This window comes from Pseudoalteromonas sp. H71 (assembly GCF_001468485.1).
In the GTDB taxonomy this organism is placed as follows: Bacteria; Pseudomonadota; Gammaproteobacteria; order Enterobacterales; family Alteromonadaceae; genus Pseudoalteromonas.
In genome coordinates, this window is sequence record NZ_LODI01000019.1 from 3,329 (window position 1) to 56,615 (window position 53,287).

The following is a 53,287-nucleotide window of genomic DNA, read 5'->3' on the forward strand; positions in this document are numbered from 1 at the left end:
GGTCAGATTTGGCATATTAACTGCAAAGTAATCATTATAATAAAACTGCTTTTTTCTTACTTGCGCAATAACAATACGAAAAAGCAGACAATAAACCTTATTAAAAACAAGGTGTTAAAAAGTTAAGGGGGTCTGTGTGATTCAGTTTTTATTAAATGACACGCCAATAGAAGTACAAGAATGTTCGCCAAGTCTCACCATTTTGGACTGGCTACGCACCAAAAAAGGGAAAGTGGGCACCAAAGAAGGGTGTGCTACAGGCGATTGCGGCGCGTGCACAATTTTAGTCGGCGAAGAAAAAACAAACTCAAACGGTAACCCGGTTTGGCACTATCAAACTATGAACAGCTGCCTGCTTTTATTAGGCAATGCACACGCAAAACACATAGTAACCGTAGAGGCTGTAACAACGAGGCTTTACCCAACCCTTGATGACTTACACCCAGTACAACGCGCATTAGTAGAGTGCCATGGTTCGCAATGTGGTTTTTGTACCCCAGGTATAATAATGAGCATGTTGGCGCTTTATATTAATAACCCGAGTTACCCAGGTAAAAAGGCCGCTATTCATGCTTTAGGTGGCAACTTGTGCCGTTGCACTGGCTACAGTCCTATTTTACTAGCGGTAGAAAAAGCCTACAGCTACGAGCGCAAAAATGAGCCTTACTCAGCCATGGCAGCTCAGTTTAAAGCCTCACTTAATACGCAATATGATGACGATATTCCATTTTTAAAAAATGGCCCTCGCAAATTCTACTTGCCACAAAATGCTAAGCAGCTTGTTGAACTAAAAGCGCTTTACCCCCATGCACACTTGGTTGCTGGTGGCACCGATTTTGCCATTGAGCTTAGCCAAAATATGCTATTACCCGATGTAATAATATCCCTAAGCCAAGCTAATGAGCTGTGCACATTAAGCGATAACAACGGTGAGCTACATATTGGTGCAGCACTCCCTTACAGCCAGTTTGTAGACGCTTTTTACAGTTACTACCCTGAGTCCAAAGAGCTGTTTGAACGCCTTGGCTCTAACCAAGTACGTAACAGTGGCACCTTAGGTGGCAGCATAGGAAATGCCTCTCCTATTGGCGATCCAGCCCCATTATTAATTGCACTTAATGCCACTCTAGATTTATTAAGCGCAGCAGGCACACGCACTATTAAAGTGGCCGACTACTTTGTTGATTACAAAAAAACAGTCATTAAAAGCGATGAAGTCATTAGCAAAATTACAGTGCCAAAACGCCCAGACTCGTTAAAGCTTGCGTGCCATAAAATTTCAAAACGCTTTGAAGATGATATATCTACCGTGTGTTTAGTACTGGCTATTGAGCAAACACAAGGCGTAATTAGCAATGCCCGCTGTGCCATGGGCGGTATGGCTGCCATACCCAAACGCGCCGCGCATATAGAGCAAAAGCTTAATACTCAGCCATTAGAAGTAAGCACGTTTGTAGATGCCGCTAATGCTATAAATGATGACTTTTCACCCATGAGCGATGTACGCAGCAGCGCACATTACCGCACTACGGTAAGCAAAAACTTGCTGCAGCGTATTGGTATTGAGTTTTGCGGTGCGCAGCCAAGCAGCAATAAAAATAATAACAACATTGCCATTACGAGGATCTCACATGCGTCACTTTGAAATGGATAAACTAAAAGCCCAAGGCGGAAGTGTTGGCCAATCTAAGTATCACGAAAGCGCAATAAAACAAGTATGTGGTAATGCAAACTACGCAGACGATAACCCTGAGCCCCATGGCTGCTTACACGCCTACCCTGTACTGGCGCCTATTACCAGCGGCTTTATTACATCAATTGATACAAGCAAAGCGCTTGAAGTGGCAGGTGTTAAACGTATTTTATCGGCCGATGATGTACCCGGTAAGCTTGATATTGGCCCTATATTTCCAGGTGATGTACTGCTGACCAATCATGAAATTCAATACCACGGGCAACCGGTACTGGTAGTCGTTGCCGACAGCTACGCCATTGCTCGCCGCGCTGCTCGCTTAGTGGTTATAGAGTGCGAGCAAATCACCCCCATACTTGATATTAAAGAAGCCATAAAAAAAGAGCATTGGGTAAGGCCGCCCCATTCACTTAACCGTGGTAATAGCGAGCAAGCCATAAATAATGCAGCTCACCAGCTCAAAGGCGAAATACACATAGGCGGGCAAGAACACTTTTACCTTGAGGGACAAATAGCACTCGCTCAGCCCGATAACGATGGCGGCATTCATGTGCAATGTTCTACGCAGCACCCAACAGAGGTTCAGCACTTAGTTGCTAAAATTTTAAAAAAGCCATTTAGCTTTGTAAACGTAGAAACTCGCCGTATGGGCGGTGCCTTTGGCGGTAAAGAAACCCAAGGTGCACCGTGGGCTTGCCTTGCAGCGCTTGCAGTTTACTACCTTGGCTGTGCAGTAAAAATGCGCCTTGCCCGCAGCGACGACTTTAAACTTACCGGTAAACGTCACCCATTTTATAACCAATACCATGTAGGGTTTGATGAAAATGGCCTAATTGAAGGCGCTGATGTAACCGTAAATGGTTTTTGTGGTTATTCGCCGGATTTATCTGATGCCATTGTAGACCGTGCAATGTTTCATGCCGATAACGCGTATTACTACCCAACCGCCACCGTTAAAGGTAATCGCTGTAAAGTTAATACCGTAAGCAACACTGCCTTTAGAGGATTTGGTGGCCCGCAAGGCATGATCATGGGCGAGCTAATAATGGACGACATAGCCGCTAAATTAGGTAAAGATCCGCTTGAGATCCGAAAACTTAATTTATACAAAAAAGGCCGCGACACCACGCCATATCATCAAACCGTTGAGCAGCATATTTTAAAAGATATGATAACCCAGCTTGAAGAGTCGGGTGATTACTGGGCGCGAAAAGACGCTATTAAAGCCTTTAACGCATCATCCCCTATTATAAAAAAGGGCCTTGCGATGACGCCGGTTAAATACGGTATATCGTTTACCGTACAGCACCTAAACCAGGCAGGTGCGTTAGTGCATGTATATAGTGATGGATCAATTCATTTAAACCATGGCGGCACCGAAATGGGCCAAGGGTTAAATACTAAAATAGCGCAAATTGTAGCCCATGGGTTTGGTGTTGATTTTGACGCAGTAAGCATAAGCGCAACCCGTACCGATAAAGTACCCAACACCTCGCCAACCGCCGCCTCAAGCGGGACTGACCTAAACGGCATGGCAGCGCTAAACGCCGTAAACACCATAAAAGAACGCTTAATAGGCTTTATAAGCGAGCACTTTGAAGTAGACAGCCAAAGTATTGTATTTAAAGATAACCTAATTACCTTTAGTAAAGGCGAAATTAGCTTTAGCGAACTTGCAAACCTTGCTTATATGAATCGTATATCGCTTTCATCAACGGGTTATTACGCCACGCCTAAAATTCATTACGATAGAGCCAAAGGCGAAGGCCGACCGTTTTTTTACTACGCGCACGGCGTAGCACTCAGTGAAGTAGAAATCGATACGCTAACAGGCGAAAACACCGTAACCCGCGTTGATATACTGCACGATGTGGGCAGCTCAATTAACCCAGCACTTGATATAGGCCAAATTGAAGGTGCCTTTGTACAAGGTATGGGCTGGCTTACCACCGAAGACTTACAATGGAATGATAAAGGCCAGCTTGCAAGCTTTGGCCCTGCTAACTATAAAATTCCGGCTATTGGCGATACCCCTGCCGAATTTAACGTCAATTTATATAACTCTGCCAACCCAGAAACCACCGTATTTAGATCAAAAGCAGTTGGCGAGCCGCCGTTTATGTTGGCCTTTAGTGTGTGGAGTGCGATTCGTAATGCCATAAGCAGTGTGGCCGATTACAAATTTACTGCCCCACTCGATACGCCTGCAACACCTGAGCGTGTATTAAATGCAATTGAGCAAACCGCTAGCTGGTTTAAGGAACGTCAACATGGCTAATTTAAATGAGTCGTTTCAGGGTTTTCATACTCAAAACTGGGCGCAAGCTATAAACGAGCACGAACAAAGCGGCACTAATTATGTTATTGCCACTGTGCTTGGCACCAATGGCTCCACCCCACGTGGCACAGGCTCTAAAATGGTAATAAGCGGCGAGCATATTTACGACACCCTTGGCGGTGGTCACCTTGAGTACGTAGTAATAGAAAAAGCCCGCGAGCTACTTGCCAAAGGCGAGGCCACCCAAGTGATAGAGCAATTTAACCTAGGCGCAAATTTAGGCCAGTGCTGCGGCGGGGCTGCCACTGTGATGCTTGAGTGCATGCAATGCGAGCGCTTTACCCTCGACATATACGGCGCAGGCCATGTAGCACAGGCGCTTATTAGTATATTGGCACAATTACCTATGCGTATACGTTGGATAGATAGCCGCGCCGATGTATTCCCACCGGTTATTCCAAATAACGTAGTAAAAGTGGTTGATGAAGAGCCAACAGAGCAAGTAAAACGCGCGCCTAAAGCTAACAATTACTTAATATTAACCCATAACCACCAGCTCGATTTTGCACTCACACAAACCATTATTAAACGCGCCGATGCCAATTGGCTGGGCGTTATTGGCTCTGATACCAAAGCAAAACGCTTTAAGCAGCGCTTAGCCCATCGCGATTTTACCACCGAGCAAATAAAGCAAATGGTCTGCCCTGTTGGGCTTGAAAATGTAACGGGCAAACTCCCTATGGAAGTGGCTATTTCAATTAGTGGGCAGTTAATTGGCCTTTATCAGGCTATGCAAACCCATGCGCCTAAACGCCAAGGTGTGCAATGGCGTGCACTTAAAAATGCCCTAATTAGCACCACACAAGAGGAAGTAGATGCATGAGTAGCTTAAAAATTAATAACCTAAATGAAGCGCAAGCGCACCAAGCCCTAGAGCACTGCTGCACAGCCCCTAACTGGGTAAGCGGTATGCTAAATACCATGCCATTTGAAAATAAAGAGCACCTATTTAAGAGCGCTCAAAGCGTGTGGGATAGCCTAGGTGAGAGCGATTATTTAGCCGCTTTTGAAGGCCACCCGCAAATTGGCGATTTATCAACATTAAGTAAAAAGTACGCCGCTACAGCGCAAAAAGCGGGGCACGAACAATCAGGAATGAGCAAAGCAAACGAGCAAACCCTTAAAAAAATGATTGCGCTAAATAAAGAATACCTCAGTAAATTTGGCTTTATATTTATTGTGTGTGCCAGCGGCAAAAGTGCTGAGCAAATGCGTGAACTAATAGAGCAGCGCATACACAACACCCGCAGCACAGAGCTCACTATAGCCGCAGGCGAACAAGCCAAAATAACAAAAATAAGATTGGAATCCCTGATATGAATAAAAGTATGAACAAAAGCCCTATTACTACCCATATACTCGATACCAGCACAGGCAAACCTGCAGCCAATGTAGCTGTACAATTGTTTGTATACACTAATAACAAGTGGGAATTAATTGCCCAAGGTAAAACAAATAGCGACGGGCGTATTACCGACTGGCTAAATACAGACGTAGAATTTGCAACCTTTAAGTTGGTATTTGATTTAGATAGCTATTACAAAAATCAGCCTACTCCAGCGTTTTACCCAGAAGCGCAAATAACCTTTAGATTACAAGATCAAAAACATCATCATATTCCGTTATTACTTAGCCCATTTGGCTACTCAACGTACAGAGGTAGCTAACAATGAGCACGCAAAACAATAATAAAATAACCGTAATTTGTGCCAACATACTCGACTTTGTTGACGACCCAGCCATAGCGGGCGACACCGCCCATCGCTATTTTGAAAAAGGCGCGTTAGTTATTCAAAATGGCAAAGTGGTTAACCTTGGTTACGAGCAAGACATACTGCCAAGCTTAGATAAATCAGCCACTCTTATTCGCCACGATGGCAAATTGGTAATGCCCGGCATGATAGACACGCACATACATTTGCCGCAAACCGAAATGGTCGGCGCGTATGGCGAGCAGCTTTTAAGTTGGCTTACCGAGTACGCCTTCCCAACCGAAAAAAAGTTTGCCAGTGAAGTGTACTCAAGTGAGGTTTCAAACCGCTTTTTAGATGAGTTATTACGTAACGGCACCACCACCGCATTGGTATTTGGCACGGTGCACCCGCAATCGGTTGATGCCTTTTTTAACGAATCACAAAAACGTAATTTACGCATGATTGCCGGTAAGGTGATGATGGACAGAAACTGCCCTGACGATTTATCTGATTGCGCGCAAACCAGTTACGATCAATCAAAAGCACTCATAGAAAAATGGCACAATGTTGATAGGTTAAGCTATGCGGTAACACCACGTTTTGCGCCTACATCAACCCCTGAGCAACTACAAAAATGCACTCAACTATTAGAAGAATACCCCGACACTTACCTACATACGCACTTATCTGAAAACAAAGACGAGTGCGAATGGGTAAAAGGGTTATTCCCCGACGCTGATGATTACTTGAGTGTTTACGAGCAAGCTAAAATGGTACGTAAACGCTCGATATTTGCTCATAGTATTCATTTATCTGAGCGCGAGCTTTGCTGCCTTGCAGATAACAACGCGGCTATTTCGCACTGCCCTACTTCTAACTTATTTTTAGGCTCTGGCTTATTAAATTTAAAAGCCTGTGAAGAGCACGGAATAAACGTAGGTATGGGCACCGATGTTGGCGCAGGCACAAGTTTTTCTATGCTACAAACAGGTAATGAAGCGTACAAAATTCAACAGCTTCAAGGTCAAAAGTTCTCGGCTTTTAAAGGCCTATATTTAGCGACGCTTGGCGGCGCACGGGCGCTGGATTTAGAAGGCACCATAGGAAATTTTGCAATCGGTTGTGAAGCCGACTTTATAGTCATGGATTACGCGGCTACTTCATTTTTAAAATTTAGAATTGGCCATGCTAAAACACTACACGAGCAACTTTTTGCCATGATGATGCTAGGCGATGATCGCTGTATTGAACAAACCTACATTATGGGTAAAAGCGTTTATAAACGCGATGATAAAAAACAGTTTACAGCCACCCACACACCGCAGTTAGAAGAGGCTTAACCTAATGGAAAACTATTTATTTGAGCTTGTTCATTTAGTGCTTCGTTTTTTTCATGTAATTGCTGGCATTGCGTGGATTGGCGCGTCGTTTTATTTTGCGTGGCTTGATAATAACTTACAAACCCCGCCACAATGGAAACAAGACAAAGGCATAAAAGGCGATTTATGGGCCGTGCACGGCGGTGGCTTTTACGAAGTGGCTAAGTATCAAAATGGCCCTGAAGAAATGCCCCACACTCTGCATTGGTTTAAATGGGAAGCCTACACAACGTGGATCACCGGTATTTTATTATTTAGTCTACTTTTTTATGTTGGCGCCGATGTTTACCTAATCGATAACAGCAAAAGTGAGCTAAGTAAATTTGCAGCTATTAGTGCATCGCTTGGCTTTATTGGCTTAGGTTATGGTGTTTATCGATTATTATGTAAAACCCCGCTGGTTGAAAACGGCAACGCGTTTATTGCTGTGGTTATTGGCCTATTGGCCCTTTGGACTTACGGGGTTGACCAGCTATTTAGTGACCGCGCTGTGTATATTCACGTAGGTGCCCTTATTGGCACGTGTATGGTTGGCAATGTGTACCACATTATTATGCCAGGGCAGCGCTACATGGTAAGCGAAGTAGAAGCTGGCCGTATTCCTGATTCAGCACCGGGTTTAAAAGCAAAGCTGTGCTCTATTCATAATAACTACGCCACGTTACCTGTGGTATTTATTATGCTAAGCAACCACTTTCCATATACCTACAGCCACAGCGTTGGCTGGCTTATATTAATTGCGCTATTTGGTATTGGCATGTGGATACGCCATTACTTTAACTTAAAGCACCAAGGTATTAATAAACCTTCGGTACTTATAAGTGGTATTGCCGCTTTTTTTGCCCTCATGCTGGCTATAGCTCCATGGCCTAGCAGCCCAACAAATACAAGCGAAAGCGCGCCTTTACAAGCCAGCATTACCGACACTCAAGCGTGGGATATAATCAGCAAGCACTGCACACAGTGCCACAGTGAAACACCTACATCAAAGCTTTTTCAAACAGCGCCGCTTGGCTTTAAGCTCGACTCTATTAATGATGTAAAAAAAGCCAGCACGCTTATTCATACCCGCGCGGTTATAACCAAAGACATGCCATTGGCAAATATGACCAAAATGACTGATGCAGAGCGAGAAACACTAGGCTCTTGGCTCACAGCAATTAAAAAGGAGCAATAACATGAGCGAGCAATTTAAACACTACCCGCGCGATTTAGTTGGTTATGGCTCACAGGTGCCCCATGCAAATTGGCCCAATAAAGCCCGCATTGCTCTGCAAGTGGTATTAAATTACGAAGAAGGCGGCGAAAACTGTGTACTCCATGGTGATGCAGCGGCCGAAACATTTTTATCCGAAATAGTCAGTGCCCCGCATGTAGAAGACCGCCATATAAGCATGGAGTCCATTTACGAATATGGCTCGCGAGCAGGTGTATGGCGTTTACTTAAACTCTTTAAAAAATACGATATACCTGTCACTATTTTTGCTGTGGCAATGGCCCTTGAGCGCCACCCCGATATAGCTAAAGCCTTTGTAGATGCAGGGCACGAAATAGCAAGCCACGGCCTGCGCTGGATTAATTATCAACATATAGATAAGCAAACCGAGCGCGAGCACATGCAAAAAGCCATTGAGATCATTCAAACACTCACAGGTAAAAAGCCAAAAGGCTGGTATACCGGGCGCACAAGCCCAAATACTGCAGCCCTTGTGGTAGAAAATGGCTCGTTTTTATATGACGCCGACGATTACAGCGACGATTTACCCTTTTACAGTATTAAAGAAGGTAAGCCACAGTTAATAGTGCCCTACACCCTTGATGTAAACGACATGCGCTTTGCTGCGGTGCAAGGCTTTAATGCCGGCGATCAATTTTATAATTATTTAAAAGATGCCTTTGATACGCTTTATGAAGAAGGCGACCCACAAGGTGAAAACGCCCCAAAAATGATGTCGATAGGGCTGCATTGTCGCTTAATTGGCCGCCCTGGGCGCATTAAAGCCCTCGCACGATTTTTAGAATATGCTAAATCGCATGAGCAAGTGTGGTTTGCCACGCGCGAACAAATCGCCGAGCACTGGCTTAAAACCCACCCGTATAAAAAAGCCTAGTTGTAGTCTATTTAAAATTACACTTTAATAACTTAAAACAAAAAAGCCCAGCATAGCTGGGCTTTGGTTACTCTAAGGGGGTGTTACTTAATTAAATGTTACTGTTACGATGTTAGAACATACGTTTTCAGAAACACACAATTGGTAATCGTAGCTTAATAGTGAAGCACCACGCTCATAATCACGGTATCGGCCGTTATCCGACGTAGTATCAATTAGTTCACCATTACGGTAAACGTTCATCGATTCAGCTCCCACTGTGTCCCAGCTAAGATCTACACGCATAGTACCCAAGCGTGATTTATTAGCGCGTTTTAATGTAAGCTCAATATCAACATCACTAACAACAACCGTTTGCATATACGTACTCGTATTACCTTCGCTGTCTGTTACGGTTAATTCAACGTTGTAGCTGCCAGAGCCAGCATATACATGAGTTGGGTTTTGATCAGACGATGTTGCACCATCACCAAAGTTCCAGCTCCACTGCGTAATATCGTTGTTGGCATCAGTACTTGCATCTGTAAACATGGCCGTTAAGCCCTCTATTTCAGCGTCAAAATTAGCTTGTGGTGGCTGAGGAGTAACCTCTCCAATCGCACTAAATGTAAGAGACCAGCCATTGATGTTACCAACATCAGCACCCGCTGTATCTACAACGTGTAACGTCCAATCGCCTGTTGCAACTTCGCCGTTAAATGCGCTTGATGTAAATGTTTTAACAATATCGTCGTCACTGCCACCTTGGTTACTTTGTAACGTAACTTCTGAACCTTGAGCCGATGTTAACGTTAATACCAAGTCACCAGACCAAGTGTGTGTAATATTTACATCGGCAGAAGTGCCAAAAATAGTTAAATCATCAGCAACAGTAATTACAGAGCTTGCACCTTGTGGATCGTTATCTGGAATAGATACGTTTTCATCACTGCTATATGTAAAATCGTTTAAGCCAGCAGGTTGCAGCATTAATGACACCGTTTGTGTTTTTAACTGCTGATCTGTACTTGCCTCAACTGTAAAATCATAATTACCCCAAGGCGTGTCATCAAACGTATTTACAGTTAACACAACCTCATCACCTGGGCGTGCCGTAGAAGCACTAAGTGAAGCCCCCTCCAAACTAGAACTAAGCGAAAGCGCTACATAGCCATCCCACTGCGCAATCGAACCAATCTCAAACGTGTAGGTAACTGTATCGCCTACGGTTGCTTGCTGAGTTGTAGGAGTAACCGATAATTTAAAGCCAGGTGTAGGATCAGCATCTAATAATGCCTGGTTTGCATTTAAACGCGTACCTGCAACTGTTTTACCTGTTAAAGCAGTATTAGCATCGCCGCTGCTCATTAGAAGCTCTTTTAACTCTACTGTTGTTAAATCTGGGTTTACTGAAAGAACAAGAGCAGCCACACCTGCAACATGTGGTGTTGCCATTGAAGTGCCAGAATAAGTAGCGTAACCGCCACCTGGAATAGTTGAAAGAATAGCGCTACCCGGCGCGCCCATATCAACACTTTCTAGGCCCCACTGCGAAAAACCAGACATATTATCACTGTTATCGGTACTTGCGATTGATAGCACGCTGTCGTTTTCGTAGTTAGATGGGTAGTGCGGGTTTACATCGTTATCTACTGCGTCATTCCCTGCTGCTGCTACGAATAAAATGTCTGCGTCTTCACTGGCCGTTATTGCATCGGCTAAAGCTTGGCTATAACCGCCTCCACCCCAACTATTATTTAGTACGCGAAGGTTAACACCTGAGTTTTTAAGACCAACCATGTAGTCAATACATTTAATGGCATCTGACGTTGAACCACTACCTGAAGCATCTAAAAATTTACAACCAGCGATAGATACATCATGGTTTACACCCACAATACCTTCGTTATTGTTGCCACTTGCACCAATGGTTCCTGAAACATGCGTACCATGCCCTTGATCGTCCATTGGGTTGCCTGAGTTAGTAATTGCATTGATGCCATGAACATCATCAACATAACCGTTACCGTCGTTATCAATTCCATCGCCAGCAATCTCACCCGGGTTTACCCAAGCATTAGCTAAAAGATCGGCATGATTATAGTCAACACCGGTATCGATCACACCAACAACCACATCTCTACTACCCGTAGAAATTGACCACGCTTCAGGTGCATCAATATCAGCGTCAGCTACACCACCGGTTTGACCTTCGTTATTTAAACCCCATAGGTCACCAAAACGCGGATCATTTGGCGTAGTGGCAATACTTACACGGTAGTCTGGTTCAACATATTCAATAGCCTGATGAGTTTTAAGGCGTTTTATTGCCTCTTTAGTACTCATACCCGTTACTTTAAATTTAGCTAAGCGGCCTGAAAGTAAAGACTTATAGTTATCATCAACCTCGTCGCTGTTCATGTCAGAGATTTTAGCTCTCACTAACGAACGAGCTTGCTTACGCATTTTAGCTGACACATTTTTTTTGTATTTAACAATAAGTGAATCACTGCTTGCAGTTACTGATTGTTTAATACTTGTTTCAGGTAGTTGCGCAGCAGCCAAACAAGGAACAAGCGCAAGTGTAATAATAGATAATTTTGTTTTCATTGTTCTATCCATAGTTGATTGAGCTTAAAAATTTTAAGCAAGTTTACCGACAACATTGAATAAGAAAGATCACATGGCATGTACCCAGCAAACTAACAAATCAAAAATTACTCAAGTATTTAAATTGGAAACAATAAAAAATCAACATTTTTGACCAGAGTCGTCATTAAAAAAACATTCAAGGCAGCCTTTTTTATGAACTTATTAATTACAAGCAGCCAGTCAAGTAGCTCAACAATTTTTACTGGTTTTTTAGCAAAATACTAAAAATAAAAATAAAAACAGCATAACTAATTGTATTTAAAGGATATAAAAATCGGTAAAAAAAGATGATTTAAGAATTTATAATTCAAGAATACAGTGAATGTGCACTTAGAAAACGCGACACAACATTGAATAACGTTTGATCACAACATTATACCGGCACGGCATGCTGGAACTACGAATACTCTATAAAAACAAAATAACGTAGAGCATTCAGAATTTTTATTTCAAGGAGAATAATAATGAAGTTAAACAAATCACTTATAAGCTGTGCAGTAGCAATTGCAATGGGCACAAGCTTTACTTCTTTTGCAGATACAGCAACTAAATCAGGGTCAGTATCTGATTTAAGTACAAAAGTATCTGTACAAAGCACGAGCAATTCAATGGTCCTTGCACAAACTCAAGTAGGTAATACAGCATTACTTTTACAAGATGGTGATGGTAATACAATGCAAGTTACCACTATTGGCAACGACAACACGACCGAGGTGTCGCAATTCCAAACAGGTAACGTTGTAGAAGTAACCACCGTGGGCGACAACAATGTGCAAACATACTCACAAGATGGTTTATACAATGGTGCGTTAACTACGGTCACCGGCAACAATAATCAGCTTTATGTTTCACAAGAAGGCGAAGGTTTATTTTTTAACAATGAAGCAATCAATTCTATTGTGGGTGATGACAACACTGTTGATATTGAACAAGGTACAGGTGGTCATTGGTTTTACAACATGGACATGCAAGGCAGTGGCAATGAGGTAAGTGCATTACAAACTGGTGAATGGCATGAAGCTGTAATTACAAGCGCTACAGGCGACGATAATGCATTAATGGTAGAGCAAAATGGCTTTTATAATACGTTCAGAGTGACCTCGCTACAAGGTAACGATAACGAGTTAGATATTGAACAAGACGGCGATCAAAATGCTGTAACACTTACAGAGCTTTACGGTGACAATAATGAGTTTGGTGTTGAGCAAGAAGGCGCTGACAACACTGTTAATTTCACTGCTATTGTTGGTAACGATAACGAAGTAGGTATAGACCAAGAAGGCTTAGCTAATAACGTTGATTCAGCTTTATTTGAAGGCGAAAACAACGAAGTAATGGCGATGCAAAATGGTGACTTTAATACAACAACTGCTGAGTTAATTGGTAATGATAACGAACTTACAGCCATTCAAAATGGTAGCGAGAATGAAGCATACATGGGCGTGTTAGGCTCAGATAATGAATTTACAATTAGTCAATTTGGCGATGTTAACTCAGCTCATTTAGTAAACTTTAATGGCTTGAATAATGATGTAAATCTTACCCAACTGGGTGAAGAAAACATCGCGGTTGTTGAATCGTCTTACCCTGACGTTTCGCTTACATCTAACGAAAACGACATCGAAATTACGCAAGACGGCCTGCAAAATGAAACCATGGTGACACTTGCGGGTATTCTTGATAGCAACTTCAACCAAATTGATATTGCGCAAAATGGCGACTTTAACCTTATCGACATGATGGTAGAAGGCAGTGGCCACAGCATAGATATTTCACAAGAAGGTGAAAATAACTGGGTTGTAGGTACTGAACAATCACCGTTTTTAGTAGGTGGTGAAAACGTCACATTCAATGTCACTCAGCTAGGCAATGACAATATTGTTGAAGGGGGTGTTATTGGTGTTAATAGTACCGTAACGGTTACTCAAATTGGTGACGGTAATACAGCCACAATTACACAAATGTAATTAATAACAATAAAGGGGAGCTTCAACTCCCCTATTTTAAACTATGAAAATAAATAAAAAAATCAATCTCCTGCTCTTACTCGCTTTGTATTTGGCCCCTCCAGGTGTTGCTGCAGATGAACTTGAAATTGACGGGTTATTACTTGATAGAAGCATTAGCCGATTTGGTCATCAATTTTACTATGAATTTTCAAATTACTGGCGAGACTTGCCTTCAACCGCTGGTTTTAACATTGAAATCAAAGAAACGGTAATACCCAAAGCTGGCACAAAGCTTACTCTTGTAATGAACAATCAAACTATATATGCAACCTATTTAGGACGCAGATTAGAGCCATTAGACGCACGCGTTGAACAAGCGGTCTATACGGTAATTGATGCAATGGCTCGCTCAAACATGGCTACATCTTCTAAGGATATGGCTTTAAATGGATGGTAAAATGAAAAAAATAATATTTACAATAATAACAACATTATCCTTTTGCGCATCAGCAACTGAAATGGTTTACACCCCTATAAACCCTAGCTTTGGTGGCAACCCACTCAATGCCAATATGTTATTGAGTAAAGCGCAAGCTCAAAATAAACACAAAGCGCCTTCAATCGAAAAAGGCTATGCTGAGCAATTTCAGGACTCGCTTGAGCGCACCTACCTAAACCGTATGGTACGTGAAATAACAGACATGGCCTTTGGAGAAGACATAGAAGATAGTATTTTTGACCAAGACTCAATTTTTATGAGCGGCGATTATCAAATTGAAGTCATCACCAGCACCGCTGATACCATTACAGTCAAAATAACGAATATCATTGATGACACCGTCGTGATTATTGAAGTACCGAGGTTTGGATAATGAAAAAAACAATAACAATAACAATAGCGATATTGATGCTACTAAGCGGGTGCTCAACATTAGGAAAATTAATTCCGCCTTCTCAACAAAGTGCCATGAGCCTTGAGCCGACAGAAATATTTAGCGACTTAAAAAACTTACCAAAACCAGCAGGCAGTATACCCGTATCAGTTTACTCATTTAGAGATCAAACAGGCCAATACAAACCACAAACAAATGTAAGCTCTTTTTCTACTGCCGTAACACAAGGGGCTAATTCTATTTTAGTGCAAGCGCTTCATGAGTCGGATTGGTTTACGCCGGTCGAACGTGAAGGTCTGCAAAATATATTAACGGAAAGAAAAATAATTAGAGCAGCCCAATCAGAAAATCCAAACAGTGTTGAACTCCCTCCATTAACCACCGCTAAAATAATTTTAGAAGGGGGTATTATAAGCTACGATACCAACGTAAAAACAGGTGGTTTAGGGATGGAATATTTTGGTATTGGTGCTTCTGAACTTTACAGAGAAGATGCTATATCAATATATTTACGTGCTGTAGACGTACGAACAGGGCAAATACTCTTGAGCGTTGCCACCAGCAAAAAGGTATTAAGCCAAGAAATGAGAGCAGGCTTTTTTAGATATGTAAGTTACAAGCGCCTAGCCGAAGCTGAAGGTGGCTTTAGCGACAACGAACCCATGAGTATATGCGTTACTCAAGCAATAGAAAAAGCACTAACCGACCTTGTTACAAAAGGAATCGATAAAGGGTTGTGGGCTCAAAAAGCAGCGTAATATTTAAATTTAAAATTATAAAGGCTACTTAATGTAGCCTTTATAATTTAATGGTTACTGAATTTTTGCCGCAACTAGCTACTTTGCCATTGGCAATAATACTGCCACATACCGCTGGGCCCAATTTGCAAGCTCTACCCTATTGCGTGAATTTGTTTTTTTAAAAGCACTGTATAAATGCGTTTTAACAGTGTGATCACTTATATTAAGTTTATCCGCAATTATATTATTACTAGCCCCTTGAGCTATTAAATGAATAACCGATTTTTCTCGCTTAGTTAAATGAGCGTAGTCATCCTGCTTTAAACTAATATCGTCTTGTAAAGAATTAAAAGATGAAGCAACTAATAAAATATCGCTAAACGCTTTAGAAATTACTTTTCGGGTAAACCACAATTCATCCGATGTGACCCTAACTAACCCTTTAAAAATAACTTCTGGGGCATCCGATTTATAAAAAACGCCATTTATATGGTTCATTAATAAATTTTTTTCGCAAACGGCTTCTTGCTCTACATTAAATAAAACAACCTTATGCTTTTTAGCCAAACAGAGTAAATCAGCAGGAAGTAAATCTAACCAATTATTTTTAGCACCATCAATTAAATATAAATCAAACTTGTCGCGTGCGTCTTGTTTAGGTAATGCATCATCCATTTTTATGTCACCAAAAATAGCCTGCATTGTTTTTAGTATAATGGTATAGCTTTCACAATGAAAAGAAGATTGAAAGGTTGTTTTTACAAATACGGTGTGAGGTTTGAGCATAAATTTCATCCTTGAAACATTTACACCACACTACCTAATTTAAAAACAACTTACAATGCGATTTTGGTATTAAATGAAAACGATAAAAATTTATAAGTAATATTAATTTATTAAAAATCAATTGATTAAATAAATTCATTTGAATTTTGTATAGTAAACAACTGCTCTGATCAGTCATCACAGAGCGTATAAAAGCGCGAAGTTACGCCATTTGTCCAACCAAAACCTTGCTGTACTGCATACTCACCGCCACCTGCTTTTAGCTGTGGCTCACACACATTATACTTTTCTAGTAAGCACTTATTTTGAGCAAAGTCTTGCTCGACCATAGTTAACCAATTTTGCATAATACGCTTACTAAGGCCGCTAAAGCCGTAGTTATTAAGCCCTTTTACGCTAAACCATTGAAGCGGAGCCCAACCATTTGGGCTATCCCATTGCTGTGGCGTATCTGTAATAGTGGTCACTACACCACCATCTTTTAAAAAGTCTTGCTCTATAAGTTTAGCAACCTGCTTAGCTTGTTCATCACAAGCCACATTTACAAACAGGGCTGTACTTGCTGCAGCGCTTAATACGTCAGACTGACTCGCTTTACTGTGATTGTAATCAACAAAAAAGTGATGCTCATCGCTCCATAAGTACGTATTTATAAGCTGTTTTCTATTAGCGGCATAGGTATTAAATACCTCGGCTTGCGTGTTATTACCTAATAAAGTGTAAAACTCACTAAGCTGATTTTCTAAGTTGTACATTAAGCAATTTAAGTCAATTGGCACTATATCTGTTGTTTGTATTGAACTTAGCGAAAGCGGCTCGGCTAACCAGCGAGAGCTAAAATCCCACCCCGATTCGCACGCGGCACGAATATTGCGATAAAAATCAGGCTTTTCATGATCTGCAAAATCATGGGCTAACTCTAAATCTTCCCTAAGCGACTCGGCCCTAGGAGCAGCCTCATCGTCCCAGTAACGATTTAAAACGCCACCACAATTGAGCTTTACTACACGCTTAACGGCTGTTTGGTCAGTATTTAAATTATCTGCACCTTGCATCCAAAACGCATACTCTTTTTCAAGCGCGGTAACACAACTTTTAAGCCAGGCTAAGTTATTCGATTTGCTGTGCACATGTTGCCATAATAATTGCACCATAAGCGCTAAAATTGGCGGCTGGGAGCGAGATAAATAGTAGCGACGGTTACCATTTGGAATGCACCCAAAATCGTTTATTAAATCAATAAAGTTTTGCAGCATATCTTCAACAATGTCGGCTTTATTAGCGTCAATTAAGCCAAGCGCTGTAAAGTAACTATCCCAATAGTATATTTCCTGAAAACGCCCACCCGGTACAATATAGCTGTGCTTAAGTGCTAATAATGAATCGGCTTTAGGCGTGTCTGCTTCGCGGCGTAAACCATCCCACAGCGAGTTGATGTAACTTTTTACACTTGAAGTATTTACCTCAGTACTCATTTTTAATAGCGAGGTTGTTAAAAAGTGAGCGTTTACAAACTCTTTAAGATCAATGTTGCTAAGTGGTGCTACTTGCTCGTAACTTTCACACGCACTTTGCCAATTGGTACGTGCGGTAGCATCTGCAAATGTTTTACAGTCACTAAAAATATGCTGTGTTTGTACATCTTTAAATAATTGGCTATCAAAAAAATTCATAACAATCCTAAAAATTTAAGCATTAGCTGTATGTTGAGAAATGGCATGGGTGCGTTTTTTAAAAATAATCACGCTAATAAAAATCAAACTAATGGGTATTAAAGAAAGGTAAAATGCATGTTGCCCGCTAAAGTGCTCAAACACATAGCCTGTGATCATTGAACCCGTTGTGCCACCCAATGCAGAAAATACAACGATTAAACCAGTCATGGCCGCATGCTGATATTTTGGTAGCGCATTTAACATCACAGAATTTAATACTGGGTAAATAGGTGCCATAAAAAAGCCAATAAGAGGCAAAATAAATGCCGCTAACGGAGCGTCAAATAAGCTTTTAACCGCAGCAGTTGGTAAGTTTTCAGTAAGCGGCAACGTAATAATAATAAGTGATGCCATCGCAACAAGGCAGCCACATAAAACAAAAAACCAATTAATGTGTTTAAGCACCTGCCCTGCAACTAATCGACCCAGCGCAAGAGCGGCGGCAAATATGCTAGCTAACTGAATGCTTATAGCTACAGGTAACTGTAATACTTGGTTATTAAAGGTTGGTAACCAAGTTCCAACTCCTTGCTCTATAAGTACATATAAAAAAGCACTTATAATAAAAATAACAACAAGTGGTTGGTAAGTTAGCTTTAACATGGCCACAAAGTCACTTAAGCTCGAACTACTCTTATCGCTTTGAAGCGCAGGCTTAATAGGTGCAGCTACAACGCTTACAATCACAACTAAAGTAAGTGCCGCCAGTGCATAATATACATTTAGCCATGCACTAGGCTCATTGGGATTTATAAATGCCGTAAAAATCCAGTAGCCGCTTAATACACCCACCATAAAAATACCTTCTATGGTGTTTAATAACGACGAATGGCTATTTGCATCGTCTGTTACTTGGCCAATAATTGAATAAACAGAGACTTTTACTACAGCAAAACCACAGCCAATAGCCGCAAATAGCACTTTAAACATATAAAAGTCGCTAATCATTGCGGTGCTTACACAGGCCGCTGCAACCACAGTTAATGCGCCAAGCATAGCGAGTTTATAACCCAGCCTAGGGATAAACGATGCAACAGCAAAAGACATTATCGCAATCGATAAATCTTTAAATCCTTCCAGTACCGATGCTTCTGTTTTACTAACGCCTAGCGTATTTATTGCCTGCAAAATAACGGTACCTACGCTATTTAATAATATTGCAAAAATAAAATAGCTTGCAGCAATTGCCAGTGTGATTTTTGTTTTACTCATAGCTTGCCCTACTTACAACGCAATGCATTGTAACTTTATAAGCTAATGACCTTAGGGTATTAGCGTGTGTGTGTCAGTGAAGCTTGAGTGTAGTGTAGAATAAAATTCATTGCAATCGTTTGCATTTCAACTTTAACAATTAATACACATAGCTATAAATTAGCGCTTGCTAGACTGGCGAGTTATTAATTCTATATCAATAACTTGAGACTCTACTTTTTCGCCTAAAAATTGTTGCATCAACTTTTTAACTATCAAAGAGGCAGCTAACTGGGTGTTTTGTTTAATTGTAGAAAGTGATGGGTGGCTTATATCTGCCATTGCAATATCGTCAAATCCAACAAGAGCAACATCGTTTGGAATACTCACATAACGCTCTTTTAAGGCTTTCATTGCCCCGAGTGCAACCATATCACTACAGGCAACAATAGCATCAAAATACAGGCCTTTTTCACGCAGTAAATGGTTTACTGCTTGATAAGCAGAACCACTTGTAATATCAATTGAAACAACGTGTTGCTCTAGTTTATGTGTTGAAAGCGCAGCAGCGTAGCCGCGGTGTCTTTCGCTAATTTCGCCGTGTTCTGGGTCACCTAAAAACACAATATTTTTAGCACCATGCTCTATTAAATGCGCCGTTGCTTGCATACCGCCCAGGTAATTATCACTGCCTACTATAGGGTAGCTGCTAGTTGTTTTAGGGTCTCCCCACACCACTAATGGAATACCAGCTTTAGCGGCAGCCTCTATATTGCGCTGGTCTTTACCTTGTCCAACAACAATGATTCCGTCGGCTCTGCGTCCGTTAATAAAATAATTGGCCCAATCGTGTTGCGCCATTATGGAATTAGATAATAAAAGCTCTAGCCCTTGTTGATTTAGTGCTAGGTTAATTTCGCTGACTACTTTTAATAAAAACGGATCACTAATTGACTGCTCTGTTTGCACATCAAGGTTAATAATAACAGCAACTACATTTGTTTTTTGGGTGCGCAAACGACTGGCTGCCGTGTTTAGGCTAAAATTATGCTTTTTTGCGAGCTGCTGAAGTTTGTCGCGTGTTTCTTGCTTTATCAATGGGTTGTCATTTAATGCGCGCGAAACGGTAGAGGTAGATACGCCTGCTAATTTCGCTAAATCAGCTAATTTAATTTTTTTATTGTTCATGAAAACCTTGAGCCGCTTTGAGTTCGCTAATATAAATTGTAACTAGCTGACAATATAGCATTATTAATTTTTACTGGCGCGTTCCAGCTACAAAAAATCAATTCATTTGGTATTACGCTTAATAATCCAACAAATTAAATTCATAAATAATTTACAAATAAGTATTGCAAACGTTTGCATTTATCTCTAAGGTTTCACCATATACAGCCTGTTTACATTAACTTTTACTAATGGCGCTGTAAAAACACACTGTTTAACACACTAAAAACGGGATCACACATGAAATTCAATAAAGCAAAAAGCACACTAGCGTGTGCCATAACTTTAGCCCTAAGCTCACACGCTGCGTTTGCCCAAGAGCAAGCACAAGAAACCAAGGTTGAGCGCATTGTTGTTTCAGGCACGCCCACTGGCGTTGGTATCAGAAAAATTGATGCCGGCTACGCTGTAACAAATATTGATAGCCAGCAAATTATTAAACTGTCACCTAAAAGCACCGCCGACCTTTTTAAAGCCGTGCCGGGTGTATGGGTAGAAAGCTCGGGTGGTGAGTCGGGCGCGAATGTATTTGTACGTGGTTTTCCTGGCGGGGGTGACGCCCCGTTTTTAACGTTAAGTATTGAAGGTTCGCCTGTTTACCCTGCCCCTACATTATCTTTTTTAGAAAATTCATCGTTGTTTAGAATTGATGAAACAATAGAGACAATGGAAGCCTTACGCGGTGGTCCAAACCCTGTTTTATCTAACGGGCAACCAGGTTTAACAACAAATTTTCGCTTAAAAAGAGGCAGCGAAGATACCGAAGGCTTATTTAAATACACCACATCAGATTACGACTTACAGCGTGTAGATGCGGTTATGAGCGGCGAAATCACCGACGATTTATACTTTATGGTAGGTGGATATGTTAAAAGCTCACCCGGTATTCGTGATGCAGGCTTTACCTCTGAGAAAGGCAGCCAATTCACAATTAATATAACTAAAGATTTAGATAACGGTGAGCTTAACTTTTACACTCGCCAAACAGATGACCACGGTGCATGGTACCTACCTACCCCATTAAATATAGAAGGGATAGATGCAGAGTACACACAACTTGGCACATTAAACCGCCAAGCAACAATATTCACCGGGCCTGATGCACAAGCACATGATATAGACCTAGGTGATGGCCGAGGCTGGGATGGGCATGTTTCGGGCGGTAGCATTAAATTAGAGTTTGATAATGGTTGGCAATTTTCAGATCGTTTTAACATAACCAAAGGCGATGCGAATACGTTTGGCCTAGTACCAAGCGGCTCAGCTACAACAGTTGGGGACGTTGCTGATAACGGCCAAACCGCGTTTGGCGCAGTAACCAATACAGAATACGCAAGCAATACCCCTATACAACAGCTTGGACGCTGGGTTGTACTTAAAGAAATTAGCTCATTTACTAACGATTTAGCGTTTTCAAAGCAATTTGATGACTTATCAGCCTCGTTTGGTTACTACACAGCAAGCACATCGGCAAACGATTGGTGGAGTTTAGGTAATACGGCTTACCACGTATTAGAAGCAGGCGGTGAGTCGTTGACTGGTATTGAGTGTAATCAAAGCACCGACGGCTGCGATTTTAACTACGATATAAGCTCAACAGGTGATGCACGCACCAACGCATTTTATATTACCACTCAATATAAATTTGCCGACGACTTTACCTTAGATGTAGGCATTCGCCACGAAAACCATGAAGTAGAATACAGTGTTGATGAAGGCCTAGACGGTATAATCACAAAGACTGTTAACTACGATGAAAGTAAGACCTCGTGGACAACCGGTATTAACTACTCTATTAACGATGATATGGGCGTATTTGCCCGTGTTAACCGAGGCTATAAAATGCCTTACTTTGACGACTTTAGAGATAACTTTAGCGCTTATGAAGGCGGCGAGAAGCTAATTAAAGAAGTAACTCAAGGTGAATTTGGCTACAAACTTATTTCAGACTCTACCGACTTTTACGCCACTTTATTTGTGAATGAAGTAAAAGGCGACACATTTGTACGCCGCCCAGGCGTACCTGCTGAAATTTTAACAAATGAAGCATATGGTGTTGAGCTTGATTATAACTTTAATCATCAGTCGGGTTTTTCGGTTAATTTAAATACCACACTACAAGAAACCGAAATTACGCAAAGCCCTACAAATGAAGGCAATATATCGCAGCGCCAGCCTAAATGGCAAGTGCGTGTAACGCCAAGCTACGACTTTGAGCTACAAGGTATGTACGCCACGTTATACGGTACACTTTCGGCAGTTGATGACCGTTTTGGTAACAACGAAAACACAGTGACACTTGATGGCTACGAAAAAGTAGACTTAGGCTTAATTTTAGAGCCAATGGAAGGTATAAAGCTTCAAGTAGCTATTGATAACTTAACTGATGAGCAAGGTATTACTGAGGGTGACCCACGTAATGCCGACGCGCCAAACGGTCGCTATATTATGCCGCGTACTACGCGCTTTAGTATAAGTTACGAATTTTAAATCCACTTAATAACAAAGGGAGCTTAGCTCCCTTTATTTTATTTTTTCTTTAAGTTTATTAAGCGCGTCAACCGAAAAACCACGGTCGTAAAAATGCAAAATTTTACCTGCTTTATCAATTAAAATTACACGAGAATTATTTGGGTTTTGATTGCCCGTAAATTTTTGTACTGCCTCTCCATCTTCATAAATGGTAATAACTCCGCCCCACAGCTCCTTTGGAATACCTTTGCGCATACCATTATCAATGAACGTACTAAACATACGTGGTGCCATGCCCGCAATGGTAGGTAGCTCATAAGTAGGGAGTGTTACACCGGCCATATCTAGGCCAATTAACCAGCGATCAATATCAAACTGGCTGTCTTGTTTATAGCCTATAAGCAGCAAGGTTTTTTCAGTGGTAAAATCACTCGGAATAACAAATTCTTTTTTCTCTAAACTTTCACCAGTGATTATTGGAAATTGCTTTCCAACAACTTGCTGATTGGGATATTGCGATGCACAACCACTTATAAGTAGTAGCAAAAATACTGTTATTACTGGTTTAAACATTTTATTTGGCCTATTTTTACAATAAATTTAGTGACTTATACGCAAACAAAAAGAGCGTCGATCTTTTTTAAAGCGCATGCTGCGCAATATAATGTTTAAATTTATCGACCCTCATTGGCCGGCCATATTTCCACCCTTGCCCGTAATGCACACCAGCTGTTTTTAACATAGTCTCTTGCTCTGTTGTTTCTATTCCTTCAGCTACACAGGTGTAGTTAAACTTACGCACTAACTCCATAATATTCGGGATCATAGACGCTTTTAAACCTTGTGTTGCTATATCTTGAACAAAGGTGCGGTCTATTTTTAACTGATGAAAACTTAAATTTTGTAAGTTTCTCAAATTGGAGTAACCCGTTCCAAAATCATCAAGCGACAAATTAAAGCCAGAGTCAACCAGCGTTCTAAAATGAGCATGCGCAATGCTAGTATCGAGGTACTCGTCTTCTGTTATTTCTAAGCAAATAGTAAATCGCGAATTAATAAGTGCAGGCTCTTGTGTCAACAGCGATACATTGCCAAGTTCTACATCACAAGGAAATATATTAATAGACACTTTAAAACCCGTTGGTAAATCGTCCAACTCTGTAAGCTCTTTAAGTACTTTTGCTACCATTGCTTGAGTAAACGACCACGTTAAATTATTTTTTCGTATCACCGGAATAAACTCATCGGGGTAAAGTGGTCCGTATTTGTCTTTAAACCGAGCTAGCACCTCACAACCAATTACTTTACCTGTGTGCAAACAAATAATAGGTTGGTAAGTCCAATAAAATGAGCCCTTTGTTAAGCCTTTACGCACTCTATTATTAGTAGAGCGACGAGCGGCTATTTGATAATCCACTATTAGCGCGCTCGACACCCCCGTTAGGCAGGTTAATATAAGAGAAATAATCAGCAAAAATTGATTGTCAGCGAAAAACTCACTCCATGGCGTTCTAACTGCAACACAATATCCTTTATTTTTTTCGCTGCACATAAATGCGGTTTCAAATGGTATTTGTTTGTGGTTTGCAAGCTTTTTACTTAATCCGCTTTTACCCGCCAAATGAAATGTATCTGAACCCGACTCATAAGTAATTTCCCAATACGGAGCTGCAATATTGCTGCGACTGATAGCTGCGGTATCCATAATTAAATTATAATTACCCTGCCTTACAATCACGACCTGCATTATGCGCTCCTTAAAAAGTAAAATTTTTAATTTAGGTTCGAATCGAACTCTAATGTTATTGTCGTTATTACTTTCGAGGTTGTTGCGAATGTAGTCGGGGGTTCTATCGTTTATGGGGGTTTTTAGTACACCCGAGCCCGTTGTACAGACAAGCTGATTATTTTTAAAAAAGCCAATATCTACAACATACTTGGCATCAAAAAGTGCACGCCGCATTTCAAGTAGATTTTCGTTGCTACATTCTGAGAAATTAAATGAATTTAAAGGAAAAAGAATTTGACGACGCTCGCTGACAGCTGCATCTATGTGGCTAACAATTTGTTTTGCATCTTTTTGTATTGCAGCTGCTAATTTGTGCCCAGCAAAATACAATAAAACTAAGCTACCCACTACAAAAACCAAAACACCGGTTAAAACTGCAATTAATGACTTTTGTTGGTATTTTTTCATTATGTCCTTATTGCCTATAAAGCATTCACTATCAGTGTGTTCTCCATCATTGCATAATCAGCCTTAAATGCAAATAAGCTCACAATATTCATAGTAAATAGCATACTCATAATTTAAACGTTAGCGTTCATTACGCATAAGCTTCATTTATTAAATTACACATCAAAGCCGCTACTTTAGCGTGCCCATCAGCATCAATATGCACCCCATCAATAGCTGAAACAGTAATACTTTGCTGTAAGTCACAAAAGTAGGCTTTTTTAGCACGGGCAATATTTTCAAACTCTTTTTTTAATGCCTCGTTTTTACTCGGTGCGCCCTCGTAAACATGTTTATATTGCCCTACACACTTTACATAAGCAGGGCTCAATATTATGAGCTTAGGTTGTTTATAACCCTCGTAAAACCCTTCAATACAGTCTATTAAATTTGCTAAGCCATTCCCTATTTGCTCAGGCGTTAATTTAAAGCGCTGTTTTAAATCGTTAGTACCAAGGGCTATCACTATAGTAGTTAAAGAGTGCGCTTCTAAAAGCGGTTTTAAATAACTTACGCCCGATAACTCCCCATTAAATGGTGGATTATTCACAAGCGTACGATTAGGCTGCCCCGCTTCTATAATAGCAAATTGCTCGCCAAGCATGTCTGCTAATACCGACGGCCACCTTACTTTTTCCTCAAAACGCTTTCCCGTTGCGGGGTTTAACCCCCACGTATTTGAGTCACCAAAACATAAAGTAGATTTTTTCATTAAAATGGATTCAAAGTGAAGCCTTGCTGCTGAAGTTGAGCATGCGCGGTCATAGCAGATAAAGACATGGTAACACCCTGTATAAGGTGTTTCGGCGCTACTTTAAAATGCGTAGCCGACTGCCCGCATACAAATACCTGCGTGTTGTTTGCCAATAATTGTTTTATTAAGCTTGCGTTTTTATTATCAACGTTAAAGCGTTTTTTATATTCATCGTTCGATAAAACATCTTCACTTGCACCACCATGTACAACTAATGCTAACTTAATGTTCTCTGGTTTAACGCCATGTGCTACATGCATATTTATAAAGCGAGCAAGTGAGTTCATTGCATTATTTTGCTCCCCTTTTTTAGCGCCATCGGCCACATCAAACGCTATTTTGAACTGAGTAGAATTATTAATTGCCGCATGTTCTGGCACGTTATAATAAAAACCAAAACCACTAATAGGCTGCTCATTAGCGAAAGATAATGGGCTTAATATTAAAAATAACAGTAAGTATTTCATAAACAATCCGTTTGTTTTTTTGTTTATAAATAAAGTACCAGATGCGTTGAACAAAAGGCAGTTATTCACGCTAAAGTTTGCGAACTTTTATGGTGGTGCGTTAAAAACTGCATCCCTAAATAACTAAATGTATTTTTAAACATCGCAACAAAGGCATCTGGCGCCTCACTCGACGACGCATTAGACAACAGTGAAAAATCTTTACTGCGCAGTAAACGCAACTTTGGTTTTAAATGTTCGTCATCCATGTAATCGGTAATTCTATCTATGAATGTTTTCATTTGTGTTGTGGTGCTGTACCAATAAACTGGCGAGGCAAATACCCAATGGTCGTAATGTAAAAGTGACTCAAAAAGCGAGAAAAACTCATCATCACTGTAGTTTTTACTGTAACTGTAAGGCGGTATTTTAAATTTATCTAAACACACAACATGCAGCTCATTTTGCTCAGCAAAACTTTTAACATGTGCGGCTGTGTTACCATTTTGTCGTGCCGATGAATAAATAATAACGGTGTTACGACTAAGTTTTTGTTGCATTTGTTCAGCTCCTTTTTTAATGTTGAAGAAAGCTTAAAACCTCAAGTTATATTGAGGTCAATACATGGAATAAAATTAATGTTTGCTGAGCAAAAAAAACTTATCGACGCTACTTTAACAGTAGGCTACGTCGCAAAAAGAAGTGGTGTGAAGGTGTCTACATTACACTTTTACGAAACCAAGCAATTAATAAAAAGCTGGCGAAATAACGGTAACCAACGCCGCTACAAACCCGATGTACTTCGCCGAGTGGCCGTAATAAAAGCAGCACAAGCCATGGGCATTACACTAGACGATATTAAAAATACACTTGCCTCACTCCCCGATAACCGTACGCCCACTAAAAAAGATTGGTCTGCGCTTTCAAAACGCTGGCAAGCTCAACTAGATGAACGCATAGCGTATATGCAACGTATACGCGACCGCGTAGATGGATGTATTGGCTGTGGGTGTTTATCACTCAAAAGTTGCCCTATTTATAATAAAGACGATCATTTAGGGAGTGAGCAAAGTGGAGCGGTATTGTTAAACACAGGATAATTTAATCCAAAAAATTATGATTGACCTATAAAATAATAAACCAGTAATAATTATAATTAGCTAATACGATATTGATTATAGGCAGAGCATTCTTTAGAATGCACTGCTTAAAAAGGAAGCAATACAAAAGGATTTTGCAATGACCCCTACAACTCCCTCTACCCAGAGTGAAACAAAAAGCCCTGCAGCTACTCAAAAGTTAGCTCAGGCTCTCAGAACCGTTGATAATAAAGAACTAAAAAGTACAGGCTTTTGGTTAAATCAGTTTTTTATGGTGATCTCGACAATTTTTGGTGTTTATCTGGCCGCACAAAGTGGCTTAGAGCAAGCCTTAAAATTTGATTCATTTAGTAAAATAGAAGATAACTACTACCTCAGAACATCTTTATTTGATGAAGTTAATGATAATGCAAATACCGTTGCAGAGTACGCCGAACGCTTATCAAAAAGCCCACCAAAATCTGAAATGGAATTTTTTAAGCCTACCTTAGAGAAGTATATTTGGAAAACAATGCAGTTTTCGCCTACTACACTCGAAACACCCAGTGAATTTTTGACTAAAATTCGTAGGTTTTATTCTAGAGCCGAATTTCTAATTAACGCTGCCATTGAAAGAAAAATGTCAGCTAAACAAGCTGCAATAGAGCTAAAAAAAATAACTAATTTAATTAAAAATGAAACATTACCCGCCTTAAAACAAAACGCGGAACAATTAAAAATGGAATTAAAACAGAATAATATTTCTGTCGGATCACTAAAGGAATTAACAAATGCCAATTAAACATTGCCCTCATTGTAAAACCCATGCTTTAGAAGTCACAAATTATCAAGGTGAAGAAATAGATATATGCCGTGAATGTGGCGGCCTTTGGTTTGAAAAAAATGAAGTTAATCGCATGATTGACGAAATTAACGATGGTCCTGTAGGTGACAAATTTGAAACAAGCTTTGGTGATTCATTAGGTATTTCAGAACTTGACTGCCCTGATTGTGATAAAAGCTTGGAACGTTTTCATCTTCTAGAAGATTTTCACACCGAAATTGATATTTGTAGGCATTGTGATGGTACCTGGATTGATAAGGATGAACTAGAAGGAGTTGAAAACAGCCCAGAATTAAAAGCGAGCCTAAACGAGCTAAATCAAGGAACAAGCTGGAAAACGTATTTTTTTCAATTTTTAACTCAAATGCCTGTTGAATATAATATAAAACCTCAGCGAAAAGCATGGGTCACTTTCGGTTTAGTTGCACTCAACACATTAATTTTTACTTTATACTTTTTCAATAAGGAAACATTTGGCATTGCTCTTGAACTTTTTGCCATGACGCCCGCAGATATAAGTCAAGGTAATAAGGTATGGACCCTACTAACTTGTGTGTTTCTGCATGGTTCAATAATGCACCTACTTGGTAACATGTACTTTTTATATGTTGTTGGTGACAACTTAGAGGATGTTTTAGGGCATAAGCGCTTTTTAATCTGGTATTTAGTGTGTGGGCTAATTGCTTCTCTCTCCAGTTACCTTGTTAGCCCTACATCTGCAATACCTAGCGTAGGTGCAAGTGGTGCAATTGCAGGTTTATTTGGTATGTACTTAATGTGGTTTAGGCATGCCAGCCTCACTTTTATGATTATCATTTACCAGAAAAAACTTTCTGCAGCTTGGTTTTTTGCAATTTGGTTGATTATAAACATATCTGGTGCGTTAAGCGGCCCTGATGGCATTGATTATGGCGCACATATTGGGGGCTTTGTTGCCGGATTATTGATTGGATATTTCTTAAAAAATAAAATTTTACAACAAAACCCTATCATTCGCTTACTCAATCAAAGCGAAGCACAGCTAAAGCGCTAATATTGTGATTCAATCACCTCCCCACTGATTCAGTTGTTTCTCAGTGGGGGGGGGTTAAAGGCTTAACTTAGCCATTTCCAAATACCCAAGAAACTCTAAAGCAAAAAAATATAAAACTATATTTAATAAAATGCACACCCAAAGTACCGTTATAAAACGCTTTTTTTGTGATTTATGACGCAATAATTGCTGAGCAATTAACGCCCCGGGCCACCCTCCACATAGTGCTAATAAATGAAGAGTTCGTTCGCTCGTGCGGCTTACTTTTTTATTTACCGACTGCTTAGCTTTTTGTTTATCCCACGCATACATAATAAATGTTATGGCACTAATAACCGTTATATAAGTAGGCGCAAAAATAGTTATGCCCCATTTAAAATGTGCAACCCATAATATGAATATAAAAAATAAGGATAGAATTATTAAGGTTTTCTTTATCAAGTAATTATCGCCTATACTAGTTTGTATCAGTTCAAATAATAAGAGAATAATTATGACATATTTTAAAGCGCTCCTTTGTACTTTATGCTTTTTAGCTTTTACAACCCACGCAAAAGAACAACCACTTAAACTTGATAAACACCTCAGTGTATTTCAGCCTTATTTAGGGTCGTGGCAGGCCGATTTTGATGTTGTACCAGGCGCTAAACCCGTTCAAGACGTGGGCTTATGGGAGCGTGCACTCAATGGTAAGGCAATAAGAACAAAGCACTCTATTAATGAGGGTGAATATGGTGGCGAGTCGATGATTTTTTACGATAGTAAAAAAGAGTCATTGGTTTTTTATTATTTTACAACAGCCGGCTTTTACACAAAAGGCACTATAAAAGTACTCAGCCCTACGCAATTTGTTGCTTACGAAGAGGTTACTGGTAGTAAAGAAGGTATTACTAAAGTGAAGTCGACCAGTGATTTAAAAAATGAAAAGTTAGTTGTGTCTACCTCCTACTTAAAAAAAGGTGAATGGACTAAACCAGAATCACGTATTTATACACGTAGCAATCAAGCCGTTAAATTTAAATAGCTATCATCGTTTACAGTACAAAAAAGGCAGCCCCGCTGCCTTTTTTGTTAATTAATACGCGATTATTTTGCGAATTTTTTAAATGGTTCGTCCACTGGCGTATTTGCTAGGTGGTTAGTGTAGTTGCTCATTACCTTTTGCGATAAACCTACAATAATTTCTAGTAGTTGCTGTTGGCCGTAACCGGCTGCAAAAAACTTTTCAATTTGCTCATCGCTAATTACGCCACGTTCACGCGTCATAGCCAGTGTTGTTTCACGTAGTGTTTCTAGTTTTGCATCTGCAAGTGGTGTTTTGTTTACTAGTGCATCAACAATACCTTGGTCAACTTTCATTGAAGCGGCAATTGCGCTGTGCGCTGGTACACAGTAATGACACTCATGCTCAACGTTAATTGACTGCCATACTACTGTTAGCTCTTCTGCGTTAAACGATGTTTTTTGAAATAAGTCGTGCAGTACTTGGTAACCTTTTAATAGCGTTGGTGCTTCAGCCATTACTGCATGTAAATTAGGTAGCATGCCAAATGCAGCAACTGAATCGGCTAATAAAGGTTTTGATTCTTCAGGTGCGTTTTCTGCTGTGTATAAAGTAAATTCTGCCATTGTTAGCTCCAAAAATGAGTTGTTTATGTAACGTCGAAATACATAGTATTTGATTTTGAGCGATTGCTCAAGTTAAAATTGAGCGAATGTTCAAATTAATTGAGAAACAGCATGGTCAATAAAGTAAAGTTTGAGCGCGAGAAGGTTGTTCGCCTTGCCAGTCAGCTATTTTGGGAGAAGGGATTTAACGCCACTTCTACTCGTGATCTACAAGATGCAATTAATATGCGCCCAGGCAGTATTTATTCTGCGTTTGGCTCAAAGGAAGGACTTTATATTGAGTCTTTAAAAAACTATACCATGCAAATAGAAGACCAAATAAAATCCTGTTTATTGGCGTCACCTACTATTATTGGTGGTTTACAAACGTTTGTTGAGAACGTGATTATTAAAGATAAAAAAAATGCCCCGAGCGCTATTTGTATGTTGGTAAAAGCAAATTGCGAATTTGCCGACGAAGACAGCGGTTTGTATTCATTAAGCCTTGATTTATCAGATAAATTTGAAGCCTATTTAAGCGATTTATTTGCACAAGCCATTGCGCGTGAAGAGCTAAAAGGCGAGGTTAGCCCAAAAGACTACGCCCGCTTTTTTAAAGTGCAATTTACAGGCCTACGCGGCTATTTTAACCGCCCGGGTGTTGAAGAGCTTGCACAACCTATGATCGATCAAATGTTTAAAATTATGAAAACGCTCTAAACCCTTTAGCTCAATTAATGGCAAAAAAAACGGCGGTAATGTAATTACCGCCGTTTTTTATTTTTAGAAATTATGTACCTGTTAGGTTTTTAACTTATTGAGTTCGCTATCTTGTTGAGCAACTAGCTTATTGAGAACTTCGCTGCTGTCGCCAGCCTGTGAAGATAAACCAGATAACTGAGAAGCTGCATCAGAAATAAGCGTTAAATTACGGTTTATTTCCTCTGTTACTAGGCTTTGCTCTTCAGCGGCTGTTGCAATATGCGTAATTTGATTAGTTATTTCATCCACTTTTACAACCACACTGTGCAGCGCGTCAAAAGCAACAGAGGTTTCGTCAACCGCGTTTTGTGCTCTTACAACGCCTTTTTCTATTACAGTGGAAGCATTGCCAACCTCATGCAGTAGGCTGTCTATAAGGTTGCTAATGTCATCAGTAGATGAACGTGTTTTAGAGGCAAGTGCTCTTACTTCATCAGCAACAACGGCAAAACCTCGACCGTGTTCGCCAGCACGTGCAGCTTCAATGGCTGCATTGAGTGCCAGTAGGTTAGTTTGCTCTGAAATGGTTCTGATCACATCTAAAATTTGCGTTATGTCTTTACTGCGCGTGGCTACTTTTTCAACCGCTTGGTTTGCCTCTTTTATTTCTTCAGACATGGTTTTAACTTGCGTCATAGCCGACGACAAGCTCGACTCACTGCTTACCACTAAGCCGTTAATTTCGTCAGCTTGCTGCGCCGACTGCTCAGACGCTCTTGCGACTTCAAGTGCCGTTGCGCTCATTTCGTTCATAGCGGTAACAACGCTTTCTATTTCTTTAAACTGCGCCTGCACATTATGTTTTGTGTCGATGGCTATATGCTGGGCAATTTCGCCTTGTTGCTTAGTCTGATACGGCTTTAAGCTCAGCAATTAGGTCGCGTAATTTGGTTAAAAAGCGGTTAAAACCACCAGCCAGTGCAATTAGTTCGGCATGGCTGTCTACATGTAAGGTGTGTGTTAAGTCGCCTTCTGAACTGGCTAGGTTATCAACGCGTTCTTGTATTTGTTCAAGTGGGGCAATAACACCTGCTACAACGAATTTCATAACTACAAAAGCAACACCCGCAATAATTAAGCCGGTTACTAAAATAATAGTGCCCAATGCTGCTGCGGTGCTTTGCATATTTTCGCTCAAAGCTTGTGGGCCAGCCAGTGCTAAATTTGCAGGTACTTCAATAATAAGCGACCACTGAGTGTCTGCAAGCTTTATATTTATGGGGTAATTAACCAGGTAAGTGTCATCCGCTTTTAAAAGATTGTTTTCACCTCGTACCTTTTCAACTTTACTGGTAATCGTGGATGACATGGCTTCTTTGTAAGGTCGGCCAAGCTTGGTTTTGTAGTGGCTACTGCCTACTATTAAACCAAAATCACTTAATAATGTTACCTTAGCTTGACCATTATAAAGCTCTTTTGAAAGCTGCTCTGTTAACGCTTGAAAAACCGGTAACGTTAAATCAACGCCAGATATACCAACAAACCGACCATCTTTGACAATAGGAACCGTAAGAGACGTCATCATTTCTGAGTTGCCTGGCGTAATTTCGTACAGGTAGGGTTCCATAATACAGGGCTTAACGTTGTCTTTAGCACACAAATACCATTCAGACTCTCGCAGGCCAAATTCATTAAGCTTAGTGAAATATTTTTCGGCAGGGTCGTCTACAACTTGCTGCTCAACCACGCCTGCTTTACTACGCGTAAAATAAATTTCGAGTGTACCAGCACCATCAACAGAGTGACTGTAGCCGCTTGTAAATTGAGTATCTTTAGAATCATAACCGTTTACTTCAAACTGGGAGTAGATGGAAGAAAGCGATTCATTATTATTTAATATGGATTGATTAAGATTAACAACGGATTCGCGACTAAGTGCATCATTACCCGCCGTGCCACTTAATATGGCAGCGAGTGAAAAAGGGACACGGTATGCCTCGTTAATAAACCCTGCAATTCTTTCACCATATACAGCCGCATTAGCACTTAGCTTTTCTTCAACCTCTGCTACTATGTATTTTTCTGACTGGGTTGATAGCTCATCGTTGCTTGATGATAGCTGCCACCACAAAACACTAGAAAGCACCAAAACTGTTATAAATATACTGCCTACTGTAATCCACAGTAGTTTTTTTGCTAACGATATTTCTCGCATTGACCCGCCCTTTGTTTAAACTACAAATACAGTTTAGACGATTTTATTAATCAAGCTATCGATAACCGTTAACAAAATTTAATTTAATACAATACGTTGAGTTTTAACGCTTGGCTAAAAAAGCAGTCGTCACTGAGGCACTTAGTAATAGCACCACACTCACCCACAAACAGGCACTTAATCCATAAACTTGGAATACCCAACCAGACAACACAGTCCCTAATAAACGCCCCATTGCATTGGCCATGTAATAAAAGCCCACATCTAACGACACCCCATCGTCTTTAGCAAAACTTACAATTAAAAAGCTGTGTAGCGATGAGTTAATTGCAAACACAGCCCCAAAAATAAGTAGCCCAACTATTAAGGTTATGTGTACCGCTAAGTTAAGTTGCATTAAAACGGCTAATACTAAAGTAACCATGCTCAGTAACACCACCCACCAATATGCAGTGGCACTTGCTTGTTTATGAGATTGGCTGTGTCCTGTAATACGTGGTGCCTGAGATTGCACTAGTCCGTAAGCAATAACCCACGTTGCCATAAACCCACTTACCCACCAATGATCCCACTTAAACTGAGCCGCTAAATAAACCGGTAATGCAACCACAAACCACACATCACGCGCTGCAAATAAGCACAAACGCGCTGCACTGAGTAAATTAATTGCACGAGATTTTGAAAATAACTCTTTAAACTTAGGTTTAGTTTTAGCTTTACCCATGTCGCCTTTTAAAAACACTAAACTTATTACCCACGCTATGCTGAGTAATACAATAAGCCCAACTAAAGCGCCAATAAACCCAAATAAACTTAATAGCAAGCCACCTAAAAAAAAGCCTACGCCTTTAAGTGCGTTTTTAGACCCCGTTAAAATAGCAACCCATTTATATAATTGCGCTTGCCCGCTGTCGCCTTGAGGAACTAAATACTTAATCGCGCTTTTGGCGCTCATTTTATTTAAGTCTTTTGCAATACCACTTAGTGCTTGCGCTACCATGACATACGCAACTGTGAGCCAATCACCCGGTACACACAGCATGCCTAAGGCAACAATTTGCAGCCCTAAGCCTATATTCATAGTTTTATTTAACCCAAGTTTGACACCTAACCAACCGCCCACTAAATTGGTGATCACACCAAAAATTTCGTAAAACAAAAACAGCATGGCAATAGCCAACGCACCATACCCTAACTGATGAAAATGCAGCACCACCAGCATACGCAGTGCCCCATCGGTTAAGGTAAATGCCCAATAATTACCGGTAATAATTAAATACTGTTTTATTGCTGTAGGTAAATTAGCAAGCTGCTCAAACATGGTTAAAGCCCTTTAAACCTTATAAATGGTTAAACCAAGTCGCTTTTAGCAACTTTAAGCATAAGCTCGGCGGTACGATTAGCGTAGCCCCATTCGTTATCGTACCAAGCGTATAATTTAAGCTGTGTATTATTAATAACCATGGTAGAGAGTGCATCAATAATGCTACTACGTGGATCGGTTTTGTAATCAATCGATACCAGCGGTTTTTCTTCGTAGCCTAATACACCTGCAAGCTCGTTTTTAGACGCCTGAGCAAACCATTCATTTACCTCAGTTGCAGTTACACCACGCTCAAGCTCAAATACACAGTCGGTAATTGATGCGTTAGTTAACGGTACGCGCACGGCGTGGCCATTTAACTTACCTTTTAGCTCAGGGAATATATGCGTAATAGCTGTTGCGCTACCTGTTGTGGTGGGTATTAAACTTGTCCCGCACGAACGAGCACGGCGTAAGTCTTTATGTGGCGCATCAATAATAGTTTGGGTATTGGTAATATCGTGAATAGTGGTCATTGAGCCGTGCTTAATGCCTACTTTTTCTTGTAGTACTTTTACAATAGGCGCTAAACAATTAGTCGTACACGAAGCCGCTGTAACAATTTTGTGCTCATCTGGGTTATATAAATTATCGTTAACGCCCATAACCACATTTAAAATGCCGTCTTCTTTTACTGGTGCGGTTACCACAACGCGCTTAACACCTTGTGCTAAGTATTGATTTAACAGCTCAGTAGTTTTCATTTTACCGCTGGCTTCTATTACTACATCGCAATCAGACCAATCGGTGTCGTTAATGGTTTTGTTATTGGTAACAGCAATAGTGTGTTTACCCACACTAAAGCTATTTTCGTTTGCTGTAACGCTGTGCGCTAAACGCCCATGCACTGAGTCAAACTCTAATAAATGGGCATGTGTTTTAGCATCGCCTGCAACATCGTTTACTTTAATAAATTCTACTTCTGGCCACTCTAGTGCTGCGCGCAGTGTTAAACGTCCCATTCGGCCAAAGCCGTTAATACCTACTTTAATTGTCATAATAAATACCTTTCGTAAAGTTATATCAATTTGCTTAATTAACAGCAGCTTGCTGCACGCTCAGGGCGATTACCCATTGCATTGAGTCGATTTAAATCGTCGTTATAAAACGAAGAATTTTCGTTTCGTGTTTGTGTTATTACGCTAAGAGACCACTCTGGCAGGGCTTTATTAATGCTGTAGTACACCCATTGATTTTGCTTTCGGTCGCTCAATAAGCCACATTGCCTAAGCTGCGCTAAATGGCGCGATACTTTAGGTTGGCTAAGTTCAAGCGCAGCAACAAGCTCACACACACATAGCTCTTGCTCATGGCTAATTAATAACATGGCTTTTAAACGCGTATCGTCGGCTAAGCATTTGTAAAATTGAAGTGGGTTGAGTTGTTCCATAGCATCCTCGTTTAGTTAGTGTGCATACAATAAAACAAAACAAGAATATATGAAATAGTGAATATACGATTTTTCGTATATTTATTTATAAGCGTGGAAACTCAGCTAAATTGCAACGCACAAAAAAAGCCCAGTGGCAAAACCCCTGGGCTATTACAATGCTAAGTAATCAGTTAACTAAATAACCGAAAGTTCCACCTCAATATTCCCGCGTGTAGCGTTTGAGTATGGGCATACTTGGTGTGCTTTATTTACCAGCTCTTGCGCTGCTGCTTTATCCATATCACCTAGTGATACCGCTAATTTAACTGCAATGCCAAAACCGCCTTCAATTGCGCCAATAGATACTTCAGAATTAATGTGTGTATCACTTGGTAGCGCAATTTTTTCGCTACCTGCTACAAATTTTAGTGCGCCAATAAAACACGCTGCATAACCTGCTGCAAATAGCTGCTCTGGGTTAGTGCCTTGTCCGTCATCACCACCTAGCCCTTTTGGGGTTGATAGCTTCACATCTAAACGGCCATCGTCAGATTTAGCTACACCTTCACGGCCACCGGTTGCAGTTGCTTTTGCTGTGTAGGCAACGTTTTGTAATACATTCATAGTGAACTCCAAAGTTTATCAATTAATTTATTTTGCATGCAAAATAATAGGGTAAGTAATTAGAGATTGCAAATACTTTGCATGCAAATTAAAATGTTTTTTTGAGTTAAAGGTATTATCGCGTTGGGAGTTAGGTATGTCGTTTGAGCAATTAAAATTAAAAAATCAGCTGTGTCATAGGCTATATATGGCATCAAATAGCATTGCACGCGCTTACCGTGAGCCTTTAGCTGCACTTAATTTAACGTATCCGCAGTATGTAGTAATGATGGCGCTGTGGGAGCAAGACAAAATAACCATCGCGCAGCTAATAGATAAAACCGCTATTGATGGCGGCGCTATGACCCAAATACTCAAAAAAATGACCGAAAAATCTTTGCTAGCTGTTATTAAAAACGAACACGACAAGCGTAAACGCCTAATTCAGCTTACCCACAGTGGGCAAGCCCTTAAAAACGACGCCGCTGATATTCCAAAAAATATACTATGTAAGTTTGAAAGTGTAGACCCTACGCAAGCCAAACAGCTTATGCAGCTACTTGATTTAGTAGTCAACGATTTAACTAGCCACAGCTGCGCAGAAAATAAAGATTAAAAACTACCCCACTAACGCGGTTATTTTTTGTTGAATAAACGCCCTAAATGCGCTGATCACCGGGGTCATTTGGCGCCGGTCGGCGTACATCATATAAAGCGGTAGCGGATCGCTTTGCCACTGTGGGCATAAATGAACGAGTTGCCCGCTTGCTAAATTATCAATTACATCCAAGTACGACTTATACGCAATGCCTTTGCCCTCTAGCGCCCAGCGCCTAACCATTTCGCCATCATTTACTATGTGTTGGCAATTTAGTTGCACTTTTTGTACCGCGCCATTTTTATAAAACCGCCACTCTTTAAACACTTCACCAAAACGCATAAAGGTAATGGTGGTATGCTGCGTTAAATTAAGGGGGTGTGTAAGTAATCCATTGTTTACTACATATTCAGGAGAGGCCACTAAAATACGCGCATTATTTAAAAAAAGCGGCGCTGCAATTAACTGCGAATCTTTTGGTACGCCAAAGCGAAGCGCAATATCTATTGATTGGCTATAAATGTCGCTTACTTCGTCACTTAAGTGCAGTTTAAGTTTTACATGCGGGTATTGCGCTAAAAACTCATTAAGCCATTCACTTAGTTTATTACGCCCTAAATCGCAGGGGGCCGATACCTGTAGCGTCCCTGTTACTTCACCTACTGCAGTTTGCACTGCGGCCACACCTTGTTGGATAAGCGAAAGTGAATCTTTGGCGTAACTTAAAAACTGCTCCCCAGCCACACTTAGGCGTAAACTGCGGGTAGAGCGAATAAACAGCACGTTTCCTAAATCTTTTTCTAGGCGTTTAATAGCGGCACTTACCGCCGCTGGAGTTTGCGCGTTTTGCCGTGCGGCTTCAGAAATGCTGGCGCAACTAGCCACATCTATAAAAGTTTGAATATCGTTAAATGATCGCATATTTTCAATTTAAATTTGAAAGTGCTTTAGTTTTTCATGTCTTTTTCTATTTTTCAACTGAGCTATAGTGCTTACATATTAAAAAGTACTTAAAATCATCAGGAACCCACATGAAAGCATTTGGCTACAGCAAAAACTCTAAAACGCTTACACCCAGCTCTATACAAGCAACTGAACTTGATACCCCAACCGCCACCGGGCACGACCTACTTATTGAAGTAAATGCTATTTCAATAAACCCTGTAGATACAAAAATACGTGCCAATGTAGCGCCAGAGCAAGGCTACAAAGTATTAGGCTGGGACGGCGTAGGCGTTGTAAAAGCCGTTGGCGAGTCGGTTTCGTTATTTAATGTGGGGGATCGTGTATTTTACGCCGGCGATTTATCGCGCCAAGGCAGTAATGCGCAATTTCAATTAGTTGATGAGCGTATTGTAGGGCGTGCGCCTAAAACATTAACCGACGCACAAGCCGCAGCGCTACCGCTAACCAGCATTACCGCCTACGAAATGCTGTTTGATCGCCTGCAAGTGCCTAAAAATAAACAAAATACTCAGCAATCTATTTTAGTTATTGGCGCCGCAGGTGGCGTTGGTTCTATTTTAGTACAGCTTGCCAAGCAACTTACTGGGCTAAACGTGGTTGGTACTGCATCACGCGAGCAAAGCGTAACTTGGCTTAAAGAGTTAGGAGCCGATCACGTGCTCAATCATTCTAAAAACTTAAACGAGCAGCGCAAAGAACTAGGTTTAGCTGAGTTTGATTACGTTATTGGCTTAACCCATACCGACCAATACCAAGACCAAATAGTGGAATGTATTAAACCCCAAGGTAAATTTGCGCTAATAGACGACCCAACATCGTTCGATATTTTAAAATTTAAGCAAAAATGTATATCGGTGCATTGGGAGTTTATGTTTACCCGCTCGCTATTTACTACAACCGATATAACAGCGCAGCACACCTTACTTAATGAAATTAGTGAGCTGATAGACGCAGGTACACTTAAAACCACGCTTGGGCAAAATTTAGGATTAATTAACGCCGCTAATTTATATAAAGCACACCAAATTTTAGAATCGCACACCTCACGCGGTAAACTTGTTTTAGAAGGCTTTTAAACATGATCGAGATTAAAAAAATACTTTTAGTTGCAGCCTGCAGCACCGCGTTTTTAACCAGCAGTGTGTTTGCTAATACTGCTAATCAAAATGCTGATTTAAAAACATTCGCCACTTTCGACGCGCAACACCCACCGGGTAACATTGCTATTACGCCATCGGGTCGTAAGTTTTTGTCGGTACATGGTTTTTACGGCCAAAAACAAAAAATTATGGAGCTATTAAGCGATGGCACCACCCAACCCTACCCTAATGAAGAATGGGCATACGCGTATAATAACGGCAAAGGGTTTTACGATGTACTGGGCATAAATGTATCAGCCGATGGCGTGTTATGGATGCTTGATACATCAGGCCCTGATCATGCTGGTCGTTTAGTCGGATGGGATACCCATAAAGAGCAGCTGCATAAAATAATTTACTTAGCTAAACCCACCATTACCGACACCTCGTTTTTAAACGATTTAGTCATCGATAATAAACACGGTGTTGTATACATTGCCGACACCGCACAAGGCAGCCAAGCCGCTATTATTACCGTAAATTTAAAAACTGGTGAGGCGCGCAGAGTATTACAAAATAGCCAATACAGTACAGCCGAAAACATCGACATGGTCATTGAAGGGCGCACCATGAAACTAGGCGGACAGCCAGCACGTTTAGGCGTAAACCCAATCACACTCGACCCAAGCGAACAATGGCTTTACTTTGGCTCTATGTCTGGCACGTCGGTTTACCGTATTGCCACAAGCGATATTAACAATAAAAGCCTGAGCGCAAGCGCTCTTGAGAGTAAAGTAACGCGTTACGGCACCAAGCCAATTTCCGACGGTATTATTGTTGATGGCGGCGGCAATGTGTATGTTACCGACATAACCAACGGCGCAATTGGCGTAGTAAAACCAAGTGGTAAATACCAGGTATTATTTAAAGACGAGCGCTTAAGCTGGCCAGATGGCTTTAGCTATGGCGCCGATCATAAAATATATTTTACCGTTAACGACCTACATCATTCGCCAGTATTAAATAATGGTCAAAACGAGAGCCACGGTAAATTTAAAGTCATGTCGTTCAAACCAATAGTAAAAGGGCAAGTTGGTCGTTAAACACGCTTATGCTTGTATTTTACTTCAACCAGCCCCGCTTACTTTTTGCAGGGCTGAGTTGTTTTTATGATCCAAAAAAGTGCAAATATTGACTATTTTTACCTATTTTGGTGCTAGTTTAATTGCACAAATAAAGCAAATAGCTGATTTATATTCATAAAATATTCAACTTAACATTGGCACAATTCTTCCTTAATTAAACACGTGTTTAGTGATTCAATAAGGAATAACCATGATCAGTTTTTACCATACCCTTTATCTTTTGTGGCGTTTAGACATTAGCGTTTGGCAGGTAAACGAGCCAACCAATACACATACTACTGCCGACAAAGAACGTGCCTATGTTAAGTAACACGGTAATGTACAAAAACGCAGCGTAAGCTGTGCAAATAAGCCCAACTGCATTTTTGTACATTATTTAATTTTACACCCTACCTATAAAATAAAACCTTTCTACTAAATACAACGTATTAAATTAAATATTTAAAACCAATGACTATACGCTTTGCAAGCGCAGCTATTGCGTTGTATGGTTGTTATATATTAATTATTTTTGGAAAAAGTATGCGCGCCTTAGAAGTGAATTTTGATGGATTAGTGGGCCCAACCCATAACTATGCCGGTTTATCGTATGGTAATGTTGCCTCATTAAATAACGCGACAAGCTTTTCAAACCCGCAAGAGGCCGTATTACAGGGCCTAGAAAAAATGAAAGCCATGCACGATAAAGGCCTAACACAAGGTGTGTTTGCGCCCCACGCTCGCCCCGATTTAAACGTGCTTCGTCGTTTAGGCTTTACCGGTAACGACGCACAAGTCATTCATAAAGCATTTAAAGCCGACCCTATTTTATTACGTGCGTGTTATTCGGCCTCTGCAATGTGGACCGCCAATGCTGCTACTGTTTCACCTTCGCCAGATACCCTCGATGGCAAAGTGCATTTTACCTCAGCTAATTTAAACAATAAGTTTCATCGCTCGCTAGAGCCTGCTACCACTACCCGCTTATTAAAAGCCATGTTTAATAACGATAGTTATTTTACACACCATACTCATTTACCTGATCAAGGCTTTTTTGGCGACGAAGGCGCTGCAAATCATACCCGACTTTGCGACAGCCACGGCGAGCAAGGCCTAGAAATGTTTGTATTTGGCGCAAGTGCCTTTAACAGCCAACTACCAAAACCGGCTAAGTTTCCTGCAAGGCAAACACTTGAAGCCTCAGAAGCTATTTGTCGTTTGCATAATTTAAAAGAATCGAGCCAAATTTTACTGCAGCAAAACCCCGACGTAATAGACCAAGGCGTGTTTCATAACGATGTAATTGCAGTAGGGAATGAAAACGTACTACTTTGCCACCAGCAAGCATTTTTAAACCAACAAGACGCCCTGCAAGAAATTCGCGATGCCTACACCGGCAGCAAACAGCTATGCATAATTGAAGTACCTACTGACAAAGTAAGCATTAGCGATGCAGTAAGCAGTTACTTATTTAATAGCCAATTAGTAAGCCTAGACGATGGCTCAATGCTATTAGTAGCGCCACAAGAGTGCCAACGTAACAGCGCAGTAAACGCCTACATTGAAGAAATGATTTTAGCCGATAACCCAGTAAACCAAGTGCAGTTTTTTGACCTGCGCCAAAGCATGCAAAATGGCGGCGGCCCTGCCTGCCTGCGTTTACGTGTAGCCCTTAACCAACAAGAGCTAAGTGCAGTAAACCCAGAGGTTATTTTAACCGATACTAAATACACTCAGCTTTGTGATTGGGCTAAACGTAACTACCGCGATAAATTAGGTGCAAACGACTTCGCTGACCCTGCTTTACTCTACGAAAGTTACCAAGCACTAGATGAGTTAACCCAACTGCTTAATTTGGGTTCAGTATACGACTTTCAATTAGCGCGTTAAATTTTTTGAAACCAAAATAGCGAGCCTTGGCTCGCTATTTTTATTTATGCTAATAGTGTTTAAATATCTTTATTAACCGTTACTGCCGATGCCATCGACTCAGATATATGCAAAGTACGCTGCGGAAACGGAATACTCAGCCCTGCACCTTCTATAGCTTCTTTAACGCGTTTATTTAAATCCCACACGGTTTGCCAGTAATCGCCGTTTACCGTCCATGCACGTAATTGAATGTTCACCGCGCTTTCGCCTATTGAGGTAACCATTACTTTAGGTGCTGGCTCTGCAAGTAGTCGGCTTTCTGATTCGGCGAGTTCTTTAAGTACATTTAAACCAACATCAATAGAGTCGGCGTACGAAATTCCCACCACTATATCCATGCGCCTTTTACCGTTACGGGTAAAGTTTTTAATGTTGCCGCCCCACACTTTACCGTTAGGCGATGCGATATACAGGCCATCGGTGGTTTTAAAAATGGTCGTAAATAAGTTTATTTCTTTTACTGTGCCAAGCGTACCGCTCGCATCTACAAAGTCGCCTATTTTAAATGGCCTAAGTATTAGTAACATAATGCCAGCGGCAATATTACTCAGCGTGTTTTTAAGCGCCAAACCAATCGCTAAACCCGCCGCGCCCATTAACGCTATTAAACTTGCCGTATTAACGCCAAAAATATCTAAAATAAACAGCCCTGCAATTATGTAAACTAAATACCCCGCAATGCTCGATAACAGCGGTAGTAGCGTTTCGTCTACTTTTTTTAATGGCGACTTAGAGTTTTTAATCGCTTTTTTAACCGAGCGCGCAATAAGTGCACTCGCAACTAAAATAGCCAAGGCTAATACCACTTTGTAACCTAAAGTGATGATAGTTTCTGAATGGCTTTGCCAAAACACAATAAGTTTATCTTTCATATTTGTTCCGATAAAAAGCTGTCACACAGCAAAATTAAAATGAGCCCAATTAGTTTTAGCTCATAATTTAACGTTAACGACCAAGTACCTGTTGACCCTACAGGATTATTTTCACTCTATTTAGTGCCGATTTAATCCAACGCAAGAACAAAAAACAGACGCGTTAACAAAAAGCCGCGCGAGTATATAGCCATAAATAAAATTAACCTATATTTTTTATACACACGGCAAAATTAAAGTATTAAATGAGCCGCTGTATGTTCAATTTAGGTTAACCTCAACCTGCTATGGTAAATCTTACTCAATGCATTATTTAACTAATCGAATTTCTATAATTTTGAATAGGTAACCATAGGAGAAGTAATAATGGCGAAAGAAAAAATAGTCCTCATTACAGGTGCTTCAAGTGGCATAGGTGAAGCAACCGCCAAAACACTGGTTAATAACGGCCACAAAGTAATACTTACAGCCAGAAGCGAAGACAAATTAACTAAATTAGTACAATCATTAGGTGAAGATGACGCACTGAGTGTACCCGCAGATGCCACCGACTTTACCGAGCTTGAAAACGTAGTAACAAAAGGGCTCGAAAAATTTGGCCGACTAGATGCCGCATTTGCCAATGCAGGTATGGGCGTTTCAACCGCAGGCACCGAAAAGGGTGACCCTGATGAATGGTCAGCCATGATAGACATAAACATTAAAGCTCTGCTGTGGACGACAAAAGCAACACTGCCACATTTACGCCAAAACAAAGGTCATTTTATATTAACCAGCTCAGCCGCTGGCCGTAAGCCAATTAAAGGCTCTATTTACGGTGCAACTAAATGGTTTGCTTACGGGTTTGGGCAAAACTTGGCTGAAGAAATGAGCGAGTGGAATGGCCGCTGTACCACCATAGCCCCAGGCATGGTAAACACCCCATTTTTTGATGAAGCTAAGCCCGACAAACTCGACCCGCAAGATGTAGCCGACGCGGTATTGTTTGCAATAGAAGCAAACCAGCGCAACAGCGTACGCGAGATTTATTTAATGCCAACTAACTAACGTTGATTGGTTCAGTTTGAGCTGTCAGGTTTAATGCCAATGATGTTAAACCTGACTTTTCCTAATGTTAATCTCAACTAATAAGAGTCGTATATGCTGAACTCAGAATAATTATTTATAATTAGCTCAAACGATCATTTTATCTCGCTTGAATAGCTTATTAGCTGCAATCACAGCTAAACGCTTTCCTTTTTTGATTTGCTTTCTTTGCTCTTATTAACTCGATCTTCAATTAGCTTATTCAAAGGGGAGTTGCTAGGATACAACACTTTAGCACATGGAATATCAATGGCCGCAGGGTCGAGATGCGAGTCTTGATCATCAAAAAATATATGTGGCTTAAATGCCTTTAAAAATCGACTTTTTTGAAGTCCACCAAGAAAGAACGCTTGATCAATATAAACATCCCATGCTCTCAGCGTCTTTATTACTCGCATCTCAGCAGGACTATTACGCGCAGTCATTACAGCTAACTTAACAGGAGAATATTCAATACGACCTGGTAATCTTTCTTGAACCTTTGATAATTTCTTCAATAGATTCGCGTAGGGTCCATCAGGAAGTGGGATATCTTGATTTTCATCTTCATTTGACCAAAATTTTTCCAGTCCTTCTGTTTGATTTACTAACTCACTTGTTTCATTAAATAAGACAGCGTCAGCATCAAAGGCAAACCTAACTTGTTGTTCATCTAACGGTTTCGCATTTTTAGGAGGAGCTTTAACTAATGCTGATGCGCATACTTTACTATCTATAACATCTTGCGCATCTTCTTCATTTGTAGTTAAAAACAAATCCACATAAAAAGCATCTAGATAAATAGAGCTTTTTTCACCTGCAATGAATGCAGATCTAGTAATAGGTAAATTTCGTCTTCGGATTTCTTTTAATACTCTGAAACCAGTTTCTGGGCTATTCCTTGAAATAACAACAACTTCAACAATAGGTGTACTATCACCTTTGTCTAAATGGTCATTTAAATTAAGAAGAGATCTTACAAGTGACATACCTGTTCCATCTTCTAATGGTTCATCCTCTCTCTCGAGCATGTGTTTTCGATATTCATCAATAGCGGAATCAGGATCTAATTTTGATTTTTGTTTGAAAATTTCAGCTGATTCAGAAAGATCAAATAGTGCTGTAGCAGATATCCCTACAACTAATGTTTCATTTAACTCTATGGGCATACATAATCCTTTTTAGTAAACTGTATTATCAGAGGTCATTCTTATTCTTAAGTAAAATGTCCCTATTTTGTGTAGTTCTATTAATAGCAAAGACTGTGAGTTATTACCAACCATAAATATTATGTTTGGTATAATTTACTGCTTACTGAAAAATAGAAACATTTCATCGTAGTTCTGTAGAGAAAACTATATTAACTATGGTCATCATGCCAACTTTAAACCCTGAGTTTAAAGTAACTCCAAGCTACTTCTATTGAATACTCTGTATTTTTACTTCATATTAAATAATCTTATTTCTCACTTATTAGGCTGTTATGTCACTTTTAAAATTTAGCCAAGCCCTTATATTTATCCTTGCGAGTACCCTTTCGCTTACAAGCCATGCGGCGCTTGATAAAAACGAGCGTGAAATAGAACAAGCGGTAAACATTAATAGCGGCTCGCTTGATATTGACGGCGTAAAAAAAGTAGGCGCTATTGCAAGCGAGCAACTAAAAGCGATTGGTTTTAAGGTCGAGTGGTTAGATGGCAGCGCGTTTAACCGTGCTGGGCATGTACTCGCTACGCATGAGAGTAAAAAACCCGATGCAATAAAAATACTGATGATCGGCCATCTAGATACGGTGTTTGCCAAACACGATAACTTTACGACCTACAAACAAATTGATGAATACACCGCGAGCGGCCCAGGTGTAGCCGATATGAAAGGCGGTAACACTATTATAATTACCGCCCTTAAAAGCTTACAAGCCCTTAATTTACTTGAAAACGTAAGCATTAAAGTACTGCTTACGGGCGATGAAGAAAGCAGCGGTCGCCCACTTAGTTTATCTAAGCAAGTTATTGTTGATGGCGCAATATGGGCAGATGTCGCGCTTGGCTTTGAGAACGGCGATAACAATATTAAAACCGCGATGGCAGCGCGCCGTGGCTATACCGGCTGGACGTTAAATGTAACGGCCAATGCAGCTCATTCGTCGCAAATATTTAGTGAAAGTGTGGGCTATGGCGCTATTTACGAGGTGTCGCGTATTTTAAATGACTTTAGAGAGCAACTTGCCACGCAACCTAATTTAACCTTTAACCCGGGGCTTATTGTAGGCGGTACAAATGCCGATTACGATAGTGCTAACTCGTCAGCCACGGCGTTTGGTAAAAGTAACGTAATTGCGCAAACCGTGCATGTAGCGGGTGATTTACGTGCGCTTTCGCCAAAGCAGGTAGAAGGCGCTAAAAAAGTGATGCAGCAAATAGTGGCTAAAAGCTTAAATGGCAGCCAAGCTGAGCTTATTTTTGAAGACGGCTACCCACCAATGGGACTCACCGAAGGTAATAAAAAGCTGCTTGCACTGTATAGCCAAGCAAGCCAAGACTTAGGCTATAACAAAGTGGTGGCTGCAAACCCTCGTAATGCCGGCGCTGCTGATATTTCGTTTGCTGCAAACCATGTTGATATGGCGCTTGATGGCCTAGGACTAATGGGAAGTGGCGCGCACACTAAAAACGAAACCGCCGATTTAACCAGTTTAAATAAAAACACCGCTAAAACAGCGCTGCTTATTTATAGATTAGGGAAAATGTAAAAGTATTTAAAAACGAGTGCTGTTATTTTTGCACTCATTTTAAATACATGTGATGAAAAAATGTTTATCACGACATTATTTTAAAGAGTAAATCTCGCACTGTTGCGGGTTCAAACGGTTTATCACAAATGGCATCAACGCCCGCTTGCGCAATATTAGCTAGATGGGTGTCGTTTGCCTCTGAGCTCACCATTAAAATAGGAATATGCGAGTAAGCATTTGAGCCACGTACTGTTTCGGTTAACTCACGCCCATCCATTTCCGGCATGTTATAGTCGGTAATAATCAAGTCGAACGACTGCTCGTTAAGTTTTTCAATTGCTTGTTTACCATCTTCTGCTTCAACCGGGGCTGGAATTCCCATACCAGCAAGCACACGAATAATATGCTTGCGCGCAAAACGACTATCATCAACAACAAGTACACGTAAAAGTGTGACATCAAAGTGCTCTAGTTCTACCTCTTCTTCTGTAATTATATCGAGCGTTGCTTTTAATGCGCGTGTAATTGCATCTGCACTGAATGGTTTAGGTAAAATAGCTAATACGCCCGACTGCCTTAATTGCTCAAGGTATTTTTTATTTCTTTCGCTCGAGATTAACATAAACGCTTGGCTTTCTGTGCGCGGATTTGAGCGAATATTTTGTAACAGAGAATCTGCAGTACCATCGGCTAGGTACATGCTACTAATAACTAAATCTGGGTGATACTTTTCTAGCAATGCTAACGTTTGCGCTTGATTACTTGCAGTTTCTACTTGCGTTACACCACATTGAGTTAGTGATTTGATTATCAGTTTTTGCTGAACCTCTGACGGCTCTACTAATAATATTGATAAATTGGCTATTGCAGTTAAATCACTCATGTAACTCTCTTAGGTCATGTTATTTTAAACGATTTCGGTTTACAGTTTCATTATAAAACAACATGTATCACTGGGGTTAACAAAACGCATATTTTTATGTATTTATTTGTAAGTTTTAAATTACATAAATAAATTAGCAATGCTGGATATACTCAAGTGCAGTCATTTTTTTATAGCTTACATTTGGGTGTAAAACATGCGCGGGACTAGGATCTACCACCTCAATAGGTATGCTGTAAGTACGAGCTATTTCAATTGCCATTTGAGTGATATTGACACTAAATGAGGTGCCTATAAATACAATTTTATCGGCATTGAGCATACGCTGCTGTGCTTCGGTTATTCTGTAAAGCTCGGTGTAGTATTCATCAAATAATAAAACAAAGGGCTTAAATGAATGGTTTAACTCAGGCGTTTGGTTTTGAATATTAAATAGCTCAAAAAGAGAGTCATGCAGGCGGCTTTCGTCTACGCTATCCCATGGGGTCACTAGCGGTTTAACTGCTTCGCCTTGTTCATGAAATAACGTCATTTGATCGAGCCTGCCATGTATAGCAATATAATTGTTATTACCCGCTTTGCCATCAAGCCCATCTATATTTTGGGTTATTAAGTTTTTATCGCTCAGCCAATGGTGTACCTCGTTAGGGCCATGGTTACGATACGTTGCAAAGCGGTTGTAATACCAGGCTAAAAACTCGCGCGGATTGTTTTGATACATAGCACGCGTGGCCATTTCCATAGGCGTATAGTTTTTACTGCCTATAGTCCAAAAGCCATCTTCGCCCCTAAAAGTAGGTATACCACTAGCAGCGCTTACCCCTGCGCCTGTAATATAAAGCGTATTCACTTTGCTACCTCATAACCTGTTACATCGCTTATTACTTGTTGTTGGTTGTTCATACCTCCAACACGATATAAAGCCCCGTTGTGCTCAAGTAGCCCGCGGTGATCCATAGTGCCTGCGGCTAAAGGCGATAAAACTTGCCATGAATTTTGCTCAATATTAAAACGCCACACGTGTTTACTTGCCGGTGCTGGCTTTTTATCATAACCAATGCCGTTATAGTTATAGGGGTTGTTAGAACCAGCCATCATGTAAATGTTGCCATTGTAACTTGTAGCAGCCATACGGTAATGCGACTCACCTGTAGGATGAGGTAACGTGCGCCAATCTATTTTTTGCACATTGTTAGCATCTATTGTGCCTTTTAAACACTGCGCAACACCTGTAAACGAGCGGCGTGAATCTGGGTTTGCTTGGGTTTTAACGCCATCGCATATAACAATAGTGTTACCACTAATAGCAGCTGCTTGGCCAAATACAGGCTCGCCTAAAAAAGGTGATGCCTGTTGCCATGTGTTGGTTTGGGTATCGTATACCTGTACTAAATTTACGTTACCATCGTTATGCCAGCCGCTAATCAGGTAAATGTAGCGCTCTTTGTAGCTCAGCGCTACACTGTCATCTACCGGTACTGGCATGCTTGCAAGGTGTTTGTATGTATTGCTTTTTATATCAAAACGGTAAACATCGGGACTTGAAATTTCAGTATGGTCGCTATCTACCGTATAACCACCAAATACATAGGCGTATTCACCTAAGCCCACAGCAGTACTTGCTAAGCGCCCTTTTAGTGGCAAACTTGAAGGCACACTCGCTTGCTGCTGCCATGCGCCCTCACCTAATTTAAGAGAAAACACCTTGTTGTGTACATCGGTATGTTGTTTGTTTTTACCCAGCCCCATAAAACTTAAAAAGTAGCTTTGGTTTTGTACTGTAACCTTAGCTACGGCATTGTTTGCAACGGGCTCAGGTAAAACAGGAAGACTAGCTAGCAGTGCAGAAAAAATAAAACTCATATAATATTCTGATAATCGTTAAATGCAGCAAGATTAATTTATTTTTTAACCCTGAACCAGTATTGATAAGCTTTATTGAGAATAAATTTAATTACGCCACCATTAGGGATCACCATCATTTTAATTTATCAAAGCATTTTTATGCGAAACAACCTGATTTAGGTGGCAAAAAGCAATCAAACATGGGCTTAATACTTTCGTTATAAGATAATATATAATCAATCATTTAAACCTACACTTAGTAATGATGTTATTTTAACCAAAATTGCTATATGAGCTAATGATATACGAATAAAAGTAGTCTCGATTTTTATTAATGACGATAACGTATTTTCTATGTTTAAAGCTTTTACGATGTTAATGTAATGTTTTAAAAAGCAACCTCGCTTATATAATCTTTGACTAGGTAGGAGATCCTTAGTGAAATTTTCGTATCAATCACTATGGCCATTTTTATTATTATCGCCGCTTGTGATTGCAGACCCTTTTGAAGACACAGAGCTAGACCTTAGCGCATTAATGGAAATGGATGTGTAAGTAACGTCTGCAATGAAGCGAGCACAGTCTGCATTTAATACCGCCTCGTCAATCTATGTATTAAGCAAAGAACAAATATATAAGTCGGGTGCAAACTCAGTACCTGAAGCGCTAAAAATGGTGCCAGGTCTTATCGTTAGGCAACTTGATAATAACCAATGGGCAATTTCTTCGCGCGGTGTTGCGTCTCGATTTTCAAGTAAACTTTTAGTTATGGTGGATGGGCAAAGCTTATATACACCTAAATTTGCTGCTGTCTACTGGGAAACACTTAACGTCCCACTTTATGATATAGAACGAATAGAAGTTATTCGCGGTCAAGGCGGCTTATTGTGGGGCACAAATGCAAATAATGGTGTTATCAATATTATTACTAAAAACAGTATTGATACCCGTGGGGCCTATGCAAATGCTACTACGGGTAATCAAATAAACATTAATACCAATGTACGCTATGGTAACGATTTAGCTAATAAAGGAAGCTATCGTATTCATGGCCATGTAAAAAATGCCAATGAATCAAAAAAAGGAATTTCGTTAGAGCCTACCGACACAGCAAAACAACATTCTTTTGGCTTTCGTACTGACTTTACACCTAGCGATGATTGGTCGGCATTGGTTCAAGGCGACGTTACTCACTCAAACCTTGGCCAAAACTTTCGTGGAGTCATTGACGCAACTAATAAAAACGTTTTATTTTCGGATGACTTATCACGCACAGATTAGCGTGTTATGGCGCGCCTTGAAAATAGAATATCACCAGATGCCAATCAAATGTTGCAGATATCGTGGTTGAAACAAAGTGGTAATCAGACCTATATAAAAGAAAATTTTGAATCTATAGACATAGACTACCAAATGAACTTTTTATATAACTCTTTGCAGCTAGATTGGGGGCTAAATTATAGGTATAACAATATCTCTTTTGACGAGAGCCTATTTTTAGACAGTGATAAAAACCTTAACAACCTACAACAGTATGGCGGGTTACTTCAGGCTCAATACAATGTAATACCTAACTCTCTAGACCTTATTATTGGCACTAGGCTCGATCACAATGACTTAACTGGTTGGGAAAACCAACCATCAGCTAGGGTTATTTATAAGCCACAAGAAAACCACCTAATTTGGGGAGCCATATCTAGAAGTGTTCGTACACCAACCCTTATAGAGTTTAATGATGACTATAAAGTGAATGGCACGGTTGTAGAAGAGGCGCTCGGAGGAAGTGCTGGGATTAGAGCTATTGATGAATATGCGATTGCAACTTTCCTCAATGGCAACGACAACGTTGAATCAGAAAATTATGTTTCATACGAGTTGGGCTACCGCTTTGAAAGTGAAAACACCTCTGTGGACTTTTCTGCATTTCATACCGATGCCGATAATATAGCTGCAATTAGATTTAACACCGATCCTAATCAGTTTTTGCCCGCGATACGTTTTTTTCAACTCGGTCAATTTGAACAAGCCGCATTTGCGCTTACTCAAACCCGTGTTGACCTTGATATTGTCTCAGAGGGTGAAACAACAACTAACGGGGTTGATATAGTCGCCACTTGGCAACCTTTTAATAACCTAAGTACAGAACTAGGGTATAGCGCCAAATAAATCTGAGGTTAGATATCAAGATTCTAAAACTGTGGCCAAATTTTATTGACCACCTGTATCTTGAGGCTTTGGATGATTAGCTATCTCCAAGCTCTAAAATCAGTGAGGATGTTGTACCACGTAATGTTTAACATTGAGCTGTAGATTATCCCCTGATTTTACTTTCTACATACCCATAGCAGAAAAAAATGGATTAATAACTGATATTGGTAAATGGGTTGAGTCTCAAGCAATACAAGACTGTATTTTATTTAATACACTTTCAAATAAGCTGATCCAAGTAAGCGTCAATACCTCACCACTTGAAATTGATCGTTCAGGAGAATGGGTTGGTGGATGGATACAGGCTAGTAAGCAATATAACTTACCCGCACACTCAATTTTAATTGAAGTAACAGAGAATACTTTAATGGGTACTGACGCAGAGTTTAAAAGACAGTTAAAGCACCTAAGTGAATTTCAGATAGATGTTGCTATTGATGACTTTGGTGTAGGGTATTCATCACTGGCTTATTTACAACGGCTAGATATCGACATACTAAAAATTGATCGCTCGTTTATACAAGACATAGAAACAAATGAAAACAGCATTGCTCTGGTAAAAGCTATTATTACAATGGCTCATAACTTAAATGTAGAAGTCGTTGCTGAAGGCGTAGAAGATCAAAAACAATATTTGTTACTGAAACAGTTAAATTGTGACTACATCCAAGGATACTTTTTTTCAAAGCCTGTATCCCCCTGTGTCAGGATAGTTGTCGCCTCTAACTTTTAAGAGAGGTAGATAAAATGAGTCGTCGGTTTACACACGAATTTAAAGTACAAGCTGTTGAAAAAGCACTATCTCAATGTGATGATGTTCGTATAGAAGATATTGCAGATGATTTAGGCGTCGGCTATTCAACACTACAACGGTGGATTGCACTTGCCAAAAACCATGAACTTGAAA

General features: G+C 40.4%; 49 protein-coding genes and 2 pseudogenes. 28 read left to right on the plus strand and 23 right to left on the minus strand.

Features of this window, described 5'->3' with window-relative positions:
• Nucleotides 1-136 precede the first annotated feature (136 nt).
• The 8 genes from xdhA to puuE are packed head-to-tail and all read left to right on the plus strand — an operon-like array spanning nt 137 to nt 9,215.
• The gene (gene xdhA, locus ATS71_RS10150; protein ID WP_058404728.1) at nt 137-1,645 is read left to right on the plus strand and encodes a xanthine dehydrogenase small subunit; all 1,509 of its coding nucleotides are present in this window, start codon (nt 137-139) and stop codon (nt 1,643-1,645) included.
• Nucleotides 1,632-3,971, plus strand: coding sequence for a xanthine dehydrogenase molybdopterin binding subunit (gene xdhB / locus ATS71_RS10155; protein WP_058404729.1), 2,340 nt, complete (start codon nt 1,632-1,634; stop codon nt 3,969-3,971). The genes xdhA and xdhB overlap by 14 nt, the downstream gene beginning before the upstream one ends.
• Nucleotides 3,964-4,854 (plus strand): xanthine dehydrogenase accessory protein XdhC, encoded by an 891-nt coding sequence (xdhC, locus tag ATS71_RS10160; RefSeq protein WP_058404730.1) that lies wholly within the window; start codon nt 3,964-3,966, stop codon nt 4,852-4,854. Before xdhB ends, xdhC begins: the two co-directional genes overlap by 8 nt.
• Complete coding sequence (uraD, locus tag ATS71_RS10165; protein ID WP_058404731.1) at nt 4,851-5,351, plus strand: 2-oxo-4-hydroxy-4-carboxy-5-ureidoimidazoline decarboxylase; 501 nt, start codon at nt 4,851-4,853, stop codon at nt 5,349-5,351. The genes xdhC and uraD overlap by 4 nt, the downstream gene beginning before the upstream one ends.
• Nucleotides 5,348-5,698 (plus strand): hydroxyisourate hydrolase, encoded by a 351-nt coding sequence (gene uraH, locus ATS71_RS10170; RefSeq protein WP_058404732.1) that lies wholly within the window; start codon nt 5,348-5,350, stop codon nt 5,696-5,698. Before uraD ends, uraH begins: the two co-directional genes overlap by 4 nt.
• 2 nt (nt 5,699-5,700) lie before the next feature.
• Entirely contained in the window at nt 5,701-7,065 is a 1,365-nt protein-coding gene (guaD, locus tag ATS71_RS10175) for a guanine deaminase (RefSeq protein WP_058404733.1), read from the plus strand.
• 4 nt (nt 7,066-7,069) lie between these two features.
• Complete coding sequence (locus tag ATS71_RS10180; RefSeq protein ID WP_058404734.1) at nt 7,070-8,281, plus strand: urate hydroxylase PuuD; 1,212 nt, start codon at nt 7,070-7,072, stop codon at nt 8,279-8,281.
• 1 nt (nt 8,282) lies between these two features.
• Nucleotides 8,283-9,215: an allantoinase PuuE gene (gene puuE, locus ATS71_RS10185; protein WP_058404735.1), complete on the plus strand. Its 933-nt coding sequence runs from the start codon at nt 8,283-8,285 to the stop codon at nt 9,213-9,215.
• An 87-nt stretch (nt 9,216-9,302) separates the two neighbouring features.
• On the opposite strand, the gene ATS71_RS10190 is transcribed toward puuE, so the two are convergent.
• Nucleotides 9,303-11,804, minus strand: coding sequence for a S8 family serine peptidase (locus ATS71_RS10190; protein WP_058404736.1), 2,502 nt, complete (start codon nt 11,802-11,804; stop codon nt 9,303-9,305).
• A 506-nt stretch (nt 11,805-12,310) separates the two neighbouring features.
• Between ATS71_RS10190 and ATS71_RS10195 the strand changes: the two genes are divergently transcribed.
• Genes ATS71_RS10195 through ATS71_RS10210 form a run of 4 tightly spaced genes read left to right on the plus strand, consistent with a single transcriptional unit; the run spans nt 12,311 to nt 15,446 of the window.
• Nucleotides 12,311-13,813 (plus strand): curlin repeat-containing protein, encoded by a 1,503-nt coding sequence (locus tag ATS71_RS10195; protein WP_058404737.1) that lies wholly within the window; start codon nt 12,311-12,313, stop codon nt 13,811-13,813.
• Nucleotides 13,814-13,856: 43 nt separating this feature from the next.
• Nucleotides 13,857-14,252 carry a curli production assembly/transport protein CsgE gene (locus ATS71_RS10200; protein ID WP_058404738.1) on the plus strand — a complete coding sequence of 132 codons (396 nt, stop codon included), beginning with the start codon at nt 13,857-13,859 and terminating at the stop codon, nt 14,250-14,252.
• Complete coding sequence (locus tag ATS71_RS10205; protein ID WP_006792599.1) at nt 14,242-14,667, plus strand: curli assembly protein CsgF; 426 nt, start codon at nt 14,242-14,244, stop codon at nt 14,665-14,667. The genes ATS71_RS10200 and ATS71_RS10205 overlap by 11 nt, the downstream gene beginning before the upstream one ends.
• Nucleotides 14,667-15,446, plus strand: coding sequence for a CsgG/HfaB family protein (locus ATS71_RS10210; RefSeq protein ID WP_058404739.1), 780 nt, complete (start codon nt 14,667-14,669; stop codon nt 15,444-15,446). Before ATS71_RS10205 ends, ATS71_RS10210 begins: the two co-directional genes overlap by 1 nt.
• A gap of 78 nt (nt 15,447-15,524) precedes the next feature.
• On the opposite strand, the gene ATS71_RS10215 is transcribed toward ATS71_RS10210, so the two are convergent.
• From ATS71_RS10215 to ATS71_RS10230, 4 genes are all read right to left on the minus strand, one after another.
• Nucleotides 15,525-16,214, minus strand: coding sequence for a helix-turn-helix transcriptional regulator (locus ATS71_RS10215; RefSeq protein WP_058404740.1), 690 nt, complete (start codon nt 16,212-16,214; stop codon nt 15,525-15,527).
• 170 nt (nt 16,215-16,384) lie between these two features.
• The gene (locus tag ATS71_RS10220; protein WP_058404741.1) at nt 16,385-17,887 is read right to left on the minus strand and encodes a trehalase family glycosidase; all 1,503 of its coding nucleotides are present in this window, start codon (nt 17,885-17,887) and stop codon (nt 16,385-16,387) included.
• Nucleotides 17,888-17,902: 15 nt separating this feature from the next.
• The gene (locus ATS71_RS10225; RefSeq protein WP_058404742.1) at nt 17,903-19,141 is read right to left on the minus strand and encodes an MFS transporter; all 1,239 of its coding nucleotides are present in this window, start codon (nt 19,139-19,141) and stop codon (nt 17,903-17,905) included.
• A gap of 159 nt (nt 19,142-19,300) precedes the next feature.
• Nucleotides 19,301-20,341, minus strand: a complete 1,041-nt coding sequence (locus ATS71_RS10230; RefSeq protein WP_268801452.1) for a LacI family DNA-binding transcriptional regulator — start codon at nt 20,339-20,341, stop codon at nt 19,301-19,303.
• A gap of 246 nt (nt 20,342-20,587) precedes the next feature.
• Here ATS71_RS10230 and ATS71_RS10235 point away from each other — a divergent pair, with 246 nt between their 5' ends.
• Entirely contained in the window at nt 20,588-22,837 is a 2,250-nt protein-coding gene (locus ATS71_RS10235) for a TonB-dependent receptor (protein ID WP_058404744.1), read from the plus strand.
• A gap of 33 nt (nt 22,838-22,870) precedes the next feature.
• On the opposite strand, the gene ATS71_RS10240 is transcribed toward ATS71_RS10235, so the two are convergent.
• From ATS71_RS10240 to ATS71_RS10260, 5 genes are all read right to left on the minus strand, one after another.
• Nucleotides 22,871-23,392 (minus strand): hypothetical protein, encoded by a 522-nt coding sequence (locus tag ATS71_RS10240; protein ID WP_058404745.1) that lies wholly within the window; start codon nt 23,390-23,392, stop codon nt 22,871-22,873.
• 67 nt (nt 23,393-23,459) lie between these two features.
• Nucleotides 23,460-25,016: an EAL domain-containing protein gene (locus ATS71_RS10245; RefSeq protein WP_058404746.1), complete on the minus strand. Its 1,557-nt coding sequence runs from the start codon at nt 25,014-25,016 to the stop codon at nt 23,460-23,462.
• 130 nt (nt 25,017-25,146) lie between these two features.
• On the minus strand, nt 25,147-25,767 hold the full coding sequence (locus ATS71_RS10250; protein WP_058404747.1) for an SGNH/GDSL hydrolase family protein: 621 nt from the start codon (nt 25,765-25,767) through the stop codon (nt 25,147-25,149).
• The gene (locus ATS71_RS10255; protein ID WP_058404748.1) at nt 25,767-26,276 is read right to left on the minus strand and encodes a DsrE family protein; all 510 of its coding nucleotides are present in this window, start codon (nt 26,274-26,276) and stop codon (nt 25,767-25,769) included. The genes ATS71_RS10250 and ATS71_RS10255 overlap by 1 nt, the downstream gene beginning before the upstream one ends.
• A gap of 65 nt (nt 26,277-26,341) precedes the next feature.
• Entirely contained in the window at nt 26,342-26,815 is a 474-nt protein-coding gene (locus ATS71_RS10260; protein WP_058404749.1) for a flavodoxin family protein, read from the minus strand.
• Nucleotides 26,816-26,893: 78 nt separating this feature from the next.
• Here ATS71_RS10260 and soxR point away from each other — a divergent pair, with 78 nt between their 5' ends.
• From soxR to ATS71_RS10275, 3 genes are all read left to right on the plus strand, one after another.
• The gene (gene soxR / locus ATS71_RS10265; RefSeq protein ID WP_058404750.1) at nt 26,894-27,355 is read left to right on the plus strand and encodes a redox-sensitive transcriptional activator SoxR; all 462 of its coding nucleotides are present in this window, start codon (nt 26,894-26,896) and stop codon (nt 27,353-27,355) included.
• Nucleotides 27,356-27,494: 139 nt separating this feature from the next.
• Nucleotides 27,495-28,136: a hypothetical protein gene (locus ATS71_RS10270; protein ID WP_058404751.1), complete on the plus strand. Its 642-nt coding sequence runs from the start codon at nt 27,495-27,497 to the stop codon at nt 28,134-28,136.
• Nucleotides 28,126-29,211 (plus strand): rhomboid family intramembrane serine protease, encoded by a 1,086-nt coding sequence (locus tag ATS71_RS10275; protein WP_058404752.1) that lies wholly within the window; start codon nt 28,126-28,128, stop codon nt 29,209-29,211. The genes ATS71_RS10270 and ATS71_RS10275 overlap by 11 nt, the downstream gene beginning before the upstream one ends.
• Before the next feature lie 54 nt (nt 29,212-29,265).
• On the opposite strand, the gene ATS71_RS10280 is transcribed toward ATS71_RS10275, so the two are convergent.
• Complete coding sequence (locus ATS71_RS10280) at nt 29,266-29,652, minus strand: DUF1294 domain-containing protein (protein WP_058404753.1); 387 nt, start codon at nt 29,650-29,652, stop codon at nt 29,266-29,268.
• A 52-nt stretch (nt 29,653-29,704) separates the two neighbouring features.
• On the opposite strand from ATS71_RS10280, the gene ATS71_RS10285 reads away from it, so the two are divergent.
• A complete protein-coding gene (locus tag ATS71_RS10285) occupies nt 29,705-30,235 on the plus strand; it encodes a hypothetical protein (RefSeq protein ID WP_058404754.1) in 531 nt (176 codons plus the stop codon).
• 62 nt (nt 30,236-30,297) lie between these two features.
• Here ATS71_RS10285 and ATS71_RS10290 read toward each other — a convergent pair whose 3' ends face one another.
• Nucleotides 30,298-30,840, minus strand: coding sequence for a carboxymuconolactone decarboxylase family protein (locus ATS71_RS10290; protein ID WP_058404755.1), 543 nt, complete (start codon nt 30,838-30,840; stop codon nt 30,298-30,300).
• Nucleotides 30,841-30,951: 111 nt separating this feature from the next.
• On the opposite strand from ATS71_RS10290, the gene ATS71_RS10295 reads away from it, so the two are divergent.
• Nucleotides 30,952-31,539: a TetR/AcrR family transcriptional regulator gene (locus ATS71_RS10295; protein WP_058404756.1), complete on the plus strand. Its 588-nt coding sequence runs from the start codon at nt 30,952-30,954 to the stop codon at nt 31,537-31,539.
• 81 nt (nt 31,540-31,620) lie between these two features.
• On the opposite strand, the pseudogene ATS71_RS10300 reads toward ATS71_RS10295, so the two are convergent.
• The 5 genes and pseudogenes from ATS71_RS10300 to ATS71_RS10320 form a co-directional block, all read right to left on the minus strand.
• Nucleotides 31,621-33,736: pseudogene (locus ATS71_RS10300) on the minus strand (methyl-accepting chemotaxis protein).
• Between the two features lie 103 nt (nt 33,737-33,839).
• Entirely contained in the window at nt 33,840-35,057 is a 1,218-nt protein-coding gene (gene arsJ / locus ATS71_RS10305) for an organoarsenical effux MFS transporter ArsJ (RefSeq protein ID WP_058404757.1), read from the minus strand.
• A 29-nt stretch (nt 35,058-35,086) separates the two neighbouring features.
• Nucleotides 35,087-36,097: an ArsJ-associated glyceraldehyde-3-phosphate dehydrogenase gene (locus ATS71_RS10310; protein WP_058404758.1), complete on the minus strand. Its 1,011-nt coding sequence runs from the start codon at nt 36,095-36,097 to the stop codon at nt 35,087-35,089.
• A gap of 38 nt (nt 36,098-36,135) precedes the next feature.
• A complete protein-coding gene (locus tag ATS71_RS10315; RefSeq protein WP_058404759.1) occupies nt 36,136-36,489 on the minus strand; it encodes a metalloregulator ArsR/SmtB family transcription factor in 354 nt (117 codons plus the stop codon).
• A 177-nt stretch (nt 36,490-36,666) separates the two neighbouring features.
• Nucleotides 36,667-37,095, minus strand: a complete 429-nt coding sequence (locus ATS71_RS10320; RefSeq protein ID WP_058404760.1) for an organic hydroperoxide resistance protein — start codon at nt 37,093-37,095, stop codon at nt 36,667-36,669.
• A 136-nt stretch (nt 37,096-37,231) separates the two neighbouring features.
• Between ATS71_RS10320 and ATS71_RS10325 the strand changes: the two genes are divergently transcribed.
• Entirely contained in the window at nt 37,232-37,690 is a 459-nt protein-coding gene (locus tag ATS71_RS10325; RefSeq protein WP_058404761.1) for a MarR family winged helix-turn-helix transcriptional regulator, read from the plus strand.
• Nucleotides 37,691-37,693: 3 nt separating this feature from the next.
• Here the strand turns inward: ATS71_RS10325 and ATS71_RS10330 are convergent, their stop codons facing one another.
• Nucleotides 37,694-38,593, minus strand: coding sequence for a LysR family transcriptional regulator (locus ATS71_RS10330; protein WP_058404762.1), 900 nt, complete (start codon nt 38,591-38,593; stop codon nt 37,694-37,696).
• Between the two features lie 110 nt (nt 38,594-38,703).
• On the opposite strand from ATS71_RS10330, the gene ATS71_RS10335 reads away from it, so the two are divergent.
• From ATS71_RS10335 to astB, 3 genes are all read left to right on the plus strand, one after another.
• On the plus strand, nt 38,704-39,714 hold the full coding sequence (locus tag ATS71_RS10335; protein WP_058404763.1) for a zinc-binding alcohol dehydrogenase family protein: 1,011 nt from the start codon (nt 38,704-38,706) through the stop codon (nt 39,712-39,714).
• 2 nt (nt 39,715-39,716) lie between these two features.
• Nucleotides 39,717-40,820 carry an L-dopachrome tautomerase-related protein gene (locus ATS71_RS10340; RefSeq protein WP_058404764.1) on the plus strand — a complete coding sequence of 368 codons (1,104 nt, stop codon included), beginning with the start codon at nt 39,717-39,719 and terminating at the stop codon, nt 40,818-40,820.
• A gap of 564 nt (nt 40,821-41,384) precedes the next feature.
• Complete coding sequence (gene astB / locus ATS71_RS10345) at nt 41,385-42,731, plus strand: N-succinylarginine dihydrolase (protein ID WP_058404773.1); 1,347 nt, start codon at nt 41,385-41,387, stop codon at nt 42,729-42,731.
• A gap of 59 nt (nt 42,732-42,790) precedes the next feature.
• Here astB and ATS71_RS10350 read toward each other — a convergent pair whose 3' ends face one another.
• On the minus strand, nt 42,791-43,645 hold the full coding sequence (locus tag ATS71_RS10350; protein WP_058404765.1) for a mechanosensitive ion channel family protein: 855 nt from the start codon (nt 43,643-43,645) through the stop codon (nt 42,791-42,793).
• Nucleotides 43,646-44,011: 366 nt separating this feature from the next.
• Here ATS71_RS10350 and ATS71_RS10355 point away from each other — a divergent pair, with 366 nt between their 5' ends.
• Nucleotides 44,012-44,692 carry an SDR family oxidoreductase gene (locus ATS71_RS10355; protein ID WP_058404766.1) on the plus strand — a complete coding sequence of 227 codons (681 nt, stop codon included), beginning with the start codon at nt 44,012-44,014 and terminating at the stop codon, nt 44,690-44,692.
• 176 nt (nt 44,693-44,868) lie between these two features.
• Here ATS71_RS10355 and ATS71_RS10360 read toward each other — a convergent pair whose 3' ends face one another.
• Nucleotides 44,869-45,879 carry a 5'-nucleotidase gene (locus ATS71_RS10360; protein WP_058404767.1) on the minus strand — a complete coding sequence of 337 codons (1,011 nt, stop codon included), beginning with the start codon at nt 45,877-45,879 and terminating at the stop codon, nt 44,869-44,871.
• A gap of 314 nt (nt 45,880-46,193) precedes the next feature.
• On the opposite strand from ATS71_RS10360, the gene ATS71_RS10365 reads away from it, so the two are divergent.
• Entirely contained in the window at nt 46,194-47,462 is a 1,269-nt protein-coding gene (locus ATS71_RS10365; RefSeq protein WP_058404768.1) for a M20/M25/M40 family metallo-hydrolase, read from the plus strand.
• 67 nt (nt 47,463-47,529) lie between these two features.
• On the opposite strand, the gene ATS71_RS10370 is transcribed toward ATS71_RS10365, so the two are convergent.
• The 3 genes from ATS71_RS10370 to ATS71_RS10380 all read right to left on the minus strand — a co-directional run bounded on the left by ATS71_RS10370 (nt 47,530) and on the right by ATS71_RS10380 (nt 50,190).
• Entirely contained in the window at nt 47,530-48,327 is a 798-nt protein-coding gene (locus ATS71_RS10370; protein WP_058404769.1) for a response regulator transcription factor, read from the minus strand.
• A 133-nt stretch (nt 48,328-48,460) separates the two neighbouring features.
• The gene (locus ATS71_RS10375; RefSeq protein WP_058404770.1) at nt 48,461-49,177 is read right to left on the minus strand and encodes an SIR2 family NAD-dependent protein deacylase; all 717 of its coding nucleotides are present in this window, start codon (nt 49,175-49,177) and stop codon (nt 48,461-48,463) included.
• Nucleotides 49,174-50,190, minus strand: coding sequence for a Kelch repeat-containing protein (locus ATS71_RS10380; RefSeq protein ID WP_058404771.1), 1,017 nt, complete (start codon nt 50,188-50,190; stop codon nt 49,174-49,176). Before ATS71_RS10380 ends, ATS71_RS10375 begins: the two co-directional genes overlap by 4 nt.
• Nucleotides 50,191-50,739: 549 nt before the next feature.
• Here ATS71_RS10380 and ATS71_RS19370 point away from each other — a divergent pair.
• The 4 genes and pseudogenes from ATS71_RS19370 to ATS71_RS10395 all read left to right on the plus strand — a co-directional run.
• Nucleotides 50,740-51,453, plus strand: coding sequence for a TonB-dependent receptor plug domain-containing protein (locus tag ATS71_RS19370; RefSeq protein ID WP_327078255.1), 714 nt, complete (start codon nt 50,740-50,742; stop codon nt 51,451-51,453).
• A gap of 6 nt (nt 51,454-51,459) precedes the next feature.
• Complete coding sequence (locus ATS71_RS19375; RefSeq protein WP_327078256.1) at nt 51,460-52,338, plus strand: TonB-dependent receptor; 879 nt, start codon at nt 51,460-51,462, stop codon at nt 52,336-52,338.
• Between the two features lie 166 nt (nt 52,339-52,504).
• Nucleotides 52,505-53,113, plus strand: a pseudogene (locus ATS71_RS10390) (EAL domain-containing protein); the annotation flags it as partial.
• Nucleotides 53,114-53,127: 14 nt separating this feature from the next.
• A partial coding sequence (locus ATS71_RS10395; RefSeq protein WP_152995675.1) for a transposase occupies nt 53,128-53,287 on the plus strand: 160 nt, incomplete at its 3' end.

What these genes read in the sequence shown, in the direction of transcription:
- ATS71_RS10250 (WP_058404747.1), bottom strand. Translation starts at nt 25,767, where the DNA reads ATGAAAAAATCTACTTTATGTTTTGGTGACTCAAATACGTGGGGGTTA.
- ATS71_RS10180 (WP_058404734.1), top strand. Translation starts at nt 7,070, where the DNA reads ATGGAAAACTATTTATTTGAGCTTGTTCATTTAGTGCTTCGTTTTTTT.
- ATS71_RS10310 (WP_058404758.1), bottom strand. Translation starts at nt 36,097, where the DNA reads ATGACAATTAAAGTAGGTATTAACGGCTTTGGCCGAATGGGACGTTTA.
- puuE (WP_058404735.1), top strand. Translation starts at nt 8,283, where the DNA reads ATGAGCGAGCAATTTAAACACTACCCGCGCGATTTAGTTGGTTATGGC.
- astB (WP_058404773.1), top strand. Translation starts at nt 41,385, where the DNA reads ATGCGCGCCTTAGAAGTGAATTTTGATGGATTAGTGGGCCCAACCCAT.
- ATS71_RS10235 (WP_058404744.1), top strand. Translation starts at nt 20,588, where the DNA reads ATGAAATTCAATAAAGCAAAAAGCACACTAGCGTGTGCCATAACTTTA.
- ATS71_RS10315 (WP_058404759.1), bottom strand. Translation starts at nt 36,489, where the DNA reads ATGGAACAACTCAACCCACTTCAATTTTACAAATGCTTAGCCGACGAT.
- uraD (WP_058404731.1), top strand. Translation starts at nt 4,851, where the DNA reads ATGAGTAGCTTAAAAATTAATAACCTAAATGAAGCGCAAGCGCACCAA.
- ATS71_RS10220 (WP_058404741.1), bottom strand. Translation starts at nt 17,887, where the DNA reads ATGAATTTTTTTGATAGCCAATTATTTAAAGATGTACAAACACAGCAT.
- ATS71_RS10245 (WP_058404746.1), bottom strand. Translation starts at nt 25,016, where the DNA reads ATGAAAAAATACCAACAAAAGTCATTAATTGCAGTTTTAACCGGTGTT.
- ATS71_RS10335 (WP_058404763.1), top strand. Translation starts at nt 38,704, where the DNA reads ATGAAAGCATTTGGCTACAGCAAAAACTCTAAAACGCTTACACCCAGC.
- ATS71_RS10195 (WP_058404737.1), top strand. Translation starts at nt 12,311, where the DNA reads ATGAAGTTAAACAAATCACTTATAAGCTGTGCAGTAGCAATTGCAATG.
- ATS71_RS10190 (WP_058404736.1), bottom strand. Translation starts at nt 11,804, where the DNA reads ATGAAAACAAAATTATCTATTATTACACTTGCGCTTGTTCCTTGTTTG.
- ATS71_RS10210 (WP_058404739.1), top strand. Translation starts at nt 14,667, where the DNA reads ATGAAAAAAACAATAACAATAACAATAGCGATATTGATGCTACTAAGC.
- xdhB (WP_058404729.1), top strand. Translation starts at nt 1,632, where the DNA reads ATGCGTCACTTTGAAATGGATAAACTAAAAGCCCAAGGCGGAAGTGTT.
- ATS71_RS10215 (WP_058404740.1), bottom strand. Translation starts at nt 16,214, where the DNA reads ATGCTCAAACCTCACACCGTATTTGTAAAAACAACCTTTCAATCTTCT.
- ATS71_RS10325 (WP_058404761.1), top strand. Translation starts at nt 37,232, where the DNA reads ATGTCGTTTGAGCAATTAAAATTAAAAAATCAGCTGTGTCATAGGCTA.
- ATS71_RS10295 (WP_058404756.1), top strand. Translation starts at nt 30,952, where the DNA reads ATGGTCAATAAAGTAAAGTTTGAGCGCGAGAAGGTTGTTCGCCTTGCC.
- ATS71_RS10270 (WP_058404751.1), top strand. Translation starts at nt 27,495, where the DNA reads ATGACCCCTACAACTCCCTCTACCCAGAGTGAAACAAAAAGCCCTGCA.
- ATS71_RS10205 (WP_006792599.1), top strand. Translation starts at nt 14,242, where the DNA reads ATGGATGGTAAAATGAAAAAAATAATATTTACAATAATAACAACATTA.
- ATS71_RS10330 (WP_058404762.1), bottom strand. Translation starts at nt 38,593, where the DNA reads ATGCGATCATTTAACGATATTCAAACTTTTATAGATGTGGCTAGTTGC.
- ATS71_RS10355 (WP_058404766.1), top strand. Translation starts at nt 44,012, where the DNA reads ATGGCGAAAGAAAAAATAGTCCTCATTACAGGTGCTTCAAGTGGCATA.
- ATS71_RS10350 (WP_058404765.1), bottom strand. Translation starts at nt 43,645, where the DNA reads ATGAAAGATAAACTTATTGTGTTTTGGCAAAGCCATTCAGAAACTATC.
- guaD (WP_058404733.1), top strand. Translation starts at nt 5,701, where the DNA reads ATGAGCACGCAAAACAATAATAAAATAACCGTAATTTGTGCCAACATA.
- uraH (WP_058404732.1), top strand. Translation starts at nt 5,348, where the DNA reads ATGAATAAAAGTATGAACAAAAGCCCTATTACTACCCATATACTCGAT.
- ATS71_RS10340 (WP_058404764.1), top strand. Translation starts at nt 39,717, where the DNA reads ATGATCGAGATTAAAAAAATACTTTTAGTTGCAGCCTGCAGCACCGCG.
- ATS71_RS10275 (WP_058404752.1), top strand. Translation starts at nt 28,126, where the DNA reads ATGCCAATTAAACATTGCCCTCATTGTAAAACCCATGCTTTAGAAGTC.
- ATS71_RS10240 (WP_058404745.1), bottom strand. Translation starts at nt 23,392, where the DNA reads ATGTTTAAACCAGTAATAACAGTATTTTTGCTACTACTTATAAGTGGT.
- ATS71_RS10370 (WP_058404769.1), bottom strand. Translation starts at nt 48,327, where the DNA reads ATGAGTGATTTAACTGCAATAGCCAATTTATCAATATTATTAGTAGAG.
- ATS71_RS10285 (WP_058404754.1), top strand. Translation starts at nt 29,705, where the DNA reads ATGACATATTTTAAAGCGCTCCTTTGTACTTTATGCTTTTTAGCTTTT.
- ATS71_RS10290 (WP_058404755.1), bottom strand. Translation starts at nt 30,840, where the DNA reads ATGGCAGAATTTACTTTATACACAGCAGAAAACGCACCTGAAGAATCA.
- ATS71_RS10255 (WP_058404748.1), bottom strand. Translation starts at nt 26,276, where the DNA reads ATGAAATACTTACTGTTATTTTTAATATTAAGCCCATTATCTTTCGCT.
- arsJ (WP_058404757.1), bottom strand. Translation starts at nt 35,057, where the DNA reads ATGTTTGAGCAGCTTGCTAATTTACCTACAGCAATAAAACAGTATTTA.
- ATS71_RS19370 (WP_327078255.1), top strand. Translation starts at nt 50,740, where the DNA reads ATGAAGCGAGCACAGTCTGCATTTAATACCGCCTCGTCAATCTATGTA.
- ATS71_RS10320 (WP_058404760.1), bottom strand. Translation starts at nt 37,095, where the DNA reads ATGAATGTATTACAAAACGTTGCCTACACAGCAAAAGCAACTGCAACC.
- ATS71_RS10380 (WP_058404771.1), bottom strand. Translation starts at nt 50,190, where the DNA reads ATGAGTTTTATTTTTTCTGCACTGCTAGCTAGTCTTCCTGTTTTACCT.
- xdhC (WP_058404730.1), top strand. Translation starts at nt 3,964, where the DNA reads ATGGCTAATTTAAATGAGTCGTTTCAGGGTTTTCATACTCAAAACTGG.
- ATS71_RS10365 (WP_058404768.1), top strand. Translation starts at nt 46,194, where the DNA reads ATGTCACTTTTAAAATTTAGCCAAGCCCTTATATTTATCCTTGCGAGT.
- soxR (WP_058404750.1), top strand. Translation starts at nt 26,894, where the DNA reads ATGTTTGCTGAGCAAAAAAAACTTATCGACGCTACTTTAACAGTAGGC.
- ATS71_RS19375 (WP_327078256.1), top strand. Translation starts at nt 51,460, where the DNA reads ATGGCGCGCCTTGAAAATAGAATATCACCAGATGCCAATCAAATGTTG.
- ATS71_RS10225 (WP_058404742.1), bottom strand. Translation starts at nt 19,141, where the DNA reads ATGAGTAAAACAAAAATCACACTGGCAATTGCTGCAAGCTATTTTATT.
- ATS71_RS10360 (WP_058404767.1), bottom strand. Translation starts at nt 45,879, where the DNA reads ATGCCCATAGAGTTAAATGAAACATTAGTTGTAGGGATATCTGCTACA.
- ATS71_RS10200 (WP_058404738.1), top strand. Translation starts at nt 13,857, where the DNA reads ATGAAAATAAATAAAAAAATCAATCTCCTGCTCTTACTCGCTTTGTAT.
- ATS71_RS10260 (WP_058404749.1), bottom strand. Translation starts at nt 26,815, where the DNA reads ATGCAACAAAAACTTAGTCGTAACACCGTTATTATTTATTCATCGGCA.